We start from the raw sequence: 56,071 nt of genomic DNA, 5'->3' as shown, positions 1-56,071 counted from the left end.
CGTGGCGGGCGTGGACCAGAACAGCTTCAAGTGGGGCTACCGCAACCCCGACGGGCACCTGGACGGCTTCGACATCGACCTGGTCAAGGCCATAGCGAAGGACATCCTGGGCCGCGAGGACGCGGTCATCTACCGGGCCATCCCCACCAGCCAGCGCGTCCCGGCGCTCCAGGAGGGCCGGGTCGACGTCGTCGTGCGGACGATGACGATCAACTGCAAGCGGCTGGAGGACGTCGCGTTCTCCACCGCCTACTTCGAGGCCGGGCAGCAGGTGCTGGCCCCCAAGGGCTCGCGCATCAGCGGCTACGACGCCTCGCTGGCGGGCCGCCGGATCTGCACGGCCGCCGGGTCCACGGCGGAGGCCGCGCTGAAGGCGAAGTCGTACGGCGCCGTGCCGGTCTCGGTCCCCAACCAGCTGGACTGCCTGGTGCGGCTCCAGCTCGGCGAGGTCGACGGGATCATCACCGACAACGCCCTCGCCGCCGGCCAGGCCGCGCAGGACCCCTCGGTGCAGCTGGTCGGGGCGCCCTTCACGCGCGAGTTCTACGGGGTGGCCATGAACAAGGACGCCACCGATCTGGTGCGCCGTGTGAACAAGGTGCTGGAGAACTACCGCGCGGGCGGCGACCAGAGCCCCTGGGCCGTCTCCTACCGCAAGCACTTCCAGAACGTGCTGCCGGGCCAGGCCGCCCCGCCCGCCCCCATGTACCGGAACGGCTGAGGCCGGTGACCGATCCGAAGCCGTACGCGGGCCTCCCGGGAGCGGATCCCGGCCTCATGGACCGGGACGACGTCGACCGCGCGCTGACCCGGCTGGCCGCGGAGCACGAGGCCGTGGAGACCTCGCTGCTCGCGCTCCAGGACCACGCCGGGCGACGGCTGCTGGAGGGCGCCGCGCTGAGCGGGGTCACCAAGGAGCGCTGGGCCGCCGCCGACGCGGCGATCGGCCGGCTGTGGACGTACTTCGACGCCTACAGCGGGGCCCTGGCCGCCGCCCGGGAGATCCGCGAGCGCCGCCGCTGGCCGTCCCGCGAGGAGCTGGCCGAGCTGACCGAGCGGCTGCGCGGCCCCGGGGTGGTGATCGCGGGCGCCGCCGCCGAAGGCGCCGGGCTCGCCGAGCGGTTCTCGCTGGCCGCCCTGGTGGCCCGGATGAACGAGCTGTACGCGAGCTCGCTGGACGTGGTGGTGGCGGCCGACGCGGTGTGGTCGGCGCTGCCCGCCCGGATCGACCTGCTCGGGGCCGAGCTGCGCCGGACGCGGGCGCTCGCGCACTCGGTGGGGGTGCGGCCGGGCGAGCATCCGTCGGGGGACGACCTGGAGGAGATCACCGCCGAGCTGGCCGCCCTGCGGGCCGAGGTGATCGCGGATCCGCTGGCCTTCTGGGTCGCGGTGGCGGGCAGCTCCGCCCCGGGCGGCGGCCGGCCGGACACCGGCCGCTATGACCGGGCGGCCCGCGCGCTGGACGACGTACGCCGTGAGGTCGAGGCGGTGCTGACGGTCCGGCAGGACGCGGAGGCGCGGCTGATCGCCCTGCGGGACGTGCTCTCGCGGGCCGACCGGACCCTGGCGGAGGCGCGGACGGCGCGGACCGAGGTGCTGGCGAAGATCGCGGCGTCGGAGGTGCCCGCGGTCAGCGGGCCGCCGACGGCCCTGCAGGAGCAGCTGGCGGCGGCGGCCGAGTACCGGCGCCGCTCCCAGTGGCACCGGCTGTCCCCGCTGCTGGACGCGCTGGAGGACCGGGCCGAGGAGGAACTGCGGCGGGCCCGCGAATCGTTGACCGCGGTGACGGCGCCGCTCGCGGTCCGGGCGGAGCTGCGCGGCCGGCTGGACGCGTACAAGGCGAAGGCGGCCCGGCACGGCGTCGCGGAGGATCCGCTGCTGGTCGAGCGGTACGACGCGGCCCGGCGGATGCTGTGGAGCGCGCCCTGCGACCTGCGGGCCGCCGAGCAGGCCGTCCTGCGCTACCAGCGGGCGACGGCGGAGACACTGGTGCCGAGGCAGCAGCCCCTGCCGGATCACCACCGGCCCGCGGGGCCGGGGGAGGAGGAGGCGTGAGCCTGATCGCAACGCCGTGCGTGCGTCCCGGCTGCCCGGGCGCGTACGAGGACATGGGCGGCGGGGAGGTCTACTGCGACACCTGCGGGCTCGCCCCGGCCGGCGCGGTCGCCGCCGGGGCGCAGGAGCTGGTCTCGCCTCCGACGGGGATGACCAGCGCGGCCCGGCACGGGGACTCCCGGGGGTCGGCGGGCTCGGGCCGCTCCTCGGCGTCGGCGCGCTCCTCGCGCTCCTCCCGGTCCTCCCGCTCCTCTTCCTCGCGCCGCTCGGTGTCGGGGCGGCTGTCGCGGTCCCTGTCGGGCGGCGCCGCCTCCACCCGCTCGGTCTCGGTGCGCAGTTCGGGCTCCGCCTCCGCGTCCTCGGGTCGCGGCCGGCTGGGCGCCGGGCTGGTCACCATGCCGGAGGTGCCGCGTCCGGATCCTTCGGCGGCAGTGCTGGCCAACCCGGAGGTGCCGGAGCGCAAGCGGTTCTGCTCCCGCTCGGACTGCGGGGCTCCGGTGGGCCGGGCGCGGGGCGAGCGGCCGGGCCGGACGGAAGGGTTCTGCACCACGTGCGGGCACCCGTACTCCTTCGTGCCGAAGCTGCGCGCCGGTGACGTGGTGCACGGCCAGTACGAGGTCGCGGGCTGCCTGGCGCACGGCGGCCTCGGCTGGGTGTACCTGGCCGTGGACAAGGCCGTGTCGAACCGGTGGGTGGTCCTCAAGGGCCTGCTGGACACCGGGGACCAGGACGCGATGGAGGCGGCGATCTCCGAGCGGCGCTTCCTGGCGGAGATCGAGCACTCCAACATCGTGCGGATCTACAACTTCGTGGAGCACCTGGACCAGCGGACGGGTTCGCTCGACGGCTACATCGTCATGGAGTACGTGGGCGGCAGATCGCTGAAGGAGATCGCGAACGAACGCCGCCGGCCGGACGGGCGGCGCGATCCGCTGCCGGTCGAGCAGGCGTGCGCGTACGGGATCGAGGCGCTGGAGGCCCTCGGGCACCTGCACAGCCGCAACCTCCTGTACTGCGACTTCAAGGTCGACAACGCGATCCAGCAGCAGGACCAGCTGAAGCTCATCGACATGGGCGCGGTCCGGCGGATGGACGACGACGAGTCGGCGATCTACGGAACGGTCGGCTACCAGGCGCCGGAGGTGGCGGAGCTGGGGCCCTCGGTGGCCTCGGACCTGTACACGGTGGCTCGCACGCTGGCGGTGCTGACCTTCGACTTCCAGGGCTACACCAACGTGTTCGTGGACTCGCTGCCGGATCCGGAGCACATCGAGGTCTTCGGACGGTACGAGTCCTTCTACCGGCTGCTCGTCCGGGCGACCGACCCGGATCCCGGGCGGCGGTTCGCCTCCGCGCAGGAGATGGCGGACCAGCTGACGGGCGTGCTGCGGGAGGTGGTCGCGCTGCAGACGGGCCGGCCCCGGCCGCAGCCGTCGACGCTCTTCGGGCCGGAGCTGCGGGTTCCGGACACCCGGCTGTTCGCGGACGCGCCGGGGGCGGAGGTGTCCCGGCTGGGCGTACGGGAGGTCCCGCGGCGGATGTGGGGGCGGCGGGGGGTGGCTGCGGCTGCGGCTTCCGCTTCGGCTTCGGCTCAGGTGGCTCCGGCTCCGGCTCCGGTTCCCGCTCCGGGCGGGGCCGTGGGGGTGCCCGCGCTCGGGACCGCCGCCACGCACCTCGCGGGGGCCGGGCTGCCCGGGCCCCGGCGGGAGGGGGCGGTGCCGGCTGCCCTGGCCGCCGCCACTCCGGCGCGGCCCGCGGCCCCCGCCCCGCCGCCGCCCGGCGCGCCCGGGACGGCGCCGCTCGACGCGCGGGACACGGCCCTGGCCCTGCCGGTGCCGCTGGTGGACCCGGCCGATCCCAACGCCGGCTTCCTCGCCGGACTCCTCGCCTCCGCCCCGGCCGACCTGCTGGCCGCGCTCGGCTCGGCCCCGGCCGACTCCGCCGAACTGCGGCTGCGGGAGCTGCGCGCCCGGCTCGAACTGGGCGAACTGGCCGTCGCGGGCGGGGACCTCGCCGAACTGGAAGCGCGGCATCCGGACGACTGGCGGGTGGTGTGGGCCCGTGGCATCGCCTCGCTGGCCACGGGCGACGACGAGATAGCGGCCCTGTCCTTCGACGCCGTCTACGACGCCTTCCCCGGCGAGCCCGCCCCCAAGCTGGCCCTCGGGCTGTGCGCGGAGGTCCTGGGGCAGCTGGACAACGCCGCCGAGTACTACCGGCTCGTCTGGACCACCGACCCGGGGTTCGTCAGCGCCGCCTTCGGGCTGGCCCGGGTGCAGCTGGCCGCCGGGGACCGGGACGCGGCGGTGCGGACCCTGGAGTCCGTACCGGAGGCCTCGATCCACTACACCGCCGCACGGGTGGCGGCCGTACGGGCACGCCTGCGCGACCGGTCCCCGCAAGAGGCCCTGCTGGCCGACCTCGTGGCGGCTTCCGGCCAGGTGGAGGCGCTGCGGCGGTTCGGGCTGGACCCGGAACGGCAGGAGCGGCTGACGACCGAGGTTCTGGGCGCGGCCCTGGACTGGGTACTGTCGGGTAGCCGGGGTGCCGACCCCGGCCGGACCTCGCTGCTCGGCAGTCAACTGGACGAGCGGGGGCTGCGCTTCGGCCTGGAGCGCTCGTACCGCGTCCTCGCTCGGCTGGCGCAGCGGGGCGAGGAGAGGATCGAACTGGTGGAGCGGGCAAACCGTTTCCGTCCCCGGACGTGGGTGTGAGTGATGTCGATGCATCGGCCGTCGGGCTGCCCCAGCTGCGCGGAGCCCCTGGAGGCGGGTGACCGTTTCTGCGGCGTGTGCGGATACGCCCTGTCCTCGCCGCCTCCCGGACCGGACGCCACCCCGGCGGCGGGGCCCCGGGCGCGGTCCGCGGGAGAGCCGGACGCCACCGGCTCGTACGCCCTGGCCCCGGCCGACCCCGCCGCGGCGGCCGCCCGCGCCGACGCCCTGGTGCCGGCCCCGGCGCCCGCGCCCGGGGCCCCCTCGGGCGGCACCGGCGCGCACTCCGGGTCCGCCGGCCCGGCGGGTGCGACGGCCGGCTACGGCTCGGCGGCGCCCGCGCCCGGCTGGGGGAGCACGGCCGAGCACGCCCCGACCCTGGCCGGGGACACCCCCGGTCTGCGGCCCGGCGACTCCGCCGAGGCCGGGCACGAGCCCCCGTACGGTTCCGGGGCCGTCCGCCACGACTCCCCCGCCGCCACCTGGAGCCCACAGGACCCGGCCCCGCAGGACGGCCCGTACGGCGCTGCCCCACAGGACCCGGCCGCGCACGAAGGCCCGTACGGCGCCGCCCCACAGGACCCGCCCGGGCAGGACGGCCCGTACGGCGCCGCCCCGCAGGAGCAGCCCGCCCCGCACGAGAACCCGTACGGCACCCCGCAGGGGGACGGCGGCAAGACCTGTGTCGCCTGCCGGGCCGGGCAGGTGGACACCGACGGGTACTGCGAGCACTGCGGGCACGCCCAGCCCCGCGAGCGCGACCACCTGGAGGAGGAGCTCGGCAGCGTCGCCGCCGTCAGCGACCGCGGCCTGCGCCACCACCGCAACGAGGACTCCTTCGCCGTGGCGGCCACCGCGCTGCCCGACGGTTCCGCCGCCACCGTGGCCATCGTCTGCGACGGCGTCTCCTCCGCGAGCCGTCCCGACGAGGCCTCCGCGGCCGCCGCCGGCGCCGCCAACGAGGCGCTGCTCGACGCCCTCCCGCGCGGCGCCCACCCAGCGGAGGCCATGCACGGGGCGATCCTCGCGGCGGCCTCGGCCGTCAACGCGCTGGCCCCGCAGACCCCGGGCGCGCAGAACGCGCCGGCCTGCACCCTCGTCGGCGCCGTCGTCAGCGGCGGTGTCCTGACCGTCGGCTGGGTCGGCGACAGCCGCGCCTACTGGGTCCCCGACGACCGCGCCGCCCTGTCCCGGCGCCTGACCGAGGACGACTCGTGGGCGGCCCAGATGGTCGCGGCGGGGCTGATGGGCGAGGCCGAGGCGTACGCCGACGTCCGCGCCCACGCCATCACCGGCTGGCTCGGCGCCGACGCCTACGACCTCGACCCGCACACGGCCAGCTTCCGGCCGGACCACCCCGGGGTGGTCGTGGTCTGCACCGACGGGCTGTGGAACTACGCCGAGTCGGCGCAGGAGATGGCCCGGATCCTGCCCGCGGACGCCGCGGTCCGCCCGCTGCACAGTGCGCAGGTGCTGGTCGGGCACGCCCTCGACGGGGGCGGGCACGACAACGTGACCGTCGCGCTCGTGCCCTTCAGCCCGGAGCCCGCACCGGAACCGGAACCGGCTGCCGAAGCGGAACCGGAAGCGGAAGCGGAACCGCGCACCGAGGCCTGACCCGCCCCCAGCCAGCCTTCCGAGGAGTCCAGCAGATGGCGAACTTCGCCAAGCCGAGCGCCCCGCGCTTCAGCGTGGAGGTGTACCAGAACGAGTTCCTCCCCGAGGGCGGGCAGGACGTGCACGCCATCGTGACGGTCACCTCCACCGGCGGCGCCACCGCCACCCGCTCCCTCGGCCAGGACGCGGCCGTGGTGATCATGGTGGACTGCTCCGGCTCCATGGAGTACCCGCCCGACAAGATGCGCGGGGCCCGCGAGGCCACCGCCGCCGCGATCGACACCCTCCGGGACGGCACCGCCTTCGCCGTGATCGCCGGCACCCACGAGGCGAAGGAGGTCTACCCCGGCCAGGGCCGCCTCGCCACCGCCGGCCCGGCCACCCGCGCGCAGGCCAAGGAGGCCCTGCGCGCGCTCACCTCCGGCGGCGGCACCGCCATCGGCACCTGGCTGCGCCTGGCCGACGGCCTGCTGCGCGGCTCCTCGGCCACCATCCGGCACGGCATCCTGCTGACCGACGGCCGCAACGAGCACGAGGAGCCGGCCGTGCTGCGCGCCACCCTCGACGCCTGCGCCGGCCGCTTCACCTGCGACGCGCGCGGGGTGGGCACCGACTGGGAGGTGAAGGAGGTGACCGGCGTCGCGAGCGCGCTGCTCGGCTCCGCCGACATCGTCGCCGATCCGGCCCACCTCGCCGAGGACTTCACGCGCATGATGGAGAACGTCATGGGCAAGGAGGTCGCGGACGTCGCGCTGCGGCTGTGGACCCCGGTCGGGGCGGAGGTCCGGTACGTCAAACAGGTCGCGCCCGCCCTCCAGGACCTCACCGGCCGCCGCACCGAGGCCGGCCCCCGGGCGGGGGACTACCCGACCGGCTCCTGGGGCGACGAGTCCCGCGAGTACCACGTGTGCGTCCGGGTGCCGGGGGCGTCCGTCGGCCAGGAGATGCTGGCCGCGCGGGCCTCGCTCGTCCTGCCGGGGCCCGCCGGAGCGCCGCGGCCGCCGCTCGCGCAGGGGCTGGTCCGGGCCGTGTGGACCGACGACCTGGCCGCCTCGACCGCGATCAGCCCGCAGGTGGCGCACTACACGGGGCAGGCGGAGCTGGCGCAGGCTATCCAACAGGGCCTGGAAGCCCGCAAACTGGGTGATGTCGACGGCGCCACGGCGAAGCTGGGCCGTGCCGTGCAACTGGCGAGCGTCTCCGGGAACGCCGACACCGCGAGGCTTCTGGCGAAGGTGGTGGACGTCGTGGACGCGGTCGCGGGTACTGTGCGGCTGAAGGCGAAGGTCACCGATGCCGACGAGATGACCCTGGAAACGCGTTCGACGCAGACCGTCCGAGTGAAGAAGACCTGAGACCGAGACCGACCTGACGCATGACGCAGGGAGAAGGGGGAAGCGCCGCGATGCCGACCTGCCCGAACGGGCACCAGTCCGCCTCCGACGACTGGTGCGAGGTCTGTGGCCACCGCATGGCCGCCGCCCCTGCGGGCGCCGCCGCGGCGCCCTCCTACGGCTACGGCTACCCTCCCACCGCCGGTGAGCCGACCGCCCAGGCCGAGCTGTGCCCGCAGTGCCGCACCCCGCGTGAGGCCATGGCGCCCTTCTGCGAGGAGTGCCGGTACAACTTCCTGACGCGCAGCGCGACCTCGTCGTACGCCCCCGATTCCGGTACGGGTACGGGTGCTCCGCCGCCGCCCCCGCCCGCGCCGCCGGCCCCGCCGCAGCCGGTGTTCTCCCAGGACCACTTCGAGTACCAGGGCTCCCGGCCCTCGCGGGTCAACCGCCCGGCCGAGCCGCTCCAGCGCGAGGACGACTGGCTGCTGCCGCCGCCCTCCCCGGAGCCGCAGCCCGTGCGGCAGGAATACCAGCAGCCGCACTACCCGCAGCAGCCCCCGCCGCCCGCCGAGTACCAGCAGCCGCCGGCCGAGTACCAGCAGCCCCAGGCGCAGCCACAGCCGCAGCAGTCCTTCCCGCCCCAGGTGCCCGAGAGCGGTGGCGGCCCCTGGTCGGCGACCATCGGTCCCGACCGCTCGTACTTCCTGGCGATGATGCAGCGCAGCGGCCCCGAGGCGGCCGGGCTCAGCCTGCCCGCGTACTCCCCGGAGCAGCACCTCCCGCTCGACGGCGGCCAGATCACCATCGGCCGCCGCCGCGCCTCCACGGGCGAGTCCCCGGACGTCGACCTGTCGGTGCCCCCGGAGGACCCGGGCGTCTCGCACCAGCACGCGGTGCTGGTGCGCCAGCCCGACGGCGGCTGGGCGGTGGTGGACCAGAACTCCACCAACGGCACCACCATCAACGGCGGCGAGGAGCCCATCCAGCCCTACGTCCCGGTCCCGCTCGCCGACGGCGACCGGGTCCATGTCGGGGCCTGGACCACCATCACCGTCCGCCGCGGCTAGCCGGCGGCCTCCCCCAGGGGCCACACGTAGGGCCCCTGGGGATCGTCGAGCCAGGACCACTGGCCCTCGGCGGTGACGGTGACGCCGAACCGCTCGCGCGCCGGCCGGTCCTCGCGGCGCCACAGGTCCAGCGCCTCCCGGGGGTGCAGCACGCCCGCCGTCAGGATCAGCAGGAACTGGAAGCGCTCGTTCTCCACCAGTTCGTACGGGACCCCGTGCAGCGGACCCGTCGTCCCGGCGGGCGCCGCCGCGGCCCCGGCGCCGCGCAGCGGCACGAAATAGGCGGAGGTGTGCAGGAAACGGCCCTCCGCGAAGTCGGCGTCCCGGACGGTGAGCGCGATCAGCCCGGTCGACAGCGGGGCCAGGATCCGCGCCCCCGGCCGGCACTGGCCGAGCCAGGCGTGCGGGATCAGCGGCAGGGTGCAGGTCACCAGGATCCGGTCGAAGGGGGAGCGGGCGGGGCAGCCGCGCGCCCCGTCCCCGGTGATCACGGCGGGGTGGTAGCCGAGCAGGGCCAGGTGCGCCCGCGCCGACTCGGTGATCTCCTCGTCCAGGTCGACGGTGGTGACGAGGTCCTCGCCGAGGCGGTGGCACAGCAGCGCCGCGTTGTAGCCGGTGCCCGCGCCGATCTCCAGCACGTTGTCCCCGTCGCGCACCTCCAGGCACTCCAGCATCTTCGCCATCAGGGAGGGCTGGCTGCTGGAGGAGACCAGCTCACCGTCGCGCAGCCGGGTCGCGAGCGGGGCGTCGGCGTACACGCCGCGCAGCCAGCGGGCCCGCCGGACGGGGTCGGGGTCCTCGCCCCAGAGCCGTTCGTGCCCGGCTCCGCGCCCGGTCCAGTAGTAGGGCACGAACACGTGCCGGGGCACCGCCGCGAAGGCCGCCCGCCAGGCCGGGTCCTCCAGCACCCCGGCGGCGGTGAGCTCGCGCACCTGCGCGGCGTGCGCCGTCTCCCGCAGGTCCCGCGGCGCCGTCGTCCCCTCGTCCGTACCGCCCGTGCCCATGTCTCCACTGTGCTGCGGGTGGCCGCCGGGTGCGAGCGCGCGGCCGGTGCCGGGCGCCGCCGGTCAGGCCGTGTTGATCATGGAGGCGGCCGCGTAGGTCAGGTAGCGCCACAGCTGCGCCTCGTGCTCCGGCGCCAGGCCGAGCTCGTCCACGGCGACGCGCATGTGCCCGAGCCAGGCGTCGTGGGCGGCGGCGTCCACCTGGAACGGGGCGTGCCGCATCCGCAGGCGCGGGTGGCCCCGGTTGTCGCTGTACGTCGTCGGGCCGCCCCAGTACTGCATCAGGAACAGCGCGAACCGCTCCTCCGCGGGCCCGAGGTCCTCCTCCGGGTACATCGGACGCAGCAGCGGGTCCCCGGCGACACCCTGGTAGAAGCGGTGGACCAGACGGCGGAAGGTCTCCTCGCCGCCCACCTGCTCGTAGAAGGTCATCTCCTGCACCGTGCTCTGAGGATCGTCATTCACCCGACCATCGTCTCAGACACCCGGACGGAGGACCCCGGTCCTAGGACCCGCATCGCGGCTGCCCGGTGCCCGGTCCCCGGTCGTGCCCGGTATCAGACCGGCCGCACCTGGAACGCGCCGAGTCCGGCGGCGGCGCCGGGGCGGCGGGTGGCGACGGATCCGTACGGGGTGCTCAGCCGCAGCCAGCCGCCGGAGGCGAACAGCGCCACGGGGGCGGGGACGCCGGAGCCGGGCCGGGCCGCGGGAGCCGGGGCCGGACCCACCGGAACGGCGGACCGGGCCGGGCGCAGGAAGCCCAGGGACTGCGCGGCGTGCACGGCGCGCAGCGGGAGTTCGGTGTCGCCGAGGGTGCGCGACCAGATCTCGCGGCCGATGCGGTCCCGCTCGGAGCGGGTGCGGTGCTGCGGGGGCAGGGCCTCGTCCCGGGCCCGGAACTCGGCGACGGCGGCCGCCACGGCCGCCCGTACCGCCTCGGGGGCGGGCAGTCCCGCCACGGGCCGCCAGCCGCCGCGCGGCGGCAGCACCCCGGCCCACGGCGGACCGGTGACGGGCCCGGGGACGCGCACGCCCGCGCCGGCCTCGTCGACGGCCTCCAGGAGCTCTCCGGCGGAGACCGTCACGTCCAGCGGGGTCGCGAGGGGTGCGGCGAGCCGTGCCGTGCGGACGGCCAGGACGTCGAAGGACGGCGGCCGCCCGAAGACGGCGAGCGCGCCGCCGCCCGCCCGCGCCTGGAGGCGGACGGCGGCGGCGCGGTCGTAGTGCACCAGCCGGCCCAGGAAGGCGGCGAGGTCCGCCGCCTCCCCGGAGTCGGCGAAGTGCAGCTGCTCGTTCATGCCGCGAGGCGCCCTTCGGCGGCCGCGGGCGTGTCGAGGTACTGCTCCAGGAAGTGCCGCTCCTCGGCCGTGATGCGGCGGGGCCGCCCCTCGGCGAGGTTGTAGGGCACGACCACCGTCTCGGCGCGGACGTAGACCGTCTCCGGCGCGTCCGCGGTGGCCTCGTCCTTGACCTCGTAGCGGATGGTCAGGGACGCGGCGCCTATCCGGGTCACCCAGGACTCGATCAGGACCGGCTCGTGCCGGTGCACGAGGGGGAGCTTGTAGTCGATCTCGTGGCGGGCCACGACGGATCCGCCCGTGAAGGAGTCGCTGCCCTCCCCCGGCGCCAGACGGAACATGAAGTCGATGCGCGCCTCCTCCAGGTAGCGGAGGAAGACCACGTTGTTGACGTGCCCGAAGGCGTCCATGTCCGCCCAGCGGAGGGGGCACCGGTAGTGATGTCTGGCCATGGTTCGGGCCTAGCCTCGGGTGAGCTTCTTGTAGGTGGCGCGGTGCGGGCGCGTGGCGTCCGGGCCGAGCCGCTCGACCTTGTTCTTCTCGTACGACTCGAAGTTGCCCTCGAACCAGAACCACTTGGATTCGCCCTCGTACGCCAGGATGTGCGTGGCGACGCGGTCGAGGAACCAGCGGTCGTGGGAGACGACCACGGCCGCACCGGGGAATTCGAGGAGCGCGTTCTCCAGCGAGCCCAGGGTCTCGACGTCGAGGTCGTTGGTGGGCTCGTCGAGGAGCAGCAGGTTGCCGCCCTGCTTGAGGGTGAGCGCGAGGTTCAGGCGGTTGCGCTCACCGCCGGAGAGCACGCCGGCGGCCTTCTGCTGGTCCGGGCCCTTGAAGCCGAACGCGCTGACGTACGCGCGGGAGGGCATCTCGACGTTGCCGACGTTGATGTAGTCCAGCTCGTCCGACACGACCGCCCAGAGGGACTTCTTGGGGTCGATGTTGGCGCGGCCCTGGTCCACGTACGAGATCTTGACGGTCTCGCCGACCTTGATCTCGCCGGAGTCCGGTGCCTCCAGGCCCTGGATCATCTTGAAGAGCGTGGTCTTGCCGGCGCCGTTCGGGCCGATGATGCCGACGATGCCGTTGCGCGGCAGCGTGAAGGACAGGTCGTCGATGAGGACCTTGTCGCCGAACGCCTTCGAGAGGTTGTTGACCTCGACCACGATCGAGCCCAGGCGCGGGCCCGGCGGGATCTGGATCTCCTCGAAGTCGAGCTTGCGCATCTTGTCGGCCTCGGCCGCCATCTCCTCGTAGCGGGCGAGGCGGGCCTTGGACTTGGCCTGACGGCCCTTGGCGTTGGAGCGGACCCACTCCAGCTCTTCCTTGAGGCGCTTGGCGCGCTTCTCGTCCTTCTTGCCCTCGACCTTGAGGCGCTCGGACTTCTTCTCCAGGTAGGTGGAGTAGTTGCCCTCGTAGGGGTGGGCGCGGCCGCGGTCGAGCTCCAGGATCCACTCGGCGACGTTGTCGAGGAAGTACCGGTCGTGGGTGACGGCCACGACGGCGCCCTTGTACTGGGCCAGGTGCTGCTCCAGCCAGTTCACGGACTCGGCGTCGAGGTGGTTGGTGGGCTCGTCGAGGAGCAGCAGGTCGGGGGCCTCCAGCAGCAGCTTGCAAAGGGCCACGCGACGCTTCTCACCACCGGAGAGGGTGGTGACCGGCCAGTCGCCGGGCGGGCAGCCCAGCGCGTCCATGGCCTGCTCCAGCTGGGCGTCGAGGTCCCACGCGTTGGCGTGGTCCAGGTCGTCCTGGAGCTTGCCCATCTCCTCCATCAGCTCGTCGGTGTAGTTCGTCGCCATCTCCTCGGCGATCGCGTTGAACCGGTTGAGCTTGCCCTTGATCTCCGCGACGCCGTCCTCGACGTTCTCCAGGACCGTCTTGGACTCGTCGAGCTTGGGCTCCTGCATGAGGATGCCGACGGAGTAGCCGGGCGAGAGGAAGGCATCGCCGTTGGACGGGTGCTCGATGCCCGCCATGATCTTCAGGACGGTGGACTTGCCGGCGCCGTTCGGGCCGACAACGCCGATCTTCGCCCCCGGCAGGAAGTTCAGGAAGACATCGTCAAGGATCACCTTGTCACCGTGCGCCTTGCGCGTCTTGCGCATGGTGTAGATGTACTCAGCCAAGAGAAACCGTCCGGCAGATCGATGGTGGGCAGATACACCCCATCTTGCCGTACGTCCATCCCCAGGCGGAAACGCGTTCCGGCCCGTGGGCCTGGCGCGGGGGCGGGGCGGCGGTGCACGGATGGGTAAAGGCGCTGCTCGGGGCGGTGACGGGCTCGCTGCTCGCGCCGCTGCTGTCGCAGCGGATCACGGCCCGGGTGCAGGCCGGCCCGTGCGACCGGCTGGAGCAGGGGACGCCGGCGCCGGGGAGGGGCTTCGAGGAGATCCAGATCGGGCTGCCGGCGCTGGGCGACACCTGACTGCGGACGCGTGCCGTGAGGCGGGCCGACCTGGGGGTGGGGGCGGGGCCGATCGCGCGGAACGCCCCGGCCGACGGCTCGGGTGAGCCGTCGGCCGGAGAGCCGCCCGCCGGGGCCGTCCGCGCGGGGTCGTCAGCGGGGGCGGTAGACGGTCAGGGCGTCCGGCAGGCCTTCGAGGACGAGGGAGGCCGGGGCGTGCGCGTACTCGCCGTCGTAGGCCAGCGGGGTGCCCTCGGGGATGTCCGCGACGCGCAGGCTGCGCATGCGGGTGGCGACGTGCACCGGGGAGCGGGTCAGCGGTCCGGTGAACGCGGCGGCGAGGAGACGGGGGCCGGGGCGGCCGCCGCCGTGGACGAGCCGCAAGTCGAGCAGGCCCTCGCCGAGGCTGTCGCGGCGACGGGGGGTGGGGCCGGTCCCCTGGTAGGTGCCGTTCCCGGCGAAGAGGAGCCACACGTTGCGCGGCTTCCCGGCCAGGGTCAGGTGTACGGGCCGCTCGGCGCGCAGCACCCGCCAGGCCGCCAGCACCGCGGCGGGCCCGCCGCCGATCCGGGGCCCCCACCGCAGCCGGTGCCGCAGCAGCTCGGGGTAGGCCCCGATGCTGAAGTTGTTCAGGAAGTACCCGGACTCTGCGGGCTCGGCGACGGACCCCGAACCGGAGCCCGAAGCGGAGTCCGCACCCGACTCCGGGTCCGCGGCCGGGGACGTCGGCCGGTGGGGGTGGGCGGCCGGGCCCGGGGTGAAGCGGCCCACCGAGACCCGGACCGCCTGGCCCGCGGCGACCGCCCGGCAGGTGTCCTCCACCCCGCCGAGCCCGAGGTCCAGCGCGAAGTGGTTCAGCGTGCCCCCGGGGAACACCGCGAGCGGCACCCCGGCCCGCAGCGCGGCGGTGGCGGCGGCGTTGACCGTACCGTCGCCTCCGCACACCCCGAGCACCGTGGAGCGGGCGGCGGCGGAAGCCAGTTCCGCCTCCAGCCCGCCCCCGTCGCACTCCACGACCTCCGCCTCGGGCAGCCGCTTGCGCAGGAGGTCGAGCCCCACCACGTTCGCCGTACCCGAGCCGGTGTTCACCACCACCGTCAGCCCGGCCCCGTCCGGCAGCGCGGGCACCCCGCGCGCCGCGCGCTCGTCACCGGGCACCACCCGGGCCCGCTGCACGGCGCGCACGACCCGGCGTACGACGACCCCCGCCGTCACGCCGAGCGCCCCGCCCACCACCACGTCGGACGGGTAGTGGACCCCGGTGTAGACCCGGGAGAAGGCCACCGACACCGCGACCGGCGCCACCAGGGCCGCCCATCCGGGCGACTCCATCGCCAGCCCGGCCGTGAACGCGAGGGCCGAGGCGGCGTGCCCGGACGGGAACGAGGTCGTCCACGGCTGCACGGCCGGCCGCCGGGCCAGCGGCACCCCGTCCAGCAGCGGCCGGGGCCGGCGCACGGACCACTTCCCGACCGTGTTGATGGTCGCGGAGGCCAGGGCGAGCGAGGCCGCTCCGCTCAGCGCGGCCTTGCGTCCCCGGGCGGAGCCGAGGGCGGCGATCGCCAGCGCGGTCCCGCCCCACAGCACGCCGTGGTTCGCGGCCCGCCCGAGCCTCGGCAGCACCCGGTCCGCCCCCGGCCAGTGCCGTCGGGCCACCTCGTCGAACAGCCGCCGGTCCCACCGCGCGACCGCACCCCGCCAGGTCAGTTCTTGATCACCCATCCCCCGCGCTTACCCCGGGGACGGCATCCGGAATCAGCCCTCGGTCCCCTGGGACCCCACCGCGTCGTCCTCTCCCTCCAACGGCCGCTTGCGCAACAGCAGGACCACCATGCCGCCCAGCACCACCAGCCCCACCGCCAGCGAGGCAATCACCGGTGTGGCCGCCGAACTGCCGCTGGTGGCCAGCCGCTCCTCCTCGGGGGAGTCCGGCGACTGCGACGCCGCCCCCTCTGCCACCGGCACTTCGGCCGACCCGGCCAGCGTGCCCACCGTCCCCTGCGGGGCCCGCGCCGCCGGCTGCGGCCAGACCGCCGTGGCGGTGGCCGCCGCCGCGACGTCGCTGGACCCGGCGACGATCTGCGCCTCGGCCGGGACCCCGCTGGTGAAGACCCGCCCGACCGGCACCTTCGTGGAGCCCTGCACGACGACCGAGGCCGTCCCGTCCGGGGTGCCGGACGGCACCTCGAACCAGAGCGCGGTCCCGTTGCCCGCGGCGGCGACCGGCCGCCCCTCGGCGTCCACCACCCGCACCCCCATGGCCACGGCCGCCGCGTCCGGGGTCACCGTCACGCTCTGCGCCCCGGTCCGCACGGTCACCGGCCCGAGCCGCGTACCCGCCGGACCCGTCACCGTCCCGGCCACCCGGCCGGGGTCCAGGTCCAGCGAGGCCGGCGGCTCCGGCAGCCGGCCCGCCTCCCGCTGGAGGTAGTCGGCCAGCCGCTGCGCCTCCGGGTCGACCGCCTCCACCTGCGCCCCGTCGGCCAGCCGCCAGATGGCCACCTGCGTCCCGGCGGCCGCGCTCTCGGCGCTCAGCGCCCCGGCACCGGCCTGCTTCGCGAGCCCGGCCAGGTCGTTGAGCTGGGGGTAGGAGTGCTCCAGCACCCAGCGGATCCGGCCCGCCTCGGCGTTCCCGGCCAGCAGGCTGCCGTTCCAGCCGCTCTCCGTGTAGTGGGCCTGGGGCTGCGCGTAACCCGCGACCCCCACTCCGTAGGTCTGGAGCATGCCGCCGCCATCGACCCGCATCTCGTAGAGCCCGGCCCGCACCTGCCGGGCCGAACCGTCCTGGGTGTGCAGGACCGCCTGCCCGTAGGTCTTCAGGCCGTCCAGCACGGCGCTCGCGCCCCCGGCCGGCCCGCCCGTCGCCGGGTCGGAGTCCGCCGAGGCGCGGGCCCCCGGCCCACTGGCGAGGGCGGCGGCGGTGAGCAGGGCCACGGCCGCCGCCCGCCGGACGGAACCCCGTACCCCACCGGCCGGCCCGGCGCCCCGGCCGGGATCCGGATCGGCCCCCAGGGCACCGCGAGCGGCGGGAAGCGGAACCGCCGGCCGGCCCCCGGTGGCGGCCTGTGGCGCGGCGGATCCGCGGGCCGGTCTGTCCTCGGCCCCGGCGGCGGTCCCGCCCGTGGCCGCGCCGGCGCCCGCAGGGGCGGCGGGTCCGGCGCAGGGAGTGGCGGAGCCGTCGCGGCGCGTGGTGGAGGTGGAGAACGCAGAGGACGCAGACGACGCGGAGGACGCGGGAACAGCAATCGACACAGTCTTCCCCTTCGGGCCAAAGACCCAGGTGCCGGTGAGTACCCGGGAATCCTAGCCGCCTCGAACACTCAGACCACCGCCGCCTTCTGAGTCCCCATCAGCGGGGTGTCCGTCTTGACCACCCGCCGGAACGCCGCCGTCCCGCGGTTGAGGTCGTGTCCGATGGCCACCGCGTCGATGTCCGCCGAGAACCACCGGACACCGTCCCCGTCGGGCGGATCCTCCCGGACCCGCAGCCGCCCGTGGACCACGAGCGGCTCCCCCACCGCGACGGAACTGGCCAGGTTCACCGCCAGCACCCGCCGTGCCCAGACCGTGTAGAAGCTGGTGGCGGCATCCGTCCAGGCGTCGGTGCGCCGGTCGAAGTACCGCGGGGTCACCGCGAAGCGGAATCGCGCCGACGGCCCGGTCTGCGTCTCCTTGAAGTCGATCTGCGTCGCCACGTAACCCACCAGCGTCACCAGGGTGTCGTTCATCCCGGCCGCCCTCCCCACGTTCCGCACCCGTCCGGACCATCCGCACGGCGTGTGAACATGCTGGCGCGCACGCGCCGTTGCCGCTCCGGCCTGTGGATTACTGGCGGGTTGTGGACAACTTCGTCCCCCCTGCGGCGACCGCCGCGTACTGCTCGCGCACCTCGCGGTAGCGCAGCAGTTCCGCCGCCACCGGCTCCAGCACCCGGGCCCGCCCGCACCCGGCCGCCGCCTGCCGCAGTTTGCGCTCGGCGTCCTGGCCGTAGCGGCGGGCCGGGCCCCGGGCCGCGAGGGAGCAGGCCCATTCCACGAGCGGTCCGCCGACGATGCCGGCCGCCATGAACAGCACCGGCGGCAGCAGCTTCGGCTCCAGGACCCCGACGATCTGCCCGACCAGCCACAGCCCGCCGAAGATCTGCACCAGCGTCATGGCCGCCTGCGCCAGCACGGCGGCCGGCCACCAGGCGGGCCTCGGCGGTTTGGCGGTGGGTACCGCGACGGCCGCGCCCAGCGTCTCCGCCAGCTCGTCCAGGGCCTCCGGCAGCCGTTCGGCGCCGCGCACGGCGGTCTCCCGTACGGCCTGCGCCCAGGGGTCGGGCAGGCCGATGGCCGCCTCGTCGGCGACGGCCCGTACGGCCTGCTCCACCCGCTGGCGGGCGGTCACCTCCTCCTCGACCGGCGTCTCGGCCGACGCCGCCGGGCTGCGGCCGATCGCGGCGAGGGCGGCCAGACCCGCCAGGGTGCGCGGGGCGCGCCGGTTCTCGTACCAGCGCCACAGCCGCAGCCAGGGCGTGCCGCAGGCCTTGCCGGCGTTGCGCCGCCAGGCCCGTTCGGCGGCGAGCCCGGCCGCGTACGCCCCCACCGCCTCGGCGAGCCGGTCCTCGAACTCGGCGCGGACCGCCTCGCCGATCTCGGGCCCGGCGTGCCCGTCTGCGACGTACAGGTGCCGCAGGCGCCCGGCGGCCTGGTCGAGATCGGCGGAGATCCGCCGGGTCGCGGCGCCCTTCTCCTGGGTGAACTGCGCCAGGAGCTCGCGCAGTTCCCCGACTCCTTCACCCGTAAGGGCGGACAGTCCGAGGACGGTGGCCCCCGGCTCCCCGTGTTCGCCGAGCGCGATGCCGTCGTCGTCCAGGAGCCGGCGCAGATCGTCCAGGACGAGGTCGGCGGCTTCGCCGGGCAGCCGGTCCACCTGGTTCAACACCACGAACGTCACCTCGGCGTGCCCGGCCAGCGGCCGCAGGTACCGCTCGTGCAGGACGGCGTCCGCGTACTTCTCCGGGTCCACGACCCACACGACGGCGTCGACCAGCGCCAGCACCCGGTCCACGTGCTCGCGGTGCACCCCGAGGGCCGAGTCCAGGTCGGGCAGGTCGACGAGGACCATCCCGCGCAGGGCCTCCGCCTCGGAGGTCTCGCGGGGCCGGCGGCGCAGCCGGCCGGGGATCTCCAGCCGGTCCAGCAGCCCGGCGGCCCCGTCCGACCAGCTGCACGCGATCGGCGCGGCGGTGGTCGGGCGGCGCAGCCCCGTCTCGGAGATCTGCACTCCGGCGAGTGAATTGAACAGTGTGGACTTGCCGCTTCCGGTGGCTCCGGCGATGGCGACGACCGTGTGCTGCGAGGACAGGCCCCGGCGCGCGGCCGCCTCGTCCAGCACCCGGCCGGCCTCGGCGAGGGTCTTGCCGTCGAGCCGGGTCCGGGAGAGTCCGACGAGCTGGCGCAGGGCGTCGAGGCGCGCCCGCAGGGCCCGCGCCTCGGGGCTGAGCGGCGGGGCGGCGACCTTGCCGCCGTCGTTGCCGGCACCGGAGACGGCCCGGACGAGCGCCTCGTCGCCGGCGCGCTGCTCCTCGTCCAGGTCGTCGTCGAGGCCCTCGGGGCCCAGGCTGTCGAGCCCATCACGCCCGTCATGCGCGTCTCGTCCATCGCGCCCGTCCCGCCCGTCCCGCCCGTCGCCGAGCGAGCCGGCGCCGTCGAGCGCGCCGCGGCCCCCCGGCCCGGTGGCGCGGGCGCCCTTGCGGGAGGCCCGGTGGCGCGAGCGCGCGATGAAGCCGTCGTCCCAGCGGTCGTCGGTGCGGTCGCGGTCGGTCAGCGCGGTCACCGCGTCACCTCTCCTTCTGCAGTAGGGACAGCGCGGCGATCAGCTCGGCCTGCGGTTCCGGGGTCACTTCGAGTGCTTCCAGCGGGGCGAGCCTGCGGTCCCGCTCGGCGCGCAGCACCTGGTCGAGGTGCTCGGCCACCAGTTCCCCGCCCCGGTCCCGCAGGCGTACGGCGGCCTGTACGCCGATCCGCTCGGCGAGCTTCTCCCCGGCGGGGCGGGCCCGCTTCCCGCCCAGGAGGGCGGCGACGAGGAGGGCGGCGATGCCGTCGGGATCGGGCGCGGGCTGCTTGCCGAGCCGGGCGACCTCCTCCTCGGCGAGTTCCTCCAGCACCCGCCGCCAGCGCCGTACGGCCATGCCGATGCGTTCCGCCGCCTCCCGGTCGGGAGCGGGCAGGGCCACGGCCCCGGCGGCCGGTTCGCGCCGCCAGGCGGCGGCGATGCGCTCGTCGGCGGCGGCCACGGCGCACTGGAGCAGGGCCGCGAGGGATTCCGCGAGGGAGTCGAGGAGTTCGTCGGCGCTGGTGTCGAGGGGGTAGCCGCGCCACCGGGTGAGCGCGTCACCGGCGAGCACGGCGCCCCGGTCGAGGCGGTTGCGGACCCGCTTGCCCTCCTGGCGGTAGGCGTCCTCGACGGCCGAGGTCAGCCGTACGGCGGCGGCGTGCTGGGCCGCGACGGCGGAGGCGAGCTCGGGCATGCGCCGGCCGAGGGAGTCGAGCGCGCCCAGCGCGGTCCGCCCGACGGCGTACTGCCGGGCGGCCGGGTCCTGGACGTGGTGGGTGAGCCAGGCGAGCAGCGGCGCGACGGCGCTGGCCGGCAGCAGCCCGCCCTCGCCGGCCGACTCGGGCAGCTCCGGCACGGTGAAACGCGGTACGTCGCCCAGCCCGGCCCGCGTGAGCAGCGCCCCGTACTGGCGCGAGACCTCGGCGAGGACCTGGTGCGGGACCCGGTCGAGGACGATGACCAGGGTGGCCTGGTACTGCTTGGCGGTGCGCAGCAGGTGCCAGGGGACGGCGTCGGCGTAGCGCGAGGCGGTGGTGACCATGACCCAGACGTCGGCGGCGCAGATCAGCTGCGCGGCGAGTGTCCGGTTCTCGACCACGAGGGAGTCGATGTCGGGGGCGTCGAGGACGGCGAGCCCGCGCGGCAGGGTGGAGACGGTCTCGATCCGCAGTTCGCGTGTCGCGGCGCGCTGGTGCGGGCCGCGCGGGGGGCCCTGCCGGGACGGCGGAAGGAGCTCGTCCTCGCCCGGCGGGGCCCACAGACGCATGAGGTCGGGGAGGATGCGCATCCCGGCGAACCAGTGGTGGTCGTCCGGATGGCAGACGAGCACGGGGGTGCGCGTCGTCGGGCGCAGCACCCCGGCTTCACTCACCTGGCGTCCGACCAGGGAGTTGACGAGGGTGGACTTACCGGCCCCGGTGGACCCGCCGACGACGGCGAGCAGCGGCGCCTCGGGCGCCTTCAGCCGGGGTACGAGGTAGTCGTCGAGCTGCGCGAGCAGTTCGGCTCTGGTCTGGCGGGCGCGCGGAGCGCCGGGCAGGGGCAGCGGCAGACGCACGGACGCGACCCGGTCGCGCAGGGCGGACAGGGCATCGAGCAGCTGAGGCCGTACATCCAAGGTCACCACATGCGAAGAATGCCCAATTTGGGACCATTTTTGAAGCTTATACGCCCTCTGCGCGCCGAGCGCTACTCCAGCAGGACATCCTGGACACCGAGGACGAGTGGGACGCAGGCATAACGAGTGCACAACACCCAGGCCGCCGCGGCGCAAAAGCGATGCGAGAATCGCACCTGCCTGCGATTATCGGGACCGCTTCACCGAACCTCCACATCGTGGCACGCGAGTGAAGCAACCGGGACAAGGCGACCGGAGCCCTATCCTTGACCCGGCACGGACCGCAGTCCCACCCCCACCAAGGGGCTCCAGGCCATCACGGTCACCTTCCGGCCCCCGTAGCTCAGTGGATAGAGCAGGCGCCTTCTAAGCGCTTGGCCGCAGGTTCGAGTCCTGCCGGGGGCGCTCGCGCCAGGCCGGTCCGGCCCCTCCTCCGGGAGGGCCGGCGGCCCGGGGCCGTGGCCGTGGCCGTGGCCTGATCAGGGCCGCCACCGGGGCCGTCACCGGGCCGCCGGTAGAGTACGCGGATGGCGAACCTACGTGAGCAGATCCTCGGCGAACTCGGCGCCCGGCCGACCATCGTGCCCAAGGTCGAGATCCGGCGCCGGATCGACTTCCTCAAGGACTACCTGAAGTCCACCCCCGCCAAGGGCTTCGTGCTCGGGATCAGCGGCGGGCAGGACAGCAGCCTGGCGGGCAAGCTCTGCCAGGTGGCCGCCGAGGAACTGCGCGCCGAGGGGCACGACGCCACGTTCGTGGCGGTACGGTTGCCCTACGGCGTCCAGGCCGACGAGCACGACGCGCAGACCGCCCTGGAGTTCATCGGCCCCGACCGGTCGGTCACGGTGAACGTCAAGCCGGGCGCGGACGCGGTCGCCGCCGCGACGGCGACGGGCCTGCGCGAGCTGCCGGGCGAGGGGGACGGCCTGCGCGACTTCGTGCGCGGCAACGTCAAGGCGCGCGAGCGCATGGTGATCCAGTACGCGATCGCCGGACAGCTCGGACTGATCGTGGTCGGCACCGACCACGCGGCCGAGGCGCTGACCGGCTTCTTCACCAAGTACGGCGACGGCGGCGTGGACATCACCCCGCTGACCGGGCTGAGCAAGCGCCAAGGCGCCGCCCTGCTCCAGGAATTGGGCGCTCCGCCCAGCGTCTGGCAGAAGGTGCCGACCGCCGACCTGGAGGACGACCGGCCGGCGCTGCCCGACGAGGTGGCGCTGGGGCTGACGTACACCGAGATCGACGACTACCTGGAGGGCGCCGACGTCACTCCCGAGGTGGCGGCGAAGGTGGAGTCGGTCTACCTCGCGACCCGGCACAAGCGGACCGTTCCGGTCACCCCGCTCGACGACTGGTGGCGCGGCTGAGGCCATGGCGCCGGCCGGCGGCGGGGTGAGGGAGGGATCCGTCCCGCCCGACGGGGGTGCGGGCGGGACGGGGCTGGGATGGCTCAGGCCGCCGGGGCGTCCTGTGGGGAGACGTCCTGCGGGGAGACGTCCTGCGGGGAGACGCCGAAGGCCTTGACCGCCTGGTAGTAGGTCCAGGCCGTGCTGTCGCAGGAGCCCTTCTTCACGCCCGAGTACTGCGCGCACACCCGCTTGAGGTCCGCGTACAGCGCGTCGTCCAGACGGGACTTGTTGGCGGGGAAGGCGCCCGCCGCCTTGTAGTTGCGGTAGCCGAAGTCGTGGCGTGCGCAGGCCGTCTGGAACGGGAAGCCGAAGGGGTTGTCCGGGGAGGACGAGCAGTAGTCGGTGGACCAGTCGAAGCCGTACGAGGACCAGTTGGCCTGGCTCCCGCGCGCCGCGAGCCAGGCGCTGTAGCTGGAGGCGCTGGTCTGCGTCCAGCCGCTGAGCACCTGCGGCTTGTCCGCCGGAGCCGCCGACGCGGGGGTGGCGAGGGCGATCAGGGCGGCGGCCGCCCCGGAGGCGAGCAGGGGGGCGAGACGAAGACGCATGACATTCCTCCGGGTGGGGGCGGGGACCGGCTGAGCGGACGGTGCGGGAGGCGCGGCCGTCGGCCAACTGGCCGGTGCGGCGCGTGGGTTCACTGTCCGCTCGGGCCATATCGCCGGCCCCCGCCGTGTCTATATCCGGACCCGGACGCGCCTCCGGGCAGGGCCCGTGGTCCTACGCCGGTCCGGGCGAGCAGCTCTCAGGTATGACGGCGTATCCGACTTCAGACAGAGCCGAGGTTCGTACTGGGGAGGGACGCGCGAACCGCCTGCGCCACGAACACTTGTAGCCATGAACCGCCGTCCGCTCGCCATCGCCGCCGCCACCCTGGGTGCCCTTGCCATCGCGGCGCTCGCCCTGCCGAACCTCCCGCCCAACCCGGTCACGGAGACGCTCAACGACCGGTTCTTCAAAGAGAAGGGCAGACACTTCGCCACCGCCGCGGACGCGCCCACGCGCGGCGACAAGGCGTTCGTGCTGCCGGGCTGGATACCGAAGGACGCCACCGACGTACGGGTGCGCGTGCGCACCACCGGGCAGGCCCGGCTGATCCGGTTCACCCTGGGCAAGACCCCGCTGGACGGTCCGCAGTGCGCCGTCAGCGCGCCGCGGAAGCCGGGCGGCCCCCATCTGGACGCCCGTTGGTGGCCCGGCGACATGAAGGCCGAGGAGCGGCCCGAATGCCGCGGGACGCACCAGTACCAGGTCGCGGTGCGCGGGAAGAAGGTCTACGCGTGGACCGACGGCACGCCCGCACCGGGGGCGCGCATACAGGACGGCGGGCCCGTCGTCGCACCGGCCTCGGCCGTCCCGGCCGGGCGCCGCTGACCCCAGCGGGGACGGGGACGGGACGGCCGGGCACCCCGACGGGACGGCCCGGCGGGAGCGCGGGCGCCGGTCAGACGGTGGCGCGGGTGAGGGCCGCGGCGGTGGCGCGGGCGAAGGCGTCCGGGTTGTCGAGCATGATGTTGTGCCCGCAGTCCGGGATGGCCACGACCTCGACGCCGGCGGCCTCCAGGGCCCCGGCCCCGGCGAGGGAACCGTCGCTCGCGGGGTAGAGGAAGCTGCGCGGGATCTTCAGGTCCAGCAGGAGCTCCCGCATGGTGGGCGTGGTGCCCGCGGCGAGGTGGACGGCGGTGCGGTGCAGAGCGGTGCGGCCGGCCAGCCGCATGGTCGACCACCAGTGCGCGCCGACCCGGTCGCGGACCTCGGCCCAGCCCCCGGCCAGGAACTCCTCCTCCGTGTACGAGGCGATCCCGCTGCTCCCCCCGGTGCGGGGGACGGCCGGGTGCGGGTCGAGGTTGGCGTCGACCAGCACGAGCCGGGAGACCAGCTCGGGGTGGCGCGCGGCCAGCACGATGGCCACCGCCCCGCCCATGCTGTGGGCGATCACCTCGGCCCCCTCGGCACCGGCCGCGGTGAGCGCCGACGCCAGCGCGTCGGCGTGCGCCTCCAGGGTGTAGGTGAACGTCTCGGGGCGGTCGCTGTGCCCGTGGCCCAACAGGTCCACCAGCAGCGAGCGCCGCCCGGCCAGCAGCGGGTGCGCGGCGGAGGCGGCGAAGTAAGCCGGCGAGGTGGAGCCGAGCCCGTGCAGGTAGACGCGGGCCGGTCCCTCCCCGGGCAGTTCGACCCAGCGGATCCGGTCGCCTTCCGGTGTCACCTCTGCTGCGTGCACGATGCGTTCCCCCCTGCTCTCGTGAAAGATCATTCGGGCCTGAGGGTAACCGCGCCCGGGAGGGCCTCGTCTACTCTCATCGGGTGAGCGAGTACGTGAACCAACTCGACGGGGCCGCGCCCCCGACCGGCGTGCTCCCGGTCGGTACCGCGGTGGCCGTGTGGTCGCTGGACACCACGCGCGAGGTGATCGGCGGCCACGAGGTCGCCGGGGCGGTCCCGCTGCTGGACGCGGCCGAGCAGGACCGGGTCTCGCGCCTGCTGCGCGCGGGCGACCGGCGCAGCTACCTGGCCTCGCACCTGGGGCTGCGGGTGCTGCTGGGCGCGTACTTGGGGCTGGCACCGGAGAAGGTGTCCCTGGTCCGCGAGGACTGCCCCTGTTGCGGCGGACCGCACGGCCGGCCCGCCGTGGCCGGGGGCGCGGTGCACTTCTCGCTCTCCCACAGCGACGACATGGCGTACTTCGCCTTCGCGGGGGTGCCGGTCGGGGTGGACATCGAGGGCCTGCCGACCGCGAGCGCGGTGGAAGACGTCCTCGCGACCCTGCACCCGGCGGAGACGGCCGAGCTCTCCGGCCTGCCCGCGGCGCAGCGGCCGGGCGCGCTCGCCCGGGTGTGGTCCCGTAAGGAGGCCTACCTCAAGGCCACCGGCACCGGGCTGGCGCTCGGGCTGGCCGAACCGTACGTGGGCTCGGCGGCCACCCCGGCGCCGGTGCCGGGCTGGACCCTGCGCGACCTCACGGCGCCCCCCGCCTACGCCGCCGCCCTCGCCCTGCGCACCTCCTGACCCGGAGCGCGGCGCCGGCCGGGTCCGCCGGTGGCGCGCACCTGTTCCAGCGCCCCTGATCGGCCCGTCATGTCGGCGGGGCCGCGCGGCGCGGACGCCCTAGGCTCGCCGCCATGGACATCCGCCTCGCCACCACCGTCGCCGAACTCCGGGCCGCCGAAGGGCTCTTCGACGGCCCCGCGCGCGAGGAGTGGTCGCGCCGCTTCCTCGGCTCGCCGGGACACCTGATGCTCATCGCCTACGTCGACGGCGTACCGGCCGGCATGGTCTCCGGCGTCGAGATGACCCACCCCGACAAGGGCACCGAGATGTGCCTGTACGAGCTGTCCGTGGACGAGGGCTACCGGCGGCGCGGCATCGGGCGCGCGCTGACGCTGGCGCTGGTCGAGGCGGCCAAGGCACGGGGCTGCTACGGCATGTGGGTGGGCGTCGACACCGACAACGAGCCGGCGCTGGCCACGTACGGTGCGGCGGGCGCCGAGGACGAGGGGGTCTTCACGATGCGGGGCTGGGACCTCGGTCCGCGGGCGGCCGTGAACCCCTGACACCGGCGGCGGCCGGACCCGTCCGCGACGCGCCCGGCATCACGGCGTGTCGCGGGGCCACTCGGAGCACCCTCCGCGCGCCGCCGCCGCAAGCGGCCGAGCATCGGGCGCATGACCGCCATGACCGCGCTCCTCCCGGCCGCCGCCCTCCTCGCGGCGGCCACCGTCCTGCCGCCGCCGCACGCGGCGGAGGCCGCCGACGCCCCGACCGCCCCCTACGTGGTCGTCCTCAAGGACACCGCCGTCCGCGCCCCGGGCCGTGCGCTCGCCGCCGAGGCGGCCGAGGCGGGTGACCAGGTCGCGGAGGTCTACGACGCCGCCCTCAACGGCTTCGCCGTGCGCACCACGGCGGCGCGTGCCGCCGAGCTGGCCGCCGACCCCCGGGTGGCCTCGGTGGAGCCGGACGCGGTGTACCGCATCACCGACCCACCGGAACCGGCCTCCGGGGCGGCCACCCCCGCACCGGTGCCGCCGCCCACCCCCGCCACCGCCCCGGCGCCCGTACGCCCGCCCGCCGACGCCCCCGTACCGGCGCCCGTCACCACCGCCGTTCCCGGCCCGGCCACGGCCACCACCCCGGCGCCCGCACACCCGCCCGTCGCCACTCCCGCCTCCACACCCAGCCCCGTCACCACCCCCGCGACGGCCCCGGTCCCGGCGCCCGTGACCGTGCCCGCGCCCGTCACCGCCACCACACCCGCCCCGGTCCCCTCCCCCGTCCCCTCCGCCGCGCCCGTCCCCGTACCGGTGCCCGCGTCCGCCATGCTCGTGCAGGCGCCCGCGCCCTGGGCGCTGGACCGGATCGACCAGCGGGAGCTGCCGCTCGACGGCTCGTACACGTACGCCGCCCACCGGGCGCGGGGCGTCACCGTCTACGTCGTCGACACCGGGATCAACACCCTCCACCAGGAGTTCGGCGGCCGGGCCCGCACCGGGTACAACGCGCTGGTCCTACAGGGCGCCGCCGACTGCAACGGCCACGGCACGCACGTCGCGGCGACCATCGGCGGGGCGACGTACGGGGTCGCCAAGGGGGTCTCGCTCGTCGGTGTGAAGGTGGCCGACTGCCGGGGCGACGCACGCCTGTCGGCGATCCTGCGCGGCCTGGACTGGATGGTGAAGGACGTCGCCAAGAGCCTGCCCAAGGGCGCGCCGGTCGTCGCCAACATGAGCATCGGCGGCACCCGCAGCCGGGCCATGGACGCGGCGGTGACCCGCGCCGTCGCCTCCTCCGGGATCACCTTCACCGTGGCCGCCGGGAACGCCGGCCGGGACGCGTGCGGCGGCTCCCCCTCCGGCGTCCCCCAGGCCCTGACGGTGGGCGCGACGGACGCCGCCGACCACCGCCCCGCCTTCTCCAACCACGGCCGCTGCGTCGACATCTCCGCGCCCGGCGTGTCCGTCACCTCGGCGTGGAAGGGCTCCGCGACCGCCGTCGCCCGCTCCACCGGCACCTCGATGGCCGCCCCGCACGTGGCGGGCGTGGCCGCGCTGGTCCTGGCCGGCGGCACGGCCCGGACCCCGGAGCAGGTGCGCCAGGCGCTGGTGCGCGGCGCCGTCTCGGGCCGGATCACGGGCCTGCCGGCCGGGACCGTGAACCTCCTGCTGCACGTCCCGACCGACCGCTGAACCCCCCGCGCCCCACCCGCAACCGGCCCGCGGCCCCCGGCCTCCCCTCACCGACCAGTCGGTATCCGGCGCCCCGTACGACCAGGCCTGATGGGACATCAATGTCTGTGTGCTTCGGGCGAAAGCAATCCATTGACTTCTCATCACCGCGACGCGTCAATGACGGCCATCCGCACCGGCTCGACGCTCGGCCTCCTCCCCACAGCGGGTGGGGGGAGGGGTTCGTCTGACGAAGGAGTCGCGACCCAGTGAGTACAACGTTCCGACGAAGAGTTCTGGCCGGGGCGGGCGCCCTTTCCCTGGCCCTGACGGGCGGTGTGGTGGCCCTGACGGGGACGGCGCAGGCCGCGACCAAGACCACTCCGGTCTTCATGAAGTGCGTCGCCCCCGCGCCCCAGCCGGGCGCCAACGGCAACCAGGACTACACGGTCACCCTGCCGGACACCGCCAAGCCCGGCCAGAGCGTGCCGATCACCATCGACCCCGGCGAGACGCCGGTGGTCCCGGCGTTCACCATCGACACGGTCAACACCACCAAGGCGAAGCTGCTCGTCGGCGGGGTCGCCCAGACGGTCTCCAGCGCGCCCGTCCCCAGCCACCAGGAAGCCGGCAAGAAGTCCGACCCGCCCGCCTTCAGCGGGAACATCACCATCCCCGACGGTACGGAGGGCACCACCCTCCAGATCACCCTCGACCAGGTGGTCACGGACGCCGACCTCGGCGGCACCGTCTTCACGACGACCTGTACGCCGGAACCGCGCCCCAGCGCCTCCGTCGGCTCGCTCGCCGTCGAGGCCCTGCCGAAGGAGCCGGTCACCACCCGGCTGACGCCCAACAGCGGCAAGGCCGGCACCGCCGTCACCGTCACCGGCGCCAACTTCCCGGCCGGCCAGGTCACCTGCTCCGCCCTGCTCGCGGGCGCGGCCACCGGTGACACCGGTACCGGCACGGCGGACGCGTCCGGCGCGGCCACCTGCAACGTCACGGTCACCAAGAAGGCCGACGCGATCAAGATCGACGGCTCGACGGCCGGGGCCAAGCCGTTCGTGTTCGTCGAGGAGCAGGCGGGCGTGCGGAACCCGGTCGACGTCGAGGTGCTGCCCGGGCCGCTGGCCCTCGGCCCGAAGGACGGCCAGCCGGCCGTCAGCTTCGGCGCGGTGACCATCAACGGCAAGGCCCAGTCGGTGTACGGCGCGTTCAACGCGGCGACCGTCCAGGACTTCCGAGGCGGCAGCCTCGGCTGGGACGTGACGGCGACGCGCACGCCGTTCCTGAACCAGACGACCGGCCACTCGATGGCGAAGGCGCAGATCGGCATCCAGCCGTCCTGCACCGTCACCAACCCGGACAGCCCGAGCACCTGCACCGCCGGTGCGCCGGGCGCGATCAGCGACACGCCGATGAAGGTCGCCTCGCAGGCGGCCGGCGGTGACGAGCTGACCGGCGGCGAGTTCGCCGTGGGCGGCGCGGCGATGCTCCAGCTGCCGCCGTTCATGTTCGCCGACACCTACCAGTCGGTCGTGACCTTCTCGATCGCCTGACCGGTCGCCCGGCCCAGGTGGTGCGGCGCTCCGGCGCCGCACCACCCCTTTCGTGCCCGCTGCTTTCGTTCCCGCTGCGCCGCCGCCGCGACTGGAGAGAGACCCGCCCATGCGCCTGCGCACCCTCCCGCACGCCCTTCTCGCCGGCCTGTGCGGGCTGCTGCTCCCCGTCCTGACCGTGGCCGCCGCCGCCCCCGCCACGGCCGCGGACAACGGCACCTGGGGGGTCTTCCCGACGCCCGCGGCCGGGGCCGCGATGACCGACCGCGCGTACTTCTTCCACCAGGGCGCCGCCGGGGCCACCGTCGACGACAGCGTGACGATCCTGAACTCCTCCGACCAGGCGCTCACCTTCCAGGTGTTCGCCACCGACGCCGTGAACACCCCCTCCGGCGGCGCGTTCGCGCTGCTGCCCGTCGAGACGAAGCCGGCGGACGTCGGCGCCTGGATCGCGCTCGGGCCGCAGGCCGCGTCCGCCGTGACGGTGCCGCCCAAGGGCCGCGCCGACATCCCCTTCACGGTGAAGGTGCCGCGGGACGCCACCCCGGGCGACCACATCGGCGGCATCGTGGCGCTGAACACCGCCGTCGAGGGCGTCCAGAAGGACGGCAGGGTCCAGGTGGGGGTGCGGCGCTCGGTCGGCGCCCGGCTCTACCTGCGGGTGCCGGGGCCGCTGTCCCCGGGGCTGAGCGTGGAGGACGTCCGCGTCAGCCGGGGCGCGCCGCTGCTGCCCTGGACGAAGAACGCCCGCGCGACGGTCTCGTACACGCTGGTCAACCGGGGCAACGCGGTGATCGAGCCGAAGGTGTCGGTCTCCGCGCGGGGGCTGTTCGGACGCCGGGTCCTGGACCGGCCGGGCCGCGCGCCGAAGCTGGTGCTGCTGCCGGGCCAGCGCGTCGAGCTGACGCAGCCATGGCCCGACTCCCCGCAACTGGACCGGGTGACCGTCACGGTCTCGGCGAGCGCGGCCGCGTACCCCGACCTGTCCACCACATCCGATACGACGTTCCTCGCGGTCCCCTGGCCGGCTGCCGGCGCCCTCCTGGTCCTGGCAGCGGCAACCCTCGCCACCTGGCAACTACGCCGCCGCCCCTCCACCCCGCACCGCCCCAACCCCGCCCCATCCTTGGCCAAAACCCACTGACGCACCCGGTCGAGTGGGACGGCTGGTTCACAGCTCCTGCCAGACGTGATAGACCGTCGGCTGCTCAGCCGTCTGCTCCGGCGTGAGCCCTTCCACCATCGCCGCACCTCCTCTCGGCTCGCGGGCCGGGTGGGGTGCCCGTCCCCCCGAGGGACGGGAATCAGAGGGACCCGAGGGGACGCGGAGGGCTTCGGCGAGCTGCTCAACCACGTTGGCGGGGAGCGTCCCGAAGTCCACGTATGCCCCGCCGTCGTGCGTCACGGTGGGCCGCAGGCTGTTCCACACGGTCTCGGAAACGCCGAGGGAGGCCAGGACTGCACGCATGGAGTCCGAGGCGTTGTCGGCCCGGGCCCAGGCGCTTCGCCAGGTCTGCATCTCCACTCAAGCCGCCACGGCCGGAGCGGTCGGGCACTTCTCTGCGTGCCGGTAGACGACCGCAGGCACACCCGACGCGCGATCGATGACCCCCCGCCGGACCGTTTCGAGCGGCTCGACGGTGCGCTTGCACGCGGAGCACTCCTGTCCGGGGGCATAGGTCAGGTACTCCCATGTGTCCCCATCGCGCTCCGAAACTTCTGCCTTCTTCGCCACTGCCATGTCGCACCCTTCCCGATTGCCGTTCGGTCTGCGACAAGCTTCGGCCCTGGGAGGGGAGTAGTGAAGGTCTATTCGCGTTGTCGGGTAAAGGCGCTCGACCATTCGTTCAGGCGTTCTCGGGCTTGCTCGCCAAACAGGGCGTGCCGCTCGTAGGTCGCGAACTCGTGCAGGTAGACAGATACATCCCGGTGGTCCCGGAAGACCATCACAGCAGTGAATATTTCGACCGTGGCGATTCGTTCGTCATAGACGGTGAATACGTTAAGCGGGCCCGGCATCACCTCAGGACCGACAGGGATCACCCCGATGCGCACGTTGACAAGGCGAGTCAGCGAAGCCAGCCTGTCCATCTGCATGGCCAAGGCATCCGGAGGAATGAGCGGCCACCGCACGGCCTGCTCCGTCAGAATGAAGGTGAACCGATTGGAGCCATCGTGCAGCACGGCTTGGCGCTCAAGCTTTTTCGCGACGGTCTTGCTCTGCTCCCCGGGAACGTCCGCGATACTGGCCCGCACACACTCTGGCGTGGCCAGGAGCCCCGTGATCATCGTCGGCAGGAAGTAGCGGAACTCTGTGGATGACTTTTCGAAGCCCGCCAGCTCATTCTGTCGCTTATCCAATCCCCTACGACGGGACGACCAAACGTCCTTCCATTCGGTGTTAGCCATTCGAGCCAGCGCCATCACCTCGGTTACGAGCGTGATGGGTGCATCGAGCGCCCGAAGGAACAACTCCACATCAACGAGAGCGGGGGTCAGCTTCCCGCTCTCGATGTTGCTGACTTTCGTCTGTGACATGTTGCAGCGCAGAGCGAGCCGCGTCTGGGTCCACCCGGCTCGCTTCCGCAGCGTCTTCAGCGTTTTCGCCAGGTCGGCCCTCGACTCTCCGAACTGCTGAGGGTCAAGCGTCAATGCCCTTCACATACTCCTCAAAGGGCACCGACTCGGCAATAGCGATGCGCTGGTATTCGATGAACTGGCCGACGCTTCCTTCGTAAACCTGGCGGCTGATCTGCTGACCATCCGGCTGATAGTTCATAAGGATCACTTCAGAGCGATCGAACATCCAGAAGTCCTGAACACCCTCAAGCGGGTTGTCCCGGTCGGTCACGTCGAGGATGCGGATCTGTTCACCGGCCAGCACGTGCGGCGCGTAATACTGGGAGAACTCGAACCGCAGATAGTCGGAGAGCGGTCGCGTGAGGACGTGTACACGCCCTTGCGGGCGCCCCTCGGTGGCCTGGCGCCGGAGGCGGTCCGTGTACTCGTTCGAGACCGTGTGGGGGTCGATCCGTAGTCCGGCCTTGAAGGCGGCGAACTCTTCCGCTTCCTGCGGCATGAGGTATTGGGCCAGAGTCTCCAGACGCCACGCTTCGAGCGTGAAGCGCTCGAACCTGGACCGCCAGGCGTCACCATCCAAGAGCACGGAACGCCTCCCTCAGTACAGCCTCAGGGATTTCGACGAGGCCCTCACCGGCGGGAGGGCGGAAGGCGGTGGATACGTCTCCCTGGACGATGATCGAGCCGCTCGCAGCGACGTACACGTTGGGGCAGTCGTCCTTGCCGCAGGTGCCGTTCCCGTTGCCGGTGAGTCGGGTCAGTTCCTCACGAGCCATGGTGAAACCCCTTTGTCGGGCAGCCCGGTTGGGCTGGTGTCCCTGACGGTATGAGGGAGCACGGCCCGGCGTCCATGCGGTCTCGCCCATATTCGCGTAGTCGCATAAAGCCGCGTGACGGAGGGCCCGGGACAGCAGGAACCCCCGGCCGGTGAGGGTGGCCGGGGGTGCCGTGGTGTGGGGGGTCAGTGGTTGCGGGGGAAGCCCAGGTCTACGCCGGACGGGGTGTCGGCCGGGTCCGGCCAGCGGGTGGTGACTACCTTGCCGCGGGTGTAGAAGTGGATGCCGTCGTTGCCGTAGATGTGGTGGTCACCGAAGAGCGAGTCCTTCCAGCCACCGAAGGAGTGGTAGCCCACCGGCACCGGGATCGGCACGTTGACGCCGACCATGCCCGCCTCGATCTCCAGCTGGAAGCGGCGCGCCGCGCCGCCGTCGCGGGTGAAGATCGCGGTGCCGTTGCCGAACGGCGAGGCGTTGATGAGCGCCACGCCCTCCTCGTAGGTCTCGGCGCGCAGCACGCACAGCACCGGGCCGAAGATCTCGTCGCGGTAGGCGTCGGAGTCGGTCTTGACGTTGTCGAGCAGGGACAGGCCGATCCAGTGGCCGTTCTCCCGGCCCTCCACCGTGTAGCCGGTGCCGTCGAGGACCACGTCCGCGCCCTGGGCGGCGGCGCCCGTGACGTAGGAGGCGACCTTGTCGCGGTGGGCGGCGGTGATCAGCGGGCCCATCTCGGAGGCCGGGTCGTTGCCGGGGCCGATCTTGATCTTCTCGGCGCGCTCGCGGATCTTCTCGACGAGCTCGTCGGCGATGGAGCCGACGGCCACGACCGCCGAGATCGCCATGCAGCGCTCGCCGGCCGAGCCGTAGGCGGCGGAGACGGCCGCGTCGGCGGCGGCGTCCAGGTCGGCGTCCGGGAGCACCAGCATGTGGTTCTTGGCGCCGCCCAGCGCCTGGACGCGCTTGCCGTTGGCGGAGGCGGTGGTGTGGATGTGCCGGGCGATCGGGGTGGAGCCCACGAAGGAGACGGCGGCGATGCCGGGGTGCGCGAGGAGCGCGTCGACGGCCACCTTGTCGCCGTGCAGGACGTTCAGGACGCCCGCCGGCAGACCGGCCTCGCTCGCCAGCTCGGCCAGCTTGTTGGCGGCGGAGGGGTCCTTCTCGCTCGGCTTGAGGATGAAGGTGTTGCCGCAGGCGATGGCCAGCGGGAACATCCACATCGGCACCATCGCCGGGAAGTTGAAGGGGGTGATGCCCGCGACGACGCCCAGCGGCTGACGGATGGAGGAGACGTCCACGCGGTTGGAGACCGAGGTGGACAGCTCGCCCTTGAGCTGGGTGGTGATCCCGCAGGCCAGCTCGACGATCTCCAGGCCGCGCGCGACCTCGCCCAGCGCGTCGGAGTGCACCTTGCCGTGCTCGGCGGTGATCAGCTCGGCGATGGCGTCGCGGTTGGCGTCCAGCAGGGCGCGGTAGGCGAACAGCACCTTGGTGCGGGCCGCCAGCGAGGACTGGCCCCAGGAGAGGAAGGCCTCACGGGCGACGCGTACGGCGGCGTCGACCTCCTCGGCCGAGGCGAGGGCGACCTGCGTGGTGACCTCGCCCGTCGCCGGGTCGGTGACCGGGCCGAAGTTGCCCGACGCGCCCTCGACGGTCTTGCCACCGATCCAGTGGTTGACGGTCTTCATGCTTGCTCCTTCACAGATGGCGACGTCGCTGCGCGGCTTGCCGGTCGTACTCGTCACGGGCTCCGGCCGCGGGCCCACGGGTCGCGGTCTCGGCCACAGGAACATCCCACCACGCCTGTGCCGGGGGCGGGCCCGACACAGTGTCGGGTGTTCGGGTCTGCGCGTAGACACATGTGGGCCGGTCCGCAAACCGCGCCTCGGAGAGGGCTTTGCGCAGGTCACCGATGGTGCGGGTGCGGACGGTGGCCATGCCGAGCGAGGCGGCGTTGGCGGCGAGGTCCACCGGGAGCGGGGCGCCGTCGTAGGCGCCGTCCGGCCCCCGGAAGCGGTACGCGGTGGCGAAGCCCTCGCCGCCGACCGACTCGGAGAGGCCGCCGATGGAGGCGTACCCGTGGTTGTCGAGGATCACCAGCCGCAGGGGGATCCGCTCCTGGACGGCGGTGACGATCTCGGTGGGGTTCATGAGGTACGTGCCGTCGCCGACGAGCGCCCACACCGGCCGGCCGGGCGCCGCCAGGGCGGTGCCGATCGCGGCGGGGATCTCGTAGCCCATGCAGGAGTAGCCGTACTCGACGTGGTACTGGTCGGCCGAGCGGGCCCGCCACAGCTTGTGGAGGTCTCCGGGCAGCGATCCGGCGGCGTTGATCACGATGTCGGTGCCGTCCACGAGGGCGTCGAGCAGCCCCAGCACCTGGGCCTGGGTCGGCGGGCGGTCCTCGTCGCCGGCGGGTACGGCGTACGCGGCGTCCACGCGGCTCTCCCAGTCCGCCTTGGCGGCGGTGTACGCGGCGACGTACGCGGGAGCGGCCCGGTATCCGGCGACCGCGTCGAGCAGCTCCGCCAGCCCCTCGCGGGCGTCGGCCACCAGCGGCAGGGCCGCGAGCTTGTGCGCGTCGAAGGGGTCGGCGTTGAGGCCGACGAAGCGGACGCCGGGGTCCTGGAACAGCGTCCCGGAGGCGGTGGTGAAGTCGGTGAGCCGGGTCCCGGCGGCGAGGACCAGGTCGGCGCCGCGGGCCAGCGCGTCGGCGGTGGCCGTCCCCGTGTGCCCGACGCCGCCCACGTCGGCGGGGTGGTCGTACGGCAGCGCCCCCTTGCCCGCCTGCGTGGTGGCGACCGGGATCCCGGTGGCCTCCGCGAAGTCGGCGAGCGCGCGCTGGGCGGCACAGTGGCGGACCCCGCCGCCGGCGATGATCAGCGGCCGGGCGGAGCCCCGTACCGCGTCGGCGGCCCGCGCCAGCTCCCCGCGGTCGGGGCGCGGGCGGCGCACGGCCCACACCCGCTCGGCGAAGAACTCATCGGGCCACTCGTACGCCTCGGCCTGCACGTCCTGCGGCAGCGCGAGGGTGACGGCCCCCGTCGCGACGGGGTCGGTGAGCACCCGCATCGCCTGGAGGGCGGCGGGGACCAGGGCCTCGGGGCGGGTGATCCGGTCGAAGTGGCGGGAGACGGGCCGCAGCGCGTCGTTGACGGAGACGTCGCCCGCGTGCGGGACTTCGAGCTGCTGGAGCACCGGGTCGGCGGGCCGGGTCGCGAAGGTGTCCCCCGGCAGCAGGAGCACCGGGATCCGGTTGATCGTGGCGAGGGCGGCCCCGGTGACGAGGTTGGTCGCGCCGGGTCCGATGGAGGTGGTCACGGCGTGCGCGGAGAGCCGCCCGCTCTGCCGGGCGTACCCGACGGCGGCGTGCACCATCGCCTGCTCGTTGCGCCCTTGCAGGAAGGGCATGGCCGCGGGCCCGCTCTCCAGCAGGGCCTGCCCGATCCCGGCGACGTTGCCGTGGCCGAAGATGCCCCAGGTGGCGGCGATCAGCCGCTGCCGCCGGCCGTCGCGTTCCGTGTACTGGGCGGCGAGGAAGCGGATCAGGGCCTGGGCGGTGGTGAGCCTCATGCGCCGGCCTCCGTGTGTGGGGGGAAGGGCGGCCGGGGGAAGGGCAGCCGGGGGTCGACGGCCGCGTCGGTCCAGGTGCCGCGGATCCAGCCGTGGTCGGGGTGGTCGCGGATGAGCCATTCCCGGGTGGGGCCGGGCCCGGCCATCACGTTCAGGTAGTACATGTCGTGGCCGGGCGCGGCGATGGAGGGGCCGTGCCAGCCGTCCGGGATGAGGACGGCGTCGCCCGAGCGCACCTCCGTGAGGACGTCGGTCTTCCCGGCCGGGGAGGGGCTGACGCGCTGGTAGCCGAGGCCGGGGGTCGCGCCGTGCGGGGCGATCTCGAAGAAGTAGATCTCCTCCAGGCGGGATTCCTCGCCGGGGTGGTGCTCGTCGTGCTTGTGGGGCGGGTACGAGGACCAGTTCCCGCCGGGGGTGAGCACCTCGACGGCGATGAGCCGGTCGCAGGGGAAGGCGTCGGCGGCGGCGAAGTTGTTGACCTGGCGCGAGCAGGTGCCGCTGCCGCGCAGCTCGACGGGGACGGCCCCGGCGGCCCCGTACCGGGCGGGCAGCCGGCGTGCGCAGCGCGCCCCGGCCAGCGCGAAGCGCCCGCCCCGCGCCGAGGTGAGCTCGGCGTGCCCGTCCCGGGGCAGGTACGCGAAGTCGGTGGGCCCGGCGAACACACCGGGGCGCCCGCGCAGTTCGTACGCCTCGCCGTCGCCCGGGCCGGGGCGGACCCGGCAGCCGCCCGACAGCGGGAGCACGATCCATTCGGCGTCCCCGCACGTGAGGGCGTACGTCTCCCCCGGCGCGAGCTCCAGCACCCGCAGCCGGGTGAACTCCATGCCCCACTCAGACACCACCGGCACGTCCCAGCACCTCCTCCACCTCGTCGGCGTACGGCATCGCCGTCGAACACGCCAGCCGGGAGGCCACGATCGCCCCGGCCGCGTTCGCGTACCGCAGCAGCCGCTCCAGGTCCCAGCCGGCCAGCAGCCCGTGGCACAGCGCGCCCCCGAAGGCGTCCCCGGCGCCGAGCCCGTTGACCACCGTGACCGGCGTCGGGGCCACCTCCAGTGCCCGCCCGTCGCGGTGCACGGCCAGCACCCCCTCCGGTCCGCGTTTGACGACGGCCAGTTCCACCCCGGCGGCGAGCAGCGCCCGCGCGGCGGCGTACGGTTCGCGCTCGCCGGTGGCGATCTCGCACTCCTCGGTGTTGCCGACGGCGACCGTCGCGAGGGCGAGGGCCTTCGCGTACCAGGCTTCGGGCGGCCCGTCCCACAGCATCGGCCGCCAGTCCAGGTCGAAGACGGTCACACCGGATTTCGAGCGGGCCTCCAGCGCGCCGAGGGTGGCGGCTCGGCTCGGCTCCGCGCTGAGCCCGGTGCCGGTCATCCAGAAGACCCGCGCGGCCCGTACCGCCTCGCGGTCCACCTCCTCGGGCAGGATCTCCAGGTCGGGGGCCTTGGGATAGCGGTAGAAGTACAGCGGGAAGCGGTCCGGCGGGAAGATCTCGCAGAAGGTCACGGGCGTCGGGTAGCGGGCCACCTCGCCCGCCCACCGGTCGTCCACGCCGAATCCGCGCAGCTCGGCCCGCAGGTACGCGCCGAAGGGGTCGGCTCCGGTCCGGGTGATCACGGCGGTGCGGCGGCCCAGCCGGGCGGCGGCGACGGCGACGTTGGAGGGCGAGCCGCCGAGGAACCTGCCGAAGGTGTCGGCCTCGCCGAGCGGTACACCGGTCTTCAGCGGGTAGAGATCCACCCCGATCCGCCCCATCGTGATCAGGTCGTACGGGGACCCGTCATCCGGCGGCCCGCCGCCGGGGGGTCCGCCACCACCGGGCCCGCCGCCGGGGGGGCCGTCCCCGGCGGGCCCGTCATCGCCGGGCCCGCCGACGAGCCCTTCGTACGCGGCCTCGTCGCCGGCCCTTACACCGTCCGCTCCCGCCACTCGCGCCACTCGCGCCACTCCTCCCGCTCTTCCCACTCTTCCCGCTCCCCGCACCGGCCCCACCCGTCTTCCCCGTTGGTCCGAACCCCGCACCCTAAGGTGGCCGTCATGACCTCCTCCCCCTCCGCGTTGACCCGTATCCGTGTCGGTTCGGCTCCGGACTCCTGGGGAGTCTGGTTTCCGGACGATCCCGGCCAGACCCCGTGGGCGCGCTTCCTCGACGAGGTCGCCGACGCCGGGTACGAGTGGATCGAACTCGGCCCCTACGGCTACCTGCCCACCGATCCGGCCCGCCTCGCCGACGAGACCGCGAAGCGGGGGCTGAAGGTGTCCGCCGGGACCGTCTTCACCGGACTCCATCACGGGCCCGCCGTCTGGGAGCAGACCTGGGAGCACGTGTCGCGCATCGCCGCGCTCACCCGGGCCATGGGCGCGGAGCACCTGGTGGTCATCCCGTCCTTCTGGCGCGACGACAAGACCGGCGAGGTGCTGGAGGACCGGGTGCTCACCCCGGACCAATGGCGTGAACTGGCCTCCCAGACCGAGCGCCTGGGCCGGGAGGTGCGGGAGGAGTACGGGCTGCGGATCGTGGTCCACCCGCACGCCGACACGCACGTCGACACCCCCGAGAACGTGGCGCGCCTCCTGGACGCCACCGATCCCGGCCTGGTCTCCCTCTGCCTGGACACCGGGCACTACGCGTACTGCGGCGGGGACAGCGTGCGCGCGATCGAGACCTTCGGCGAGCGGATCGGCTACCTCCACCTCAAGCAGGTGGACCCGCGGATCCTCGCCGAAGTGACGGCGCAGCGGCTGCCCTTCGGCCCGGCCGTGGCGCGCGGGGTGATGTGCGAGCCGCCGTCCGGGGTGCCCGCGCTGGAACCCGTACTGGCGGCGGCGCAGCGGCTCGGGGTCGACCTGTTCGCGATCGTGGAGCAGGACATGTACCCGTGCCCCCCCGACCAGCCCCTGCCCATCGCCCGGCGCACCCGGGCCTACCTGCGCTCCTGCGGCGCCCGTTGACCCCCTGGAGGAGACACACATGAGCGGCACCCTCGGCATCGCGGTCCTCGGCGCCGGCCGGATGGGCCTCGACCACGTCCGGCGCCTCGGCACCACGGTGGGCGGCGCCCGGGTCGTCGCCGTGGCCGATCCGGACGGGGAGCGGGCCAAGGAGGCCGCGGCCGGGTTGGAGGGCGCGGGCGCGTACACGGACCCGGCGGCGGCGATGGCGGCGCCGGGGGTGGACGCCGTACTGATCGCCTCTCCCGGGCCGGCCCACGAGGAGGCCGTCCTGCACGCCCTGGAGCGGGGGCTGCCGGTGCTCTGCGAGAAGCCGCTGACCCCGGATCCGGCGGGGGCTCTGCGGATCATGGAGGCGGAGCTGCGCCTGGGGCGGCGGCTGGTGCAGGTGGGGTTCATGCGGCGGTTCGACGCCGAGTACGAGCGGCTCAAGGAACTGCTCGACGCGGGCGGGATCGGACGGCCGCTCTTCCTGCACTGCCGCCACCGCAACGCGGCCTCGCCGCCCTTCTTCACCGGCGACATGCTGATCACCGATTCGGTGGTGCACGAGGTGGACGCGGCCCGCTGGCTGCTGGGGCAGGAGATCACCGCCGTGACGGTGCTCGCGCCCGCGCCGGCCTCGGCGGCGCCGGCGGGGCTGGGCGATCCCCGGCTGGTCCTGCTGGAGACCTCGGGCGGCGCGATCGTCGACGTGGAGATCTTCGTCAACTGCGGTTTCGGCTACCAGGTCCGCTGCGAGGCGGTCGGCGAGTCGGGCACCGCCCGCATCGGGGACGGGCGCGCGATGGTCGTGGAGTCGGGCGGCCGGTGGGGCGGGGAGATCGTCCAGGACTACACGACCCGGTTCGCCGACGCCTACGACCGGCAGGTGCGCCGGTGGGTGGCCGCCGCCGCGCGGGGGCGGGTGGCCGGGCCCGACGTCTGGGACGGGTACGCGGCCGCGGCCGTCTCCGAGGCGGGACTCGCGGCCGCGCACGGCGGGGTACGGACGGCGGTGCGGCTGGTGGAACGGCCGGAGCTGTACGCCCGCTGAGCCCCCCGGGCCGCCCGCCCCCACCCCCACCCGTGGCCGCCCCGGGGGCTCCTGTGGCGGGGGAATTCCTGTGGCCCTTCTGTCACAGGAGTCCCCTTCCTGTCACGCATGTCCGCATTACTCGGGTTTTTCGTCACAGGCGTTCGACAGCCGCTCCCCTGCCTCCACCGCACGTCGTTCTCCGGGCACAACCCGAGTGATCGTCAGTGTCCACGTGCCGGCTCCCCCGACGGCCTCCCGGCCGGCCCCGCGGCGTGGACCAGGAGGTGTCGTGCATGAGCGACCGAACGCTGTGGTCCTACAAGGAGATCGCCGCCCACATCCGGGTCCAGCCGGACACCGTGCGCTCGTACCGCAAACACGGACTGCTGCCCACCCCCGACCACGTGGAAGGCGGCAAGCCCTACTGGTACGCCGACACGATCCGCACCTGGGTGTCGCGCCGCCCGGGAAACCGGGGACGGCGCGAGGATTGAGGTACGGATGTGCGCTCTCAAATACCCCCTAGGGGTATAATCTGGGAGCAGAGTGACACCCCCGAGAAGGAGAACGACATGACCGCCGAGACGGACACCCAGACCACGGCCGTGTACCAGGTCACCGGGATGACCTGTGGGCACTGCGAGGGCGCCGTGACCGCCGAGCTGACCGCGCTGGCGGGCGTGAGCTCGGTCAAGGCCGTCGCCGCCACCGGCGAGGTCACCGTGGTCTCCGCGGCCCCGCTCGCCGAGGCCGACGTCCGCGCCGCCGTGGACGAGGCGGGCTACGAGCTCGCCGGCCGGGTCTGAGCCCCGTCCCACCCCCCTCGCGGTACCCAGCCGGTCCGTACCGGCCAGCTCATACTGGTCCCGTACGGGCCGGCCCTCCCCATGGAGCCGGAAAGATGACCAGCACAGTCCACGACGGGCCCATAGCGGCGGTCGAGCTCTCGATCGGCGGGATGACCTGCGCCTCCTGCGCCGCCCGGATCGAGAAGAAGCTCAACCGGATGGACGGCGTCGAGGCCACGGTGAACTACGCCACCGAGAAGGCCCACGTCTCCTACTCCGCGGACGTGCGGGTCGCCGACCTGATCGCGACCGTCGTCAAGACCGGCTACACCGCCGAGGAACCCGCGCCGCCGCCCCCGCCCGTGGCCGGAACGGAACCTGAGGCGCGGGCCGCGCCCGGAAGCGATTCCGAGCTCGCCGCGCTGCGGCAGCGGCTGCTGGTGTCCGCCGCGCTCGCCCTGCCCGTCGTCCTGCTCTCGATGGTCCCGGCCCTGCAGTTCGACAACTGGCAGTGGCTCTCGCTGACCCTCGCCGCCCCCGTCGTCGTCTGGGGCGGCCTGCCCTTCCACCGGGCCGCCTGGACCAACGCCCGGCACGGCGCCGCCACCATGGACACCCTGGTGTCGGTCGGCACCCTGGCCGCCTTCAGCTGGTCGGTGTGGGCCCTGTTCTTCGGGCGGGCGGGCATGACGGGCATGCGGCACGGCTTCGACGTGACCGTCTCGCGCGGCGACGGCGCCTCCGCCCTCTACCTGGAGGTCGCGGCCGGCGTCGTCGCCCTCATCCTGCTGGGCCGCTACCTGGAGGCACGCTCCAAGCGGAAGGCGGGCGCGGCCCTGCGGGCCCTGCTGGAGCTGGGCGCCAAGGACGTCGCCGTGCTGCGCGGCGACCGGGAGGTGCGCGTACCGGCGGAAACCCTAGCCGTCGGCGACCGGTTCGTGGTGCGGCCCGGCGAGAAGATCGCCACCGACGGCACCGTCGTCGAGGGCTCCTCCGCCGTGGACGCCTCCATGCTCACCGGGGAGTCCGTACCCGTCGAGCGGACCGTCGGGGACCCGGTGACCGGAGCCACGGTCAACGCCTCCGGCCGGCTCGTCGTGGAGGCCACCCGGGTCGGGGCCGACACCCAGCTCGCCCGGATGGCCCGGATGGTCGAGGCCGCGCAGAGCGGCAAGGCCGAGGTGCAGCGGCTCGCCGACCGCGTCTCCGGCGTCTTCGTGCCGGTTGTGCTGCTCCTCGCGTTCGGCACCTGGGTCACCTGGCTGCTGATCACCGACGACCCCACCGCCGCCTTCACCGCCGCCGTGGCCGTCCTGATCATCGCCTGCCCCTGCGCCCTGGGCCTGGCCACCCCGACCGCGCTGATGGTGGGCACCGGGCGGGGGGCCCAGCTGGGCATCCTGATCAAGGGACCCGAGGTGCTGGAGTCCACCCGGCGGGTGGACACCGTCGTCCTGGACAAGACCGGCACCGTCACCACCGGCCGGATGGCCTGCACCGGGGTGCACGCCGCCGAGGGCGTCGACGCCCGCGAACTGTTGCGGCTGGCCGGGTCGCTGGAACACGCCTCGGAGCATCCGATCGCGCGGGCCGTCGCGGCGGCGGCCGAGGACCTCGGCGACGGTCTGGCGCCGGTGGAGGGCTTCCGCGCTCACGGCGGCCTCGGCGTCGAGGGCACCGTCGAGGGGCGCGCCGTCCTCGTCGGGCGCGAGCGGCTGCTGGCCGCGCGGGGCGTCACCGTGCCCGCCGCCCTGGCCGACGCCGGGGCGGCCGCCGGGGCGGCGGGCGGCACGGCCGTCCTGGTCGCCTGGGACGGGGAGGCCCGCGGGGTGCTGACCGTGGCCGACACCGTCAAGGAGACCAGCGCCGAGGCCGTGACCCGGCTGCGCGGCCTCGGCCTCACCCCGATCCTGCTGACCGGGGACCACGAGGCGGTGGCCGCGGCGGTGGCCCGTGAGGTGGGCATCGAGCGGGTCGTCGCCGGGGTGCTCCCCGAGGACAAGGCGGAGGTGGTCCGCCGGCTCCAGGCCGAGGGCCGTACGGTCGCCATGGTGGGCGACGGCGTCAACGACGCGGCCGCGCTGGCACAGGCCGACCTGGGGCTGGCCATGGGCACCGGTACCGACGCGGCCATCGAGGCCGCGGACCTGACCCTCGTACGGGGCGACCTGCGGGTGGCGGCGGACGCGATCCGGCTGTCCCGGCGGACCCTCGCCGTGATCAAGGGCAACCTCTTCTGGGCCTTCGGCTACAACGTGGCGGCCCTGCCGCTGGCGGCGGCGGGCCTGCTCAACCCGATGATCGCGGGGGCCGCGATGGCCTTCTCCTCGGTTTTCGTGGTGACCAACAGCCTCCGGTTGCGCTCCTTCCGGTAGTGGATCTCCTCCTCCGGCCCTCCACAGTTCCTTCACTGGAGACGCAGATCACAGTGATCGCAGCGTAACTATCCGGGGTCGGCCCAGGTCTAATGGGGTGATGCCGGAACGTCCTGACGGATGTTCCGTGGGCACACCGACGCCCCGGCACGGGTCCCGTGGGGGGAATCCGCCGCCGGGGAAAGGAAAGCGCCCCGACCGTCGACCCGTGGGGGGATCGACGGCGGGGCGCTTTTCGTACGCTCTGCCGTGGGGCTCGCGGTCAGCGGGCCTCGACGGGGACGAAGTCGCGCAGGACCTCGCCGGTGTAGATCTGGCGCGGGCGGCCGATGCGGGAGCCGGGCTCCTTGATCATCTCGTGCCACTGGGCGATCCAGCCGGGGAGCCGGCCGAGCGCGAAGAGCACGGTGAACATCTCGGTCGGGAAGCCCATGGCCCGGTAGATCAGGCCGGTGTAGAAGTCCACGTTCGGGTAGAGGTTGCGCTCGACGAAGTACTCGTCGGCCAGCGCGTGCTCTTCCAGCTTGAGCGCGATGTCCAGCAGCTCGTCGCTCTTGCCGAGCGCCGAGAGGACGTCGTGCGCCGCCGCCTTGATGATCTTCGCCCGGGGGTCGAAGCTCTTGTAGACGCGGTGCCCGAAGCCCATCAGGCGGACGCCGTCCTCCTTGTTCTTCACCTTGCGGATGAAGGCGTCGACGTCGCCGCCGTCGTTCTTGATGCCTTCCAGCATCTCCAGAACGGACTGGTTGGCGCCGCCGTGCAGGGGGCCCCACAGGGCGGAGATGCCGGCGGAGATCGAGGCGAACATGTTCGCCTGCGAGGAGCCGACCAGGCGCACGGTGGAGGTCGAGCAGTTCTGCTCGTGGTCCGCGTGCAGGATGAGCAGCTTGTCCAGCGCGGAGACCACGACCGGGTCCAGGTCGTACTCCTGGGCCGGCACGGAGAAGGTCATGCGCAGGAAGTTCTCGACGTAGCCGAGGTCGTTGCGCGGGTAGACCACCGGGTGGCCGACCGACTTCTTGTACGCGTACGCGGCGATCGTCGGGAGCTTAGCCAGCAGCCGGATCGTCGAGAGGTGGCGCTGCTTCTCGTCGAACGGGTTGTGGCTGTCCTGGTAGAACGTCGACAGCGCGCTGACCACGGAGGACAGCATCGCCATCGGGTGCGCGTCGCGCGGGAAGCCGTCGTAGAAGCGCTTGACGTCCTCGTGCAGCAGCGTGTGCTGGGTGATCTCGTTGCGGAAGGACGCGAGCTGGTCGACGGTCGGCAGCTCACCGTTGATCAGCAGGTAGGCGACCTCGATGAAGGTCGAGCGCTCCGCCAGCTGCTCGATCGGGTAGCCGCGGTAGCGCAGGATGCCCTGCTCGCCGTCGAGGTAGGTAATCGCGGACTTGTAGGCGGCGGTGTTTCCGTAGCCGCTGTCCAGAGTGACGAGCCCGGTCTGGGCCCTCAGCTTCGAGATGTCGAAGCCCTGGTCACCGACGGTGCTCTCGACCACCGGGTAGGTGTATTCACCGTCCGCGTACCGGAGTACTACAGAGTTGTCGCTCACGTCATCCCTCACCGACGTAGTGCCTCTTCTTCGAGGTGCCCTGACTGCCTCTACCTTCCCCCATTTGGCACAGGTGAGTGCACTCGGGGTCGGGGTTTGGTGTTTTTGACGGCACTGAGTGCCTTCAAGCTGCCCATCCTGCCCCCTCGTCCCCGTGGCGGATAGCCCAAATGATCGATCATCTAGGTGATGTTTCCCACCGGTATCCGTCCGGCGAGTCTGGGAGCGACCGCCGTGTACCTCCTGCCTGCGGAAACGGTGCGCACCGCCTGCCCGAGGGCTTTGCGCGAGCCGACCAGGACGACCAGTTTCTTGGCCCGGGTCACCGCCGTGTAGAGCAGATTCCGCTGGAGCATCATCCAGGCCCCCGTGGTGACGGGGATCACGACCGCCGGGTATTCGCTCCCCTGGGAGCGGTGGATGGTGACGGCGTACGCGTGGACGAGCTCGTCGAGCTCCGCGAACTCGTACGCCACCTCCTCGTCCTCCTCCGTACGGACGGTCAGCCGCTGCTCGTCGAGGTCGAGGGCGGTGACCACGCCGACGGTGCCGTTGAAGACGCCGTTGGCGCCCTTCTCGTAGTTGTTGCGGATCTGGGTGACCTTGTCGCCGACCCGGAAGACCCGGCCGCCGAAGCGCTTCTCGGGCAGGTTCGGCCGGGCCGGGGTGATGGCCTGCTGGAGCAGTCCGTTGAGGTTTCCGGCGCCGGCCGGGCCCCGGTGCATGGGCGCCAGCACCTGGATGTCGCGCCGCGGGTCCAGTCCGAACCGGGCCGGAATGCGCCGGGCGGCCACGTCCACGGCGAGCACGCCGGCCGCCTCGGTGTCCTCCTCGGGGAACAGGAAGAAGTCCGGCAGCCCGTCGGTGAGGGGCGGGACGCCGGTGTTGATGCGGTGGGCGTTGGTGACCACGCCGGACTGCTGGGCCTGCCGGAAGATCCTGGTCAGCCGGACGGCGGGGACCGGGCCGCCCTCGGCCAGCAGGTCCCGGAGCACCTCCCCGGCGCCGACGGAGGGCAGCTGGTCCACATCGCCGACGAGCAGCAGGTGCGCGCCGGGGGCGACGGCCTTGACGAGTTTGTTCGCCAGCAGCAGATCCAGCATCGAGGCCTCGTCGACCACGACGAGATCGGCGTCCAGGGGCCGGTCCCGGTCGTAGGCCGCGTCCCCGCCCGGCTTGAGCTCCAGCAGCCGGTGCACGGTGGAGGCCTCGGCCCCGGTCAGCTCCGAGAGGCGCTTGGCGGCCCGGCCGGTGGGGGCGGCGAGGACCACCTTGGCCTTCTTGGCCCGGGCCAGTTCCACGATGGAGCGCACGGTGAAGGACTTGCCGCAGCCGGGGCCACCGGTGAGGACCGCGACCCGGCGGGTGAGGGCGAGGCGCACGGCGTCACGCTGCTCGGGGGCGAGGGCCGCTCCGGTGCGCCCGGCCAGCCAGCCGAAAGCCTTCTCCCAGTCCACGTCCTGGAAGCCCGCCATCCGGTCCTCTTCGGCGTTCAGGAGCCGGCGTACCTGGCCGGCCAGCGACAGCTCCGCCCGGTGGAAGGGGACGAGGTACACGGCGGTGAGGGGGTCGGGGCCGCCCTGCGGATCGGGCACCGGTTCCCGTACGACGCCTTCCGGATCCGCGGCGAGTTCGGCCAGGCAGTCGATGACCAGGCCGGTGTCGACCTGGAGCAGCTTGACCCCGTCGGCGATGAGCCGTTCCTCCGGGAGGAAGCAGTGGCCCTGGTCGGTGGACTGGGACAGGGCGTACTGGAGCCCGGCCTTGACCCGTTCCGGGCTGTCGTGCGGGATGCCGACGGCCTGGGCGATGCGGTCGGCGGTGAGGAAGCCGATGCCCCACACGTCGGCGGCGAGGCGGTAGGGCTGGTTCCGCACCACCGAGACGGAGGCGTCCCCGTACTTCTTGTAGATGCGCACGGCGATCGAGGTGGAGACGCCGACGCCCTGGAGGAAGACCATGACCTCCTTGATGGCCTTCTGCTCCTCCCAGGCGGCACCGATCATCTTCGTCCGCTTGGGTCCCAGGCCGGAGACCTCCACCAGGCGCTTCGGCTCGGTCTCGATGACGTCGAGGGTGTCGGTGCCGAAGTGCTCCACGATCCGGTCGGCCATCTTGGGGCCGATCCCCTTGATGAGGCCGGAGCCGAGGTAGCGGCGGATGCCCTGGATGGTGGCGGGCAGGATCGTGGAGTAGTTCTCGACGGTGAACTGCCTGCCGTACTGGGGGTGGGAGCCCCAGCGGCCCTCCATGCGCAGGGATTCGCCGGGCTGCGCGCCGAGCAGCGAGCCGACGACGGTCAGCAGGTCTCCGGCGCCGCGGCCGGTGTCGACCCGGGCGACGGTGTACCCGCTCTCCTCGTTGGCGTAGGTGATGCGCTCCAGCACCCCCTCGACCACCGCCAGTTGCACGGCCCCGTTGGTTGTCATGGCACGAAGCTACCCTCCGGCGCCGACAGCCCGCCGGGGGCTGTGGACAACGCCGCCCCCGCACCGTCGCACCAGAAGGGGGTCCGGCCTTCCGGCCGGACCCCCTCACGGTTACCCCTCCCTCGCCGGACTTCCCGATCCCCCCGGATCCCCTCCCGGAAGTGCCGACGTACCGTACGACCCGCCATCGCCCCGGAGGGTTGCACGCGGAAGCGGAGCTTTACGTTTCTATTACCCGTCGCCCGCTCAAGGTGCCGGTGAATCGGGACGGACGTAGCGTTTCCGGCATGAGCGAATCTTCCTTCCAGGACGACGTGCTGGGCGAGCTCGGCGACGACCGGCTGAACGAGATCGCCGGACTGCTCGGCACCGACGCCCACGGCGCGCGCGAGACCGTCACGGAGACCGTGGGCGCCATGACGGGCGGCCTCCAGCAGAAGGCCGGCGCCGACGACGCGGACGGCGCCGAGGTCCGCCAGGCCTTCGCGGAGGTGTCCGAGCCCCCGCTCCAGGGCGTGTCCACCCTCGGCGGCGGCCTGGGCGGCCTGCTCGGCGGCGGGATGATGGCCGGCGTACTGGCCAAGGTGAGCAAGCCCGTGGCCAACGCCGTCGCGAAGAAGACCGGCCTCCCGGTGGCGACCGTCAGCCGGGTCGTCGAGATGCTGATCCCGGTGGTCCTGGCGGTCTTCGCCAAGCGTGCCACGGCCGGCAAGGCGGGCCCCGGCGGGACCACCGCCGGCGCGCCCGGGGGCGGCACGGCCCCGGGCGGGAGCGGCGGCCTCGGCGACCTGCTGGGCCAGATCCTGGGCGGCGGCAAGAAGTAGCGGCGCCGCACCGCGCGTACGGCGCCGCTCTCACGGGGCCGGACTGGCGGCCGCCGCCGCTCGGGCACCCCCCGGCCGGAGCGCGGCCTCGCGCGCGCCCGCCCGCGCCGGGGCCAGGAAGGTCAGCCCCACCCCGCCGACCAGCAGCACCGCCGCCAGCCAGCGCAGCCCCGAGACCCCCTCGCCCAGCACGAGGGCGGCCGAGGACATCCCGAAGACCGGCACGAGCAGCGAGAACGGCGCCACGGAGGAGGCCGGGTAGCGGCGCAGCAGGTACCCCCAGGCGCCGAAGCCGAAGACGGTGGACACCCAGGCGACGTACCCGATGACGGCCACCCCCGACCAGTCGAGGGCGCGCAGCGCGGCCAGGTCCCGGTCGGGCCCCTCCACCAGCAGCGAGAGCCCGAACAGCGGGACGACGGGGACGGTGCACACCCACACCATGAAGTTGAGGGCGTCCGGCGGTGCGGCCCGCCGGGTCAGCACGTTGGACACGCCCCAGCAGGCGGCGGCCGCGACGACCAGCGCGAAGCCGGTCACCGGCCCCGACAGGCCCTGGTCGGCGGCGGCGACCGCGATGCCCGCCAGGGCCACCCCCATGCCCGCCAGCCGGACCCGGCCGGGCCGTTCGCGCAGGACGACGGCGGCGAGGACGGCGGTGAAGACGGCCTGGACCTGGAGCACCAGCGAGGACAGCCCGGCCGGCATCCCGGCGGCCATGCCGGTGAACAGCAGCCCGAACTTGGCGATGCCGAGGGCCACTCCGACCCCGAGGATCCACTTCCAGGCGACCTTGGGCCGGCCGACGAAGAACACGGCGGGCAGCGCGGCGACGAGGAAGCGCAGGGCGGACAGCAGCAGCGGCGGGAAGTGGCCGAGGCCGATCTCGATGACGACGAAGTTGAAGCCCCAGACGGCGGCGACGAGGACGGCGAGTGCGGTGTGTACGGGACGCATGCCCCGAGCATCGGCGTCCCGACCGTGAAGCACCAGCGCGGATCACTTCCGTGATGGATGAAGCAACGCTTACGGGTACGGGGGCGCGGCGGCCTACGATGGGGCCATGCTCGACCTCTCCCGGCTGCGCGCCCTGCACGCCGTCTCCGTCCACGGCTCGGTCGCCGCCGCCGCGGCGGCCCTCGGCTACACCCCCTCCGCGGTCTCGCAGCAGATCGCCAAGCTGGAACGGGAGACCCGCACCACGCTGCTGGAGCGGCGCGGCCGCGGAGTCGCCCTGACCGAGGAGGCCCGGCACCTGGCCGACACGGCCCGGGAGCTGCTGGCGATCGTGGAGCGCGCCGAGACCACCCTGGAGGAGCGGCGCGGCCGGCCGAGCGGGCTGCTGACGGTGGCCGCGTTCGCCTCGGCGGCGCGCGGACTGCTGCCGGAGGTCCTGGCCGGCCTGGCCCGGCGCCACCCCGCCCTCGACGTACGCCTCACGGAGGTGGACCCCCACCTCTCGGTGGACCTGGTGGCCCGGGGGGTCACCGACCTGGCGGTGGCGCACGACTGGGACATCGCCCCGCTGCCGGCTCCCGAGGGCGTCGAGCAGGCGGTGATCGGGGACGACCGCTGCGACCTGGTGGTTCCGGCCGGGCACCCCTTCACCGCCCGGCGGGTGGTGCGCCGCTCCGACCTGGGGGGCGAGCGGTGGGTGTGCCAGCCGCCCGGCCGGGTCTGCCACGACTGGCTGGTGCGGACCCTGCGGTCGGCCGGGTTCGAGCCGGAGATCGCGCACGTGGCCGAGGAGAACCACACCATCGTGGCCCTGGTCGCGGCCGGGCTCGGAATCGCCGTCGTGCCCCGGCTGGGCACCGGCGCGCTGCCGCCGGGCGCGGTGGCGGTACCACTGGAGCCGGCCCCCGTACGCAGGTTGTGCGCCCTGTGGCGGACCGGGGCGGCCCGCCGCCCGGCGATCACCGAGGCCGTCCGCGCCCTCCAGGAGCACTGGGCCGGCGCGGCCCCCCGTCCGGGGGACCTCCCGAGTGTCCCCGGGACGCCGGGAGCACCCCGCCAGTAGGGTCCGGCGGGTGCCGCACCACGCCTCCCGCCGGGCCCTGCTCGCCGCCGCGGCCCTGGCCGCCGTCACGGCCGCCGGGGCCGCCTCCGCCGCCGTCGGCTCCCACGGACCGGCGCCGGACGACCCCCGCTCCCCCGGCGGGCCGCCGGACCGCCGCCCCGCCCGGGCGCGGCTGCGCGCGGTGGTGGCCCGGATGAGCCTGGCCGAACAGGTGGGCCAGCTGTTCGTGTCCCGGGCCTACGGGCACTCGGCGACCGATCCCGATCCGGCGGACGCCGAGCTGAACCTGGCCCAGTTCGGGGTGCGCACCGCCGCCGAGGTGGTCGCCCGCTACCACCTGGGCGGCATCGTCTACTTCGGCTGGGCGCACAACACCCGTGACCCCCACCAGATCGCCGCCCTGTCGGCCGGCCTCCAGCGGGCGGCGGCCGGCTCCGGCGCCGGCGTACCGCTGCTGCTCTCCATTGACCAGGAACACGGGGCCGTCGCCCGGATCGGCCGGCCCGCGACCCTGCTACCGGGGGCCATGGCGCTGGGCGCGGGCGGCGACGCGCGGGCGGCCCGGCGGGCGGCGCGGGTGGCGGGCACCGAGCTGGCGGCGCTGGGCATCCGGCAGGACTACGCCCCGGTGTCCGACGTGAACGTGAACCCGGCGAACCCGGTGATCGGCGTACGGTCCTTCGGCGCGGATCCGCACGCGGTGGCGGCCTTGGCGGCGGCCCAGGTGCGCGGCTACCAGGGCGCGGGGGTGGCGGCGACGGCGAAGCACTTCCCGGGCCACGGGGACACGGAGACCGACAGCCACGTGGGGCTGCCGGTGATGCGGCACACCCGGGCGCAGTGGGAGGAGCTGGACGAGCCACCGTTCCGGGCGGTGGTGGAGGCGGGCGTGGACGCGGTGATGACGGCGCACATCGTCTTCCCGGCGCTCGACCCCTCGGAGGATCCGGCCACCCTCTCGCACCCGATCGTCACCGGCATCCTGCGCGAACGCCTGGGCTTTCGGGGCGTCGTGATCACCGACGCCCTCGACATGGCCGGGGTCCGGCAGAAGTACGGGGACGAACGGGTCCCGGTACTGGCCCTCAAGGCGGGCTGCGACCAGCTGCTGAACGCTCCCGACCTGGCCCTGGCCCAGCGCGGGGTACTGGCGGCGGTGGCGGCGGGCGAGCTGACGCGGCAGCGGATCGAGGAGTCGGTGCTGCGGATCCTGGAACTGAAGGCCCGCCGGGGCCTGTTCGAGGATCCGCTGCCCTCCCCGAAGCGGGTGGACGCCCTGGTCGGCACCCGGGCCCACCTGGCGGCGGCGGACGAGATCGCGGCGGCCACGACGACGCTGCTGGCCAACCCCCGGGGGCTGCTGCCCCTGGACGCGTCGGCCGGGCCCCGGCTGCTGGTCACCGGGACGGACCCGGTCTCCCCCACGGGGACGACGGGACCCCCTACGGCGGTACTGGCCCGGGAGCTGGAGGCGCTGGGCTGCCGGGCGAGCGTGCTGGCGCCCGAGCGGGCGGCGGCTGCGGCTCCGGGGCACGCGGCGGTGCTCGTGTGCACGTACAACGTCCCGGAGGGGGAGAGCCCGCAGCGGACGCTGGTGGCGGAGCTGATCGCGACGGGCGTGCCCGTGGTGCTGGTGGCGATCCGCAATCCGTACGACCCGGCGCGGCTGCCGGAGTGTGCCGCCGAGGTGGCGACGTACTGCTGGACGGACGTGGAGATGCGGGCGGCGGCCCGGGTGCTGACGGGTGCGAGGCGGCCCGCCGGCCGCCTCCCGGTCCCCGTCCCGGGCCGCTACCCCCTGGGCCACGGGCTGTCGTACCCGCCCGTGGCCCGGTGACGCGCTCCGGCGACTACGGCCGCAGCTGCGGCTCGTGGCGCAGGTCGACCTGGTCGAGCACGGGGTCCGGTGCGGCCAGCGGCGCGGCGGCCTGGGCGCGGCCGGACACGCTCTGGGCCGGGGCGACCCCGGCCCACTGGAGGATCTTGCGGGTCGCGAGGTCCCGCTCGCCGTCCTGGAGCTTGGCGACGTTGGCCCCGTGGTTGGCGCCCGGCGCGATCATCACGTAGCTGTCGCGCACGGTGTACCCGAGGTGGAAGGGCTCGGCGCCCCACGGGTCGTTCTGCCCGTACACGAAGAGCATCTGGTTGGCGTGGGTGCGCACCCAGGTGTCCACGTCCGCCATGACGCCCGGCTGGAAGGTCATCGGGATGTCGCGGGGCACGAAGTTGCGCGGCGGCTGGTAGCCGTAGCGGGTAAGGCCCTTGAGGTGGGGCTGCTTGATGTCGGGCGAGCCGAGCTGCGTGCCGGCCTGGTAGTAGTACGGCGTGTACGTCTCCAGTCCCTGGTCGGCGTAGGCCGAGAAGCCGGAGATGGTGTCCACCGTGTCCCAGATCTCCTGGTCGCTCGCGGTGGCGGCGGTCGGGATGCCGGCGCAGTCGGAGAGCAGGCTGTACTGCCAGAAGGCCCAGGTGTAGTCGAGGACGACGGCCTCGAAGGCCCGGTCGAGGCTGCCGATGGTGGTGAAGGTCCAGCCGTTCTCGGCGGCGGCCTCGGCGTACTTGGCCTCCAGCGGCGCGCGGCGCAGGAGCGCCTCGCGCTGCACGTTGTTCAGCTTGTCGCGGCACTCCTTGGTGCCGACCTTGGTGAAGAACCGGTCGTAGGCCGAGTCCTCCTTGTTGACGACGTCGTTGGGCGCGACGTACGCGACGACGCCGTCCATGTCACGCGGGTAGTAGCGCTCGTAGTACGTCGCCGTCATGCCGCCCTTGCTGCCGCCCGTGGCCAGCCAGTTCTTGGGGTAGATCTTCTTCAGCGCGGTGAAGATGCGGTGCTGGTCGCTGGCGGCCTGCCAGATGTCCAGGTTCCCCCAGTTGGCCGGGTCGGGCCGGGAGGGGGTGAAGAATCGATACTCCAGAGAGACCTGGTTACCGTCGACGATGGTCGTCGGCTCGCTGCGGCGGGGGCTGGTGTTGACGTTGTAGCCCGAGGTGAAGAACACCGTGGGCCGGGAGACGTCCTTGTGCAGCAGGGTCAGGCGCTGCTTGAAGGTGCCCTTCCACGGCTGCCGGTGGTCGACCGGCTGCTCGTAGTTCAGGACGAAGAAGCGGTACCCGGGGTACGGCTTTTCCTCGACCAGGCTCATCCCCGGAATGCCGAGGAGCTGGTCCTTGATGTCCGTGGCGGCGGCGGGCCCCGCGGCGGTGGCCGCTTGAGCCGTGGCGCCGGCCGCGCCCATGGCGCCGATGAGCACCATGAGCGACAGCAGCCATCCGAGCGTCTTGCGCATTCACCCTCCCCTTGAGTTCACTGTGGTCGCCGTGAACCTAGCCGGGTCAACACGCCCGTGAACAGACCTGGTTGAGTCTCGGCCTCAGCACAGGATCCAGCCGGATTCGACGGATCCGGCCGCCACCGCACCCTTTACATACACACATCGGCTGATCGCGCCCACGGTGACGGGGCCCGCGTACCGGGTGAATTGCCCCGCGTCGCCCACCGGGACGCCGCCACGCGGCTGAATGCTCACCGACATGTGGCGGCGCTCCCCCGCCCGCAGGGCCACGGACACCGCGCAGGCGCGGTCCCGGCTCTTGTACACCCGCACCTCGCCGGTGACGAAGGGCAGCGCCTTGACCAGCGTGCCCTCGCACCCGCCCGTCGCGGCGTGCGCGGGAGCGGCCGCGAACACCCCGCCGACGGCGAGCCAGAGCGCCGCTCCGAACACCCCGAGGGACACGGCCCGCCCCCGCCCCCCGCGCGTCCTGCGCCTCTGCGACTCCATCCCGGCCCCCCGATCAGTCCTGCGTACCGCGCACGCAGGTACGACGCCCGGACCTGGCGGAAGGTTGCACATGACAAGCGCGCGGCGCCGGCCGCCCTCCCCCGTACGAGTGCATCCACGGTCTCCCGGCGGGACAGCGGGAGTCCGCGATCGGCGGGGAGCTTACGCTGGGTGGCCGAACGACCGCTCGCCGTAGCACCGCTGCCGGGCACGAAGCCGCGAAGGGCATCCGACATGACGAACGACCTGCTCGACCGCAAGCTGGAGCGCGCGTTCGCGCACCTCGACGCGGACTCCAACGGCGTGATCGACGAGAAGGACATGATCGCGCTCGGGGCGCGCCTGCTGGCCGCGCTCTCCGAGCCGGCGACCTCCCCCAAGGCGGACGACGTCTTCCGCGGCCTCACCGACTTCTGGGTGGACCTGTTCAGCGAGCTGGGCGTCGGCCAGGACCAGAAGCTCACCCCCGAGCAGTACCGGGACGGCATGACCCGGCTCTACAAGGACGGCGGCCCCGCGTACGACAAGTCCTTCCGGCCGATGATCAAGGCGATGCTGACGGTCGTCGACACCAACGGGGACGGGCAGATCAGCCCCGAGGAGTTCCACAAGGCGCAGCTGGCCTTCGACACGAAGCTGGAGCCCGCCGACGCGGACGCCCTCTTCGCGAAGATCGACAAGAACCACGACGGGTACCTGTCGGTCGACGAACTCCTCGACGCCGTACGCGAGTACTACACCGGGGACGACGAGGACGCCCCCGGCAACCTGCTCTTCGGCGAACTCTGAGCGGCCGCGGCCTCAGGCCGCCGCGGCGGGCTCGTCCTCCCCGGCGAAGGTCCGCCACAGCTCGGCGTACCGCCCGCCGCGGGCCAGCAGTTCGAGGTGGTGTCCGTCCTCGACGACCCGGCCCCGGTCCATGACCACCACCCGGTCGGCGCGGGCGGCGGTGGTCAGCCGGTGGGCGACGACCAGGGTGGTGCGCTTGCCCGCCAGCCGGTCGGTGGCCTGGTTGACCTGGGCCTCGGTGGCCAGGTCCAGGGCCGCGGTGGCCTCGTCCAGGAGCAGCACGTCCGGGTCGACGAGCTCGGCGCGGGCCAGGGCGATCAGCTGGCGCTGGCCCGCCGAGAGGTTGCGGCCCCGCTCGGCGACGGTGTGCAGGTAGCCGCCGTCGAGGGTGGCGATCATGTCGTGGGCGCCGACCGCCCGGGCGGCGGCCTCCACCTCGGCGTCGCTCGCGGCCGGCCGCCCGTAGGCGATGGCGTCGCGGACCGTACCCGGGAAGAGGTACGGCTCCTGGGGGACCACGCCGAGCCGGTGGCGGTACGCCGTCAGGTCCAGCTCCCGCAGGTCGGCGCCGTCGGCGGTGACCCGGCCGGAGGTCGGATCGTAGAACCGGGCGACCATCTTGACCAGCGTGGACTTTCCGGCGCCGGTCTCGCCGACGAAGGCGACGGTCTGCCCGGCCGGTATCCGCAGGCTGATTCCGGCCAGTGCCTCGCCCTTCTCGCCGCGCTCCTCGGCGGTGCCGTACTGGAAGCGCACGTCCTCGAAGGCGATCTCGCCGCGCAGCTCCGGTACGTCGACGGGGGCGGCCGGGCGCGGGGTGGTGGTGGGCTCGCGCAGCAGGTCCTGGATCCGGCCGAGGGAGACGGTGGCCTGCTGGTAGCCGTCGAAGACCTGGGAGAGCTGCTGGACCGGGGCGAAGAAGAGGTCGATGTACAGCAGGTAGGCGACGAGCGCGCCGGTGGTGAGGGTGGCCGCTTCCACCCGGCCCGCGCCGACGATCAGCACGGCGGCGGCCGCGCCGGAGGACAGCAGCTGCACGAAGGGGAAGTAGATCGATATCAGCCACTGGCCGCGCACCCGGGCCTGGCGGTAGGAGTCGCTGCGCTCGGCGAAGCGGGCGGCGCCGGTGGACTGGCGGCGGAAGGCCTGCACGAGGCGGAGCCCGGCCACGGACTCCTGGAGGTCGGCGTTGACGACGCCGACCCGGTCACGGGCGAGTTCGTACGCGGCGACCGACTTGCGGCGGAAGACGATCGTGCCGAGGACCAGCACGGGCAGCGTGGCGAAGACGATCAGGGCGAGCTCGACGTCGAGGACGAGCAGGGCGATCAGGATGCCGAAGAAGGTCAGGACGGAGACCACGGCGGTGACGAGCCCGGTCTGCAGGAAGCTGGACAGGGAGTCCACGTCGGTGGTCATCCGGGTCATGATCTTGCCGGTGAGCTCGCGCTCGTAGTAGTCCAGGCCGAGGCGCTGGAGCTGGGCGAAGATCTTCACGCGCAGGGCGTACAGGACGCGCTCACCGGTGCGTCCGGTCATCCGGGTCTCGGCG

At 73.8% G+C, this 56,071-nt stretch carries 49 protein-coding genes and 1 tRNA gene (2 of these 50 cut by a window edge); 24 read left to right on the top strand and 26 right to left on the bottom strand.

Annotation, left to right across the window (positions count from 1 at the left end; genetic code table 11):
• The 6 genes in view from ACZ6ZT_RS06400 to ACZ6ZT_RS06375 are tightly spaced (at most 56 nt apart) and all read left to right on the top strand, a layout consistent with a single transcriptional unit that may run on beyond the window.
• Positions 1–721: the 3' portion of a glutamate ABC transporter substrate-binding protein gene (locus ACZ6ZT_RS06400; protein WP_469716102.1), read on the top strand. It extends 272 nt beyond the left edge of the window; the window shows 721 of its 993 coding nt (coding positions 273–993); its start codon lies beyond the left edge, outside the window; its stop codon occupies positions 719–721.
• 56 nt (positions 722–777) lie between these two features.
• A complete protein-coding gene (locus tag ACZ6ZT_RS06395) occupies positions 778–2,055 on the top strand; it encodes a coiled-coil domain-containing protein (RefSeq protein WP_469716589.1) in 1,278 nt (425 codons plus the stop codon).
• A 5-nt stretch (positions 2,056–2,060) separates the two neighbouring features.
• Complete coding sequence (locus ACZ6ZT_RS06390; RefSeq protein WP_469716588.1) at positions 2,061–4,769, top strand: serine/threonine-protein kinase; 2,709 nt, start codon at positions 2,061–2,063, stop codon at positions 4,767–4,769.
• A gap of 3 nt (positions 4,770–4,772) precedes the next feature.
• On the top strand, positions 4,773–6,386 hold the full coding sequence (locus tag ACZ6ZT_RS06385) for a protein phosphatase 2C domain-containing protein (RefSeq protein ID WP_469716100.1): 1,614 nt from the start codon (positions 4,773–4,775) through the stop codon (positions 6,384–6,386).
• Between the two features lie 35 nt (positions 6,387–6,421).
• A complete protein-coding gene (locus ACZ6ZT_RS06380) occupies positions 6,422–7,741 on the top strand; it encodes a VWA domain-containing protein (RefSeq protein ID WP_469716098.1) in 1,320 nt (439 codons plus the stop codon).
• Positions 7,742–7,791: 50 nt separating this feature from the next.
• Positions 7,792–8,790 (top strand): FHA domain-containing protein, encoded by a 999-nt coding sequence (locus ACZ6ZT_RS06375; RefSeq protein WP_469716096.1) that lies wholly within the window; start codon positions 7,792–7,794, stop codon positions 8,788–8,790.
• Here ACZ6ZT_RS06375 and ACZ6ZT_RS06370 read toward each other — a convergent pair.
• The 5 genes from ACZ6ZT_RS06370 to ettA all read right to left on the bottom strand — a co-directional run bounded on the left by ACZ6ZT_RS06370 (position 8,787) and on the right by ettA (position 13,218).
• The gene (locus tag ACZ6ZT_RS06370) at positions 8,787–9,794 is read right to left on the bottom strand and encodes a methyltransferase domain-containing protein (protein WP_469716094.1); all 1,008 of its coding nucleotides are present in this window, start codon (positions 9,792–9,794) and stop codon (positions 8,787–8,789) included. The genes ACZ6ZT_RS06375 and ACZ6ZT_RS06370 overlap by 4 nt on opposite strands.
• A 63-nt stretch (positions 9,795–9,857) precedes the next feature.
• Complete coding sequence (locus ACZ6ZT_RS06365; protein WP_469716586.1) at positions 9,858–10,226, bottom strand: globin; 369 nt, start codon at positions 10,224–10,226, stop codon at positions 9,858–9,860.
• 125 nt (positions 10,227–10,351) lie between these two features.
• Positions 10,352–11,092 carry a DUF8010 domain-containing protein gene (locus ACZ6ZT_RS06360; RefSeq protein ID WP_469716092.1) on the bottom strand — a complete coding sequence of 247 codons (741 nt, stop codon included), beginning with the start codon at positions 11,090–11,092 and terminating at the stop codon, positions 10,352–10,354.
• Positions 11,089–11,544: an acyl-CoA thioesterase gene (locus ACZ6ZT_RS06355; RefSeq protein WP_030229562.1), complete on the bottom strand. Its 456-nt coding sequence runs from the start codon at positions 11,542–11,544 to the stop codon at positions 11,089–11,091. The genes ACZ6ZT_RS06360 and ACZ6ZT_RS06355 overlap by 4 nt, the downstream gene beginning before the upstream one ends.
• Before the next feature lie 9 nt (positions 11,545–11,553).
• Positions 11,554–13,218 (bottom strand): energy-dependent translational throttle protein EttA, encoded by a 1,665-nt coding sequence (ettA, locus tag ACZ6ZT_RS06350; protein WP_469716091.1) that lies wholly within the window; start codon positions 13,216–13,218, stop codon positions 11,554–11,556.
• A gap of 113 nt (positions 13,219–13,331) precedes the next feature.
• Here ettA and ACZ6ZT_RS06345 point away from each other — a divergent pair, with 113 nt between their 5' ends.
• Positions 13,332–13,517, top strand: a complete 186-nt coding sequence (locus ACZ6ZT_RS06345) for a hypothetical protein (protein ID WP_469716090.1) — start codon at positions 13,332–13,334, stop codon at positions 13,515–13,517.
• Positions 13,518–13,649: 132 nt separating this feature from the next.
• On the opposite strand, the gene ACZ6ZT_RS06340 is transcribed toward ACZ6ZT_RS06345, so the two are convergent.
• The 5 genes from ACZ6ZT_RS06340 to ACZ6ZT_RS06320 form a co-directional block, all read right to left on the bottom strand.
• On the bottom strand, positions 13,650–15,218 hold the full coding sequence (locus tag ACZ6ZT_RS06340; RefSeq protein WP_469716089.1) for a phosphatase PAP2 family protein: 1,569 nt from the start codon (positions 15,216–15,218) through the stop codon (positions 13,650–13,652).
• A 33-nt stretch (positions 15,219–15,251) separates the two neighbouring features.
• On the bottom strand, positions 15,252–16,430 hold the full coding sequence (locus tag ACZ6ZT_RS06335) for a TQXA domain-containing protein (protein WP_469716087.1): 1,179 nt from the start codon (positions 16,428–16,430) through the stop codon (positions 15,252–15,254).
• A gap of 386 nt (positions 16,431–16,816) precedes the next feature.
• Positions 16,817–17,224 (bottom strand): single-stranded DNA-binding protein, encoded by a 408-nt coding sequence (locus ACZ6ZT_RS06330; RefSeq protein WP_469716085.1) that lies wholly within the window; start codon positions 17,222–17,224, stop codon positions 16,817–16,819.
• Positions 17,225–17,321: 97 nt separating this feature from the next.
• A complete protein-coding gene (locus ACZ6ZT_RS06325; RefSeq protein ID WP_469716084.1) occupies positions 17,322–19,316 on the bottom strand; it encodes a YfjP family GTPase in 1,995 nt (664 codons plus the stop codon).
• A 4-nt stretch (positions 19,317–19,320) separates the two neighbouring features.
• Positions 19,321–20,934, bottom strand: a complete 1,614-nt coding sequence (locus ACZ6ZT_RS06320; protein WP_469716584.1) for a dynamin family protein — start codon at positions 20,932–20,934, stop codon at positions 19,321–19,323.
• A gap of 332 nt (positions 20,935–21,266) precedes the next feature.
• On the opposite strand from ACZ6ZT_RS06320, the gene ACZ6ZT_RS06315 reads away from it, so the two are divergent.
• Both ACZ6ZT_RS06315 and nadE read left to right on the top strand, forming a co-directional pair.
• Positions 21,267–21,339: transfer RNA gene (locus tag ACZ6ZT_RS06315), tRNA-Arg, on the top strand.
• A gap of 122 nt (positions 21,340–21,461) precedes the next feature.
• On the top strand, positions 21,462–22,304 hold the full coding sequence (gene nadE, locus ACZ6ZT_RS06310) for an ammonia-dependent NAD(+) synthetase (RefSeq protein ID WP_469716082.1): 843 nt from the start codon (positions 21,462–21,464) through the stop codon (positions 22,302–22,304).
• 83 nt (positions 22,305–22,387) lie between these two features.
• Here nadE and ACZ6ZT_RS06305 read toward each other — a convergent pair whose 3' ends face one another.
• On the bottom strand, positions 22,388–22,891 hold the full coding sequence (locus ACZ6ZT_RS06305) for a phospholipase (protein ID WP_469716081.1): 504 nt from the start codon (positions 22,889–22,891) through the stop codon (positions 22,388–22,390).
• Between the two features lie 289 nt (positions 22,892–23,180).
• Here ACZ6ZT_RS06305 and ACZ6ZT_RS06300 point away from each other — a divergent pair, with 289 nt between their 5' ends.
• Positions 23,181–23,717: a hypothetical protein gene (locus tag ACZ6ZT_RS06300; RefSeq protein ID WP_469716080.1), complete on the top strand. Its 537-nt coding sequence runs from the start codon at positions 23,181–23,183 to the stop codon at positions 23,715–23,717.
• A 70-nt stretch (positions 23,718–23,787) separates the two neighbouring features.
• Here the strand turns inward: ACZ6ZT_RS06300 and ACZ6ZT_RS06295 are convergent, their stop codons facing one another.
• Complete coding sequence (locus ACZ6ZT_RS06295) at positions 23,788–24,564, bottom strand: alpha/beta fold hydrolase (RefSeq protein ID WP_469716078.1); 777 nt, start codon at positions 24,562–24,564, stop codon at positions 23,788–23,790.
• Between the two features lie 83 nt (positions 24,565–24,647).
• Between ACZ6ZT_RS06295 and ACZ6ZT_RS06290 the strand changes: the two genes are divergently transcribed.
• The 5 genes from ACZ6ZT_RS06290 to ACZ6ZT_RS06270 all read left to right on the top strand — a co-directional run bounded on the left by ACZ6ZT_RS06290 (position 24,648) and on the right by ACZ6ZT_RS06270 (position 30,208).
• Positions 24,648–25,349 (top strand): 4'-phosphopantetheinyl transferase family protein, encoded by a 702-nt coding sequence (locus tag ACZ6ZT_RS06290; RefSeq protein WP_469716077.1) that lies wholly within the window; start codon positions 24,648–24,650, stop codon positions 25,347–25,349.
• 113 nt (positions 25,350–25,462) lie between these two features.
• A complete protein-coding gene (locus ACZ6ZT_RS06285) occupies positions 25,463–25,894 on the top strand; it encodes a GNAT family N-acetyltransferase (RefSeq protein ID WP_469716075.1) in 432 nt (143 codons plus the stop codon).
• 111 nt (positions 25,895–26,005) lie between these two features.
• On the top strand, positions 26,006–27,523 hold the full coding sequence (locus tag ACZ6ZT_RS06280; RefSeq protein ID WP_469716073.1) for a S8 family peptidase: 1,518 nt from the start codon (positions 26,006–26,008) through the stop codon (positions 27,521–27,523).
• Between the two features lie 248 nt (positions 27,524–27,771).
• Positions 27,772–29,064: a hypothetical protein gene (locus ACZ6ZT_RS06275; RefSeq protein WP_469716071.1), complete on the top strand. Its 1,293-nt coding sequence runs from the start codon at positions 27,772–27,774 to the stop codon at positions 29,062–29,064.
• A 109-nt stretch (positions 29,065–29,173) separates the two neighbouring features.
• A complete protein-coding gene (locus ACZ6ZT_RS06270) occupies positions 29,174–30,208 on the top strand; it encodes a WxL protein peptidoglycan domain-containing protein (protein WP_469716069.1) in 1,035 nt (344 codons plus the stop codon).
• A 27-nt stretch (positions 30,209–30,235) separates the two neighbouring features.
• Here ACZ6ZT_RS06270 and ACZ6ZT_RS06265 read toward each other — a convergent pair whose 3' ends face one another.
• The 8 genes from ACZ6ZT_RS06265 to iolC form a co-directional block, all read right to left on the bottom strand.
• The gene (locus ACZ6ZT_RS06265) at positions 30,236–30,583 is read right to left on the bottom strand and encodes a hypothetical protein (protein WP_469716067.1); all 348 of its coding nucleotides are present in this window, start codon (positions 30,581–30,583) and stop codon (positions 30,236–30,238) included.
• A gap of 290 nt (positions 30,584–30,873) precedes the next feature.
• Positions 30,874–31,716 (bottom strand): Scr1 family TA system antitoxin-like transcriptional regulator, encoded by an 843-nt coding sequence (locus tag ACZ6ZT_RS06260; protein ID WP_469716065.1) that lies wholly within the window; start codon positions 31,714–31,716, stop codon positions 30,874–30,876.
• Positions 31,706–32,230 (bottom strand): DUF6879 family protein, encoded by a 525-nt coding sequence (locus tag ACZ6ZT_RS06255; RefSeq protein WP_469716063.1) that lies wholly within the window; start codon positions 32,228–32,230, stop codon positions 31,706–31,708. The genes ACZ6ZT_RS06260 and ACZ6ZT_RS06255 overlap by 11 nt, the downstream gene beginning before the upstream one ends.
• Positions 32,214–32,420: a hypothetical protein gene (locus ACZ6ZT_RS06250; RefSeq protein ID WP_469716060.1), complete on the bottom strand. Its 207-nt coding sequence runs from the start codon at positions 32,418–32,420 to the stop codon at positions 32,214–32,216. Before ACZ6ZT_RS06250 ends, ACZ6ZT_RS06255 begins: the two co-directional genes overlap by 17 nt.
• A gap of 185 nt (positions 32,421–32,605) precedes the next feature.
• Complete coding sequence (locus ACZ6ZT_RS06245; protein ID WP_469716058.1) at positions 32,606–34,105, bottom strand: CoA-acylating methylmalonate-semialdehyde dehydrogenase; 1,500 nt, start codon at positions 34,103–34,105, stop codon at positions 32,606–32,608.
• 10 nt (positions 34,106–34,115) lie between these two features.
• The gene (gene iolD, locus ACZ6ZT_RS06240; protein ID WP_469716057.1) at positions 34,116–35,990 is read right to left on the bottom strand and encodes a 3D-(3,5/4)-trihydroxycyclohexane-1,2-dione acylhydrolase (decyclizing); all 1,875 of its coding nucleotides are present in this window, start codon (positions 35,988–35,990) and stop codon (positions 34,116–34,118) included.
• A complete protein-coding gene (iolB, locus tag ACZ6ZT_RS06235; protein WP_469716582.1) occupies positions 35,987–36,814 on the bottom strand; it encodes a 5-deoxy-glucuronate isomerase in 828 nt (275 codons plus the stop codon). The genes iolD and iolB overlap by 4 nt, the downstream gene beginning before the upstream one ends.
• Before the next feature lie 7 nt (positions 36,815–36,821).
• Entirely contained in the window at positions 36,822–37,745 is a 924-nt protein-coding gene (gene iolC / locus ACZ6ZT_RS06230; protein WP_469716580.1) for a 5-dehydro-2-deoxygluconokinase, read from the bottom strand.
• Between the two features lie 282 nt (positions 37,746–38,027).
• Here iolC and ACZ6ZT_RS06225 point away from each other — a divergent pair, with 282 nt between their 5' ends.
• The 5 genes from ACZ6ZT_RS06225 to ACZ6ZT_RS06205 all read left to right on the top strand — a co-directional run bounded on the left by ACZ6ZT_RS06225 (position 38,028) and on the right by ACZ6ZT_RS06205 (position 43,123).
• Entirely contained in the window at positions 38,028–38,942 is a 915-nt protein-coding gene (locus ACZ6ZT_RS06225; RefSeq protein WP_469716055.1) for a sugar phosphate isomerase/epimerase family protein, read from the top strand.
• A gap of 19 nt (positions 38,943–38,961) precedes the next feature.
• Entirely contained in the window at positions 38,962–39,978 is a 1,017-nt protein-coding gene (locus tag ACZ6ZT_RS06220) for a Gfo/Idh/MocA family protein (protein WP_469716053.1), read from the top strand.
• 275 nt (positions 39,979–40,253) lie between these two features.
• Positions 40,254–40,454, top strand: coding sequence for a helix-turn-helix transcriptional regulator (locus ACZ6ZT_RS06215; protein WP_469716051.1), 201 nt, complete (start codon positions 40,254–40,256; stop codon positions 40,452–40,454).
• Positions 40,455–40,532: 78 nt separating this feature from the next.
• A complete protein-coding gene (locus ACZ6ZT_RS06210) occupies positions 40,533–40,766 on the top strand; it encodes a heavy-metal-associated domain-containing protein (RefSeq protein ID WP_469716049.1) in 234 nt (77 codons plus the stop codon).
• A gap of 95 nt (positions 40,767–40,861) precedes the next feature.
• On the top strand, positions 40,862–43,123 hold the full coding sequence (locus ACZ6ZT_RS06205) for a heavy metal translocating P-type ATPase (RefSeq protein ID WP_469716047.1): 2,262 nt from the start codon (positions 40,862–40,864) through the stop codon (positions 43,121–43,123).
• Positions 43,124–43,385: 262 nt separating this feature from the next.
• Here the strand turns inward: ACZ6ZT_RS06205 and ACZ6ZT_RS06200 are convergent, their stop codons facing one another.
• Positions 43,386–44,675, bottom strand: coding sequence for a citrate synthase (locus ACZ6ZT_RS06200; RefSeq protein WP_048479416.1), 1,290 nt, complete (start codon positions 44,673–44,675; stop codon positions 43,386–43,388).
• Between the two features lie 182 nt (positions 44,676–44,857).
• Positions 44,858–47,104, bottom strand: coding sequence for an SF1B family DNA helicase RecD2 (recD2, locus tag ACZ6ZT_RS06195; protein WP_469716044.1), 2,247 nt, complete (start codon positions 47,102–47,104; stop codon positions 44,858–44,860).
• A gap of 287 nt (positions 47,105–47,391) precedes the next feature.
• On the opposite strand from recD2, the gene ACZ6ZT_RS06190 reads away from it, so the two are divergent.
• Entirely contained in the window at positions 47,392–47,928 is a 537-nt protein-coding gene (locus ACZ6ZT_RS06190; RefSeq protein ID WP_469716042.1) for a DUF937 domain-containing protein, read from the top strand.
• Between the two features lie 30 nt (positions 47,929–47,958).
• Here the strand turns inward: ACZ6ZT_RS06190 and ACZ6ZT_RS06185 are convergent, their stop codons facing one another.
• Positions 47,959–48,885 carry an EamA family transporter gene (locus ACZ6ZT_RS06185; protein WP_469716040.1) on the bottom strand — a complete coding sequence of 309 codons (927 nt, stop codon included), beginning with the start codon at positions 48,883–48,885 and terminating at the stop codon, positions 47,959–47,961.
• Between the two features lie 106 nt (positions 48,886–48,991).
• Between ACZ6ZT_RS06185 and ACZ6ZT_RS06180 the strand changes: the two genes are divergently transcribed.
• Positions 48,992–49,948, top strand: coding sequence for a LysR substrate-binding domain-containing protein (locus tag ACZ6ZT_RS06180; protein ID WP_469716038.1), 957 nt, complete (start codon positions 48,992–48,994; stop codon positions 49,946–49,948).
• 10 nt (positions 49,949–49,958) lie between these two features.
• Entirely contained in the window at positions 49,959–51,785 is a 1,827-nt protein-coding gene (locus ACZ6ZT_RS06175; RefSeq protein WP_469716036.1) for a glycoside hydrolase family 3 protein, read from the top strand.
• Positions 51,786–51,798: 13 nt separating this feature from the next.
• Here ACZ6ZT_RS06175 and ACZ6ZT_RS06170 read toward each other — a convergent pair whose 3' ends face one another.
• Both ACZ6ZT_RS06170 and ACZ6ZT_RS06165 read right to left on the bottom strand, forming a co-directional pair.
• Positions 51,799–53,235 carry an aminopeptidase gene (locus tag ACZ6ZT_RS06170; protein WP_469716034.1) on the bottom strand — a complete coding sequence of 479 codons (1,437 nt, stop codon included), beginning with the start codon at positions 53,233–53,235 and terminating at the stop codon, positions 51,799–51,801.
• Positions 53,236–53,319: 84 nt separating this feature from the next.
• Positions 53,320–53,685, bottom strand: coding sequence for a hypothetical protein (locus ACZ6ZT_RS06165; RefSeq protein WP_469716032.1), 366 nt, complete (start codon positions 53,683–53,685; stop codon positions 53,320–53,322).
• Between the two features lie 279 nt (positions 53,686–53,964).
• Between ACZ6ZT_RS06165 and ACZ6ZT_RS06160 the strand changes: the two genes are divergently transcribed.
• On the top strand, positions 53,965–54,519 hold the full coding sequence (locus ACZ6ZT_RS06160; RefSeq protein ID WP_469716030.1) for an EF-hand domain-containing protein: 555 nt from the start codon (positions 53,965–53,967) through the stop codon (positions 54,517–54,519).
• A gap of 12 nt (positions 54,520–54,531) precedes the next feature.
• Here ACZ6ZT_RS06160 and ACZ6ZT_RS06155 read toward each other — a convergent pair whose 3' ends face one another.
• On the bottom strand, positions 54,532–56,071 hold the 3' portion of the coding sequence (locus tag ACZ6ZT_RS06155; protein WP_469716028.1) for an ABC transporter ATP-binding protein. It continues 2,255 nt past the right edge of the window; the window shows 1,540 of its 3,795 coding nt (coding positions 2,256–3,795); its start codon lies off the right edge, out of view; its stop codon occupies positions 54,532–54,534.

Source organism: Streptomyces sp. NPDC102258 (assembly GCF_055584685.1).
The sequence above is the reverse complement of the archived record's forward strand: the minus strand, read 5'-3'. Positions and strand labels throughout refer to the sequence as shown.

What these genes read in the sequence shown, in the direction of transcription:
- recD2 (WP_469716044.1), bottom strand. Translation starts at nt 47,104, where the DNA reads ATGACAACCAACGGGGCCGTGCAACTGGCGGTGGTCGAGGGGGTGCTG.
- iolC (WP_469716580.1), bottom strand. Translation starts at nt 37,745, where the DNA reads ATGGGGCGGATCGGGGTGGATCTCTACCCGCTGAAGACCGGTGTACCG.
- ACZ6ZT_RS06215 (WP_469716051.1), top strand. Translation starts at nt 40,254, where the DNA reads ATGAGCGACCGAACGCTGTGGTCCTACAAGGAGATCGCCGCCCACATC.
- ACZ6ZT_RS06375 (WP_469716096.1), top strand. Translation starts at nt 7,792, where the DNA reads ATGCCGACCTGCCCGAACGGGCACCAGTCCGCCTCCGACGACTGGTGC.
- ACZ6ZT_RS06205 (WP_469716047.1), top strand. Translation starts at nt 40,862, where the DNA reads ATGACCAGCACAGTCCACGACGGGCCCATAGCGGCGGTCGAGCTCTCG.
- ACZ6ZT_RS06170 (WP_469716034.1), bottom strand. Translation starts at nt 53,235, where the DNA reads ATGCGCAAGACGCTCGGATGGCTGCTGTCGCTCATGGTGCTCATCGGC.
- ACZ6ZT_RS06385 (WP_469716100.1), top strand. Translation starts at nt 4,773, where the DNA reads ATGTCGATGCATCGGCCGTCGGGCTGCCCCAGCTGCGCGGAGCCCCTG.
- nadE (WP_469716082.1), top strand. Translation starts at nt 21,462, where the DNA reads ATGGCGAACCTACGTGAGCAGATCCTCGGCGAACTCGGCGCCCGGCCG.
- ACZ6ZT_RS06225 (WP_469716055.1), top strand. Translation starts at nt 38,028, where the DNA reads ATGACCTCCTCCCCCTCCGCGTTGACCCGTATCCGTGTCGGTTCGGCT.
- ACZ6ZT_RS06180 (WP_469716038.1), top strand. Translation starts at nt 48,992, where the DNA reads ATGCTCGACCTCTCCCGGCTGCGCGCCCTGCACGCCGTCTCCGTCCAC.
- ACZ6ZT_RS06305 (WP_469716081.1), bottom strand. Translation starts at nt 22,891, where the DNA reads ATGCGTCTTCGTCTCGCCCCCCTGCTCGCCTCCGGGGCGGCCGCCGCC.
- ACZ6ZT_RS06190 (WP_469716042.1), top strand. Translation starts at nt 47,392, where the DNA reads ATGAGCGAATCTTCCTTCCAGGACGACGTGCTGGGCGAGCTCGGCGAC.
- ACZ6ZT_RS06210 (WP_469716049.1), top strand. Translation starts at nt 40,533, where the DNA reads ATGACCGCCGAGACGGACACCCAGACCACGGCCGTGTACCAGGTCACC.
- ACZ6ZT_RS06380 (WP_469716098.1), top strand. Translation starts at nt 6,422, where the DNA reads ATGGCGAACTTCGCCAAGCCGAGCGCCCCGCGCTTCAGCGTGGAGGTG.
- ACZ6ZT_RS06300 (WP_469716080.1), top strand. Translation starts at nt 23,181, where the DNA reads ATGAACCGCCGTCCGCTCGCCATCGCCGCCGCCACCCTGGGTGCCCTT.
- ACZ6ZT_RS06280 (WP_469716073.1), top strand. Translation starts at nt 26,006, where the DNA reads ATGACCGCCATGACCGCGCTCCTCCCGGCCGCCGCCCTCCTCGCGGCG.
- ACZ6ZT_RS06355 (WP_030229562.1), bottom strand. Translation starts at nt 11,544, where the DNA reads ATGGCCAGACATCACTACCGGTGCCCCCTCCGCTGGGCGGACATGGAC.
- ACZ6ZT_RS06220 (WP_469716053.1), top strand. Translation starts at nt 38,962, where the DNA reads ATGAGCGGCACCCTCGGCATCGCGGTCCTCGGCGCCGGCCGGATGGGC.
- ACZ6ZT_RS06395 (WP_469716589.1), top strand. Translation starts at nt 778, where the DNA reads ATGGACCGGGACGACGTCGACCGCGCGCTGACCCGGCTGGCCGCGGAG.
- ACZ6ZT_RS06340 (WP_469716089.1), bottom strand. Translation starts at nt 15,218, where the DNA reads ATGGGTGATCAAGAACTGACCTGGCGGGGTGCGGTCGCGCGGTGGGAC.
- ACZ6ZT_RS06185 (WP_469716040.1), bottom strand. Translation starts at nt 48,885, where the DNA reads ATGCGTCCCGTACACACCGCACTCGCCGTCCTCGTCGCCGCCGTCTGG.
- ACZ6ZT_RS06250 (WP_469716060.1), bottom strand. Translation starts at nt 32,420, where the DNA reads ATGGCTCGTGAGGAACTGACCCGACTCACCGGCAACGGGAACGGCACC.
- ACZ6ZT_RS06365 (WP_469716586.1), bottom strand. Translation starts at nt 10,226, where the DNA reads ATGACCTTCTACGAGCAGGTGGGCGGCGAGGAGACCTTCCGCCGTCTG.
- ACZ6ZT_RS06360 (WP_469716092.1), bottom strand. Translation starts at nt 11,092, where the DNA reads ATGAACGAGCAGCTGCACTTCGCCGACTCCGGGGAGGCGGCGGACCTC.
- iolB (WP_469716582.1), bottom strand. Translation starts at nt 36,814, where the DNA reads ATGGAGTTCACCCGGCTGCGGGTGCTGGAGCTCGCGCCGGGGGAGACG.
- ACZ6ZT_RS06370 (WP_469716094.1), bottom strand. Translation starts at nt 9,794, where the DNA reads ATGGGCACGGGCGGTACGGACGAGGGGACGACGGCGCCGCGGGACCTG.
- ACZ6ZT_RS06265 (WP_469716067.1), bottom strand. Translation starts at nt 30,583, where the DNA reads ATGCAGACCTGGCGAAGCGCCTGGGCCCGGGCCGACAACGCCTCGGAC.
- ACZ6ZT_RS06330 (WP_469716085.1), bottom strand. Translation starts at nt 17,224, where the DNA reads ATGAACGACACCCTGGTGACGCTGGTGGGTTACGTGGCGACGCAGATC.
- iolD (WP_469716057.1), bottom strand. Translation starts at nt 35,990, where the DNA reads ATGAGGCTCACCACCGCCCAGGCCCTGATCCGCTTCCTCGCCGCCCAG.
- ACZ6ZT_RS06270 (WP_469716069.1), top strand. Translation starts at nt 29,174, where the DNA reads ATGCGCCTGCGCACCCTCCCGCACGCCCTTCTCGCCGGCCTGTGCGGG.
- ACZ6ZT_RS06245 (WP_469716058.1), bottom strand. Translation starts at nt 34,105, where the DNA reads ATGAAGACCGTCAACCACTGGATCGGTGGCAAGACCGTCGAGGGCGCG.
- ACZ6ZT_RS06160 (WP_469716030.1), top strand. Translation starts at nt 53,965, where the DNA reads ATGACGAACGACCTGCTCGACCGCAAGCTGGAGCGCGCGTTCGCGCAC.
- ACZ6ZT_RS06285 (WP_469716075.1), top strand. Translation starts at nt 25,463, where the DNA reads ATGGACATCCGCCTCGCCACCACCGTCGCCGAACTCCGGGCCGCCGAA.